The organism is Epilithonimonas hominis (genome assembly GCF_003730015.1).
Lineage (GTDB): Bacteria > Bacteroidota > Bacteroidia > Flavobacteriales > Weeksellaceae > Epilithonimonas > Epilithonimonas hominis.
Genome location: NZ_RJTU01000047.1, coordinates 1 through 57,671, shown reverse-complemented (window position 1 = coordinate 57,671; position 57,671 = coordinate 1). Strand labels below are relative to the sequence as shown.

Annotated in this window: 44 protein-coding genes (1 of these 44 running past the window's edge); 12 read left to right on the top strand and 32 right to left on the bottom strand. The window is 35.7% G+C overall.

The annotated features are described in order from the left end of the window. Positions 1-134: the start of a F0F1 ATP synthase subunit A gene (gene atpB, locus EGH73_RS07055; RefSeq protein WP_123281258.1), read on the bottom strand. 967 nt of this gene lie to the left of the window's left edge; 134 of the gene's 1,101 nt are visible here — the first part of the coding sequence; the start codon lies at positions 132-134; the stop codon falls past the left edge of the window. Between the two features lie 521 nt (positions 135-655). Between atpB and ffh the strand changes: the two genes are divergently transcribed. Further along, positions 656-2,020: a signal recognition particle protein gene (gene ffh, locus EGH73_RS07045; RefSeq protein WP_123281256.1), complete on the top strand. Its 1,365-nt coding sequence runs from the start codon at positions 656-658 to the stop codon at positions 2,018-2,020. 120 nt (positions 2,021-2,140) lie between these two features. Here the strand turns inward: ffh and EGH73_RS07040 are convergent, their stop codons facing one another. The 5 genes from EGH73_RS07040 to EGH73_RS07020 all read right to left on the bottom strand — a co-directional run bounded on the left by EGH73_RS07040 (position 2,141) and on the right by EGH73_RS07020 (position 12,229). Further along, on the bottom strand, positions 2,141-3,655 hold the full coding sequence (locus EGH73_RS07040; protein WP_123281255.1) for a SusD/RagB family nutrient-binding outer membrane lipoprotein: 1,515 nt from the start codon (positions 3,653-3,655) through the stop codon (positions 2,141-2,143). A 10-nt stretch (positions 3,656-3,665) separates the two neighbouring features. Continuing rightward, a complete protein-coding gene (locus tag EGH73_RS07035) occupies positions 3,666-6,704 on the bottom strand; it encodes a SusC/RagA family TonB-linked outer membrane protein (RefSeq protein WP_123281254.1) in 3,039 nt (1,012 codons plus the stop codon). Positions 6,705-7,006: 302 nt separating this feature from the next. Next, positions 7,007-7,684: a hypothetical protein gene (locus EGH73_RS07030; RefSeq protein ID WP_245985459.1), complete on the bottom strand. Its 678-nt coding sequence runs from the start codon at positions 7,682-7,684 to the stop codon at positions 7,007-7,009. Between the two features lie 281 nt (positions 7,685-7,965). After that, positions 7,966-9,363 carry a RagB/SusD family nutrient uptake outer membrane protein gene (locus EGH73_RS07025; protein WP_123281266.1) on the bottom strand — a complete coding sequence of 466 codons (1,398 nt, stop codon included), beginning with the start codon at positions 9,361-9,363 and terminating at the stop codon, positions 7,966-7,968. A gap of 19 nt (positions 9,364-9,382) precedes the next feature. After that, positions 9,383-12,229, bottom strand: coding sequence for a SusC/RagA family TonB-linked outer membrane protein (locus tag EGH73_RS07020; protein WP_123281265.1), 2,847 nt, complete (start codon positions 12,227-12,229; stop codon positions 9,383-9,385). Positions 12,230-12,461: 232 nt separating this feature from the next. Here EGH73_RS07020 and EGH73_RS07015 point away from each other — a divergent pair, with 232 nt between their 5' ends. Together EGH73_RS07015 and EGH73_RS07010 are read left to right on the top strand one after the other, a co-directional pair. Next, complete coding sequence (locus EGH73_RS07015; protein WP_123281253.1) at positions 12,462-13,055, top strand: ribonuclease HII; 594 nt, start codon at positions 12,462-12,464, stop codon at positions 13,053-13,055. 281 nt (positions 13,056-13,336) lie between these two features. Beyond that, positions 13,337-16,489 (top strand): UvrD-helicase domain-containing protein, encoded by a 3,153-nt coding sequence (locus EGH73_RS07010; RefSeq protein WP_123281252.1) that lies wholly within the window; start codon positions 13,337-13,339, stop codon positions 16,487-16,489. A gap of 44 nt (positions 16,490-16,533) precedes the next feature. Here EGH73_RS07010 and EGH73_RS07005 read toward each other — a convergent pair whose 3' ends face one another. The 7 genes from EGH73_RS07005 to folE all read right to left on the bottom strand — a co-directional run bounded on the left by EGH73_RS07005 (position 16,534) and on the right by folE (position 24,638). Continuing rightward, positions 16,534-17,043, bottom strand: coding sequence for a ferritin (locus EGH73_RS07005; protein ID WP_123281251.1), 510 nt, complete (start codon positions 17,041-17,043; stop codon positions 16,534-16,536). A 78-nt stretch (positions 17,044-17,121) separates the two neighbouring features. Further along, positions 17,122-17,502 (bottom strand): hypothetical protein, encoded by a 381-nt coding sequence (locus EGH73_RS07000; RefSeq protein WP_123281250.1) that lies wholly within the window; start codon positions 17,500-17,502, stop codon positions 17,122-17,124. Between the two features lie 99 nt (positions 17,503-17,601). Then, positions 17,602-18,573 (bottom strand): hypothetical protein, encoded by a 972-nt coding sequence (locus EGH73_RS06995; protein WP_123281249.1) that lies wholly within the window; start codon positions 18,571-18,573, stop codon positions 17,602-17,604. A 273-nt stretch (positions 18,574-18,846) separates the two neighbouring features. Further along, positions 18,847-21,498, bottom strand: a complete 2,652-nt coding sequence (locus tag EGH73_RS06990; RefSeq protein WP_123281248.1) for a 4-alpha-glucanotransferase — start codon at positions 21,496-21,498, stop codon at positions 18,847-18,849. A 71-nt stretch (positions 21,499-21,569) separates the two neighbouring features. Continuing rightward, positions 21,570-22,286 (bottom strand): hypothetical protein, encoded by a 717-nt coding sequence (locus tag EGH73_RS06985; protein ID WP_148041686.1) that lies wholly within the window; start codon positions 22,284-22,286, stop codon positions 21,570-21,572. Positions 22,287-22,385: 99 nt separating this feature from the next. Beyond that, positions 22,386-23,855: a cysteine--tRNA ligase gene (cysS, locus tag EGH73_RS06980; protein ID WP_123281246.1), complete on the bottom strand. Its 1,470-nt coding sequence runs from the start codon at positions 23,853-23,855 to the stop codon at positions 22,386-22,388. Positions 23,856-23,972: 117 nt separating this feature from the next. Continuing rightward, positions 23,973-24,638: a GTP cyclohydrolase I FolE gene (gene folE / locus EGH73_RS06975; protein ID WP_089769281.1), complete on the bottom strand. Its 666-nt coding sequence runs from the start codon at positions 24,636-24,638 to the stop codon at positions 23,973-23,975. A gap of 179 nt (positions 24,639-24,817) precedes the next feature. Between folE and EGH73_RS06970 the strand changes: the two genes are divergently transcribed. The 6 genes from EGH73_RS06970 to recA all read left to right on the top strand — a co-directional run bounded on the left by EGH73_RS06970 (position 24,818) and on the right by recA (position 30,167). Continuing rightward, positions 24,818-25,057, top strand: a complete 240-nt coding sequence (locus EGH73_RS06970) for an acyl carrier protein (protein ID WP_002976354.1) — start codon at positions 24,818-24,820, stop codon at positions 25,055-25,057. Between the two features lie 25 nt (positions 25,058-25,082). Beyond that, on the top strand, positions 25,083-26,330 hold the full coding sequence (fabF, locus tag EGH73_RS06965; protein ID WP_123281245.1) for a beta-ketoacyl-ACP synthase II: 1,248 nt from the start codon (positions 25,083-25,085) through the stop codon (positions 26,328-26,330). Positions 26,331-26,342: 12 nt separating this feature from the next. After that, complete coding sequence (gene rnc / locus EGH73_RS06960; RefSeq protein WP_089769277.1) at positions 26,343-27,113, top strand: ribonuclease III; 771 nt, start codon at positions 26,343-26,345, stop codon at positions 27,111-27,113. Further along, a complete protein-coding gene (locus EGH73_RS06955) occupies positions 27,088-27,561 on the top strand; it encodes an IPExxxVDY family protein (protein ID WP_089769275.1) in 474 nt (157 codons plus the stop codon). Before rnc ends, EGH73_RS06955 begins: the two co-directional genes overlap by 26 nt. After that, complete coding sequence (gene pyk, locus EGH73_RS06950) at positions 27,554-28,999, top strand: pyruvate kinase (protein ID WP_089769272.1); 1,446 nt, start codon at positions 27,554-27,556, stop codon at positions 28,997-28,999. Before EGH73_RS06955 ends, pyk begins: the two co-directional genes overlap by 8 nt. A 166-nt stretch (positions 29,000-29,165) precedes the next feature. Next, the gene (recA, locus tag EGH73_RS06945; RefSeq protein ID WP_164467775.1) at positions 29,166-30,167 is read left to right on the top strand and encodes a recombinase RecA; all 1,002 of its coding nucleotides are present in this window, start codon (positions 29,166-29,168) and stop codon (positions 30,165-30,167) included. A gap of 33 nt (positions 30,168-30,200) precedes the next feature. On the opposite strand, the gene EGH73_RS06940 is transcribed toward recA, so the two are convergent. From EGH73_RS06940 to EGH73_RS06905, 8 genes are all read right to left on the bottom strand, one after another. After that, on the bottom strand, positions 30,201-30,860 hold the full coding sequence (locus tag EGH73_RS06940) for a porin family protein (RefSeq protein ID WP_123281244.1): 660 nt from the start codon (positions 30,858-30,860) through the stop codon (positions 30,201-30,203). Between the two features lie 93 nt (positions 30,861-30,953). Beyond that, positions 30,954-31,826 carry a succinate--CoA ligase subunit alpha gene (sucD, locus tag EGH73_RS06935; RefSeq protein ID WP_089769266.1) on the bottom strand — a complete coding sequence of 291 codons (873 nt, stop codon included), beginning with the start codon at positions 31,824-31,826 and terminating at the stop codon, positions 30,954-30,956. A 109-nt stretch (positions 31,827-31,935) separates the two neighbouring features. Then, positions 31,936-32,838: an LpxD N-terminal domain-containing protein gene (locus EGH73_RS06930; protein WP_123281243.1), complete on the bottom strand. Its 903-nt coding sequence runs from the start codon at positions 32,836-32,838 to the stop codon at positions 31,936-31,938. A gap of 81 nt (positions 32,839-32,919) precedes the next feature. Continuing rightward, positions 32,920-33,483, bottom strand: a complete 564-nt coding sequence (gene efp / locus EGH73_RS06925; protein WP_089769261.1) for an elongation factor P — start codon at positions 33,481-33,483, stop codon at positions 32,920-32,922. Between the two features lie 93 nt (positions 33,484-33,576). Beyond that, entirely contained in the window at positions 33,577-34,365 is a 789-nt protein-coding gene (lpxA, locus tag EGH73_RS06920; protein ID WP_089769259.1) for an acyl-ACP--UDP-N-acetylglucosamine O-acyltransferase, read from the bottom strand. A gap of 3 nt (positions 34,366-34,368) precedes the next feature. Beyond that, positions 34,369-35,763, bottom strand: a complete 1,395-nt coding sequence (locus EGH73_RS06915) for a bifunctional UDP-3-O-[3-hydroxymyristoyl] N-acetylglucosamine deacetylase/3-hydroxyacyl-ACP dehydratase (protein ID WP_123281242.1) — start codon at positions 35,761-35,763, stop codon at positions 34,369-34,371. Between the two features lie 47 nt (positions 35,764-35,810). Beyond that, the gene (gene lpxD, locus EGH73_RS06910) at positions 35,811-36,830 is read right to left on the bottom strand and encodes a UDP-3-O-(3-hydroxymyristoyl)glucosamine N-acyltransferase (protein ID WP_123281241.1); all 1,020 of its coding nucleotides are present in this window, start codon (positions 36,828-36,830) and stop codon (positions 35,811-35,813) included. Between the two features lie 64 nt (positions 36,831-36,894). Then, positions 36,895-38,118 carry an HD domain-containing protein gene (locus tag EGH73_RS06905; RefSeq protein WP_123281240.1) on the bottom strand — a complete coding sequence of 408 codons (1,224 nt, stop codon included), beginning with the start codon at positions 38,116-38,118 and terminating at the stop codon, positions 36,895-36,897. A gap of 432 nt (positions 38,119-38,550) precedes the next feature. Between EGH73_RS06905 and EGH73_RS06900 the strand changes: the two genes are divergently transcribed. After that, positions 38,551-38,790 carry a hypothetical protein gene (locus tag EGH73_RS06900; protein WP_123281239.1) on the top strand — a complete coding sequence of 80 codons (240 nt, stop codon included), beginning with the start codon at positions 38,551-38,553 and terminating at the stop codon, positions 38,788-38,790. 6 nt (positions 38,791-38,796) lie between these two features. Beyond that, positions 38,797-39,201: a PIN domain-containing protein gene (locus EGH73_RS06895; protein ID WP_123281238.1), complete on the top strand. Its 405-nt coding sequence runs from the start codon at positions 38,797-38,799 to the stop codon at positions 39,199-39,201. On the opposite strand, the gene EGH73_RS06890 is transcribed toward EGH73_RS06895, so the two are convergent. The 11 genes from EGH73_RS06890 to EGH73_RS06840 all read right to left on the bottom strand — a co-directional run bounded on the left by EGH73_RS06890 (position 39,202) and on the right by EGH73_RS06840 (position 56,474). Continuing rightward, positions 39,202-40,050, bottom strand: a complete 849-nt coding sequence (locus tag EGH73_RS06890; RefSeq protein WP_123281237.1) for a diacylglycerol/lipid kinase family protein — start codon at positions 40,048-40,050, stop codon at positions 39,202-39,204. 121 nt (positions 40,051-40,171) lie between these two features. Continuing rightward, entirely contained in the window at positions 40,172-40,618 is a 447-nt protein-coding gene (locus tag EGH73_RS06885; RefSeq protein WP_123281236.1) for a DUF6526 family protein, read from the bottom strand. Then, positions 40,615-41,406 (bottom strand): RsiV family protein, encoded by a 792-nt coding sequence (locus EGH73_RS06880; RefSeq protein ID WP_123281235.1) that lies wholly within the window; start codon positions 41,404-41,406, stop codon positions 40,615-40,617. The genes EGH73_RS06885 and EGH73_RS06880 overlap by 4 nt, the downstream gene beginning before the upstream one ends. Positions 41,407-41,503: 97 nt before the next feature. Further along, positions 41,504-43,438, bottom strand: coding sequence for a DNA topoisomerase (ATP-hydrolyzing) subunit B (gene gyrB / locus EGH73_RS06875; protein ID WP_123281234.1), 1,935 nt, complete (start codon positions 43,436-43,438; stop codon positions 41,504-41,506). A gap of 241 nt (positions 43,439-43,679) precedes the next feature. Then, the gene (locus EGH73_RS06870) at positions 43,680-45,107 is read right to left on the bottom strand and encodes a glutamate synthase subunit beta (RefSeq protein WP_123281233.1); all 1,428 of its coding nucleotides are present in this window, start codon (positions 45,105-45,107) and stop codon (positions 43,680-43,682) included. Beyond that, positions 45,107-49,639 (bottom strand): glutamate synthase large subunit, encoded by a 4,533-nt coding sequence (gene gltB / locus EGH73_RS06865; protein ID WP_123281232.1) that lies wholly within the window; start codon positions 49,637-49,639, stop codon positions 45,107-45,109. Before gltB ends, EGH73_RS06870 begins: the two co-directional genes overlap by 1 nt. Before the next feature lie 544 nt (positions 49,640-50,183). After that, positions 50,184-51,884 carry a lysine--tRNA ligase gene (gene lysS / locus EGH73_RS06860; protein WP_123281231.1) on the bottom strand — a complete coding sequence of 567 codons (1,701 nt, stop codon included), beginning with the start codon at positions 51,882-51,884 and terminating at the stop codon, positions 50,184-50,186. Positions 51,885-52,054: 170 nt separating this feature from the next. Then, a complete protein-coding gene (locus EGH73_RS06855; protein ID WP_089769240.1) occupies positions 52,055-52,486 on the bottom strand; it encodes a DUF2314 domain-containing protein in 432 nt (143 codons plus the stop codon). Between the two features lie 17 nt (positions 52,487-52,503). Continuing rightward, the gene (rlmF, locus tag EGH73_RS06850; RefSeq protein WP_184808078.1) at positions 52,504-53,427 is read right to left on the bottom strand and encodes a 23S rRNA (adenine(1618)-N(6))-methyltransferase RlmF; all 924 of its coding nucleotides are present in this window, start codon (positions 53,425-53,427) and stop codon (positions 52,504-52,506) included. 9 nt (positions 53,428-53,436) lie between these two features. Beyond that, positions 53,437-53,817 (bottom strand): c-type cytochrome, encoded by a 381-nt coding sequence (locus tag EGH73_RS06845; protein WP_089769236.1) that lies wholly within the window; start codon positions 53,815-53,817, stop codon positions 53,437-53,439. Between the two features lie 77 nt (positions 53,818-53,894). Then, entirely contained in the window at positions 53,895-56,474 is a 2,580-nt protein-coding gene (locus tag EGH73_RS06840) for a T9SS-dependent M36 family metallopeptidase (RefSeq protein ID WP_123281230.1), read from the bottom strand. Positions 56,475-56,639: 165 nt separating this feature from the next. On the opposite strand from EGH73_RS06840, the gene dusB reads away from it, so the two are divergent. Further along, positions 56,640-57,629, top strand: a complete 990-nt coding sequence (dusB, locus tag EGH73_RS06835) for a tRNA dihydrouridine synthase DusB (protein WP_089769233.1) — start codon at positions 56,640-56,642, stop codon at positions 57,627-57,629. Positions 57,630-57,671: the final 42 nt, after the last annotated feature.

Below are 57,671 nucleotides of genomic sequence, written 5' to 3'. Positions count from 1 at the left end.
GCATCAAATGATTTCTCGGCCTTTTCTATTTCTGCTGTTTCACCTACATTAGCAACTTCGTGCTGAGCAGAGATGAAAACGCTAGAAAAGATGAACAAAAACGTAAAAAAAACAGAATTAATTTTTAGCTTCATAACACATTTTATCGGTTTGCAAATATATCGATTTATAATGGTTAGAAAAACTAAATTATATGATTTTTATCAAATTCATAATACTATGATTTATTGAGCCTTACAATGACAAAATAATAAATTAAAAAAGAACTGATTAAAAAAATCAAACTCAAAATCAGAAAATTAACTTTTGTTTTGTCTATAAAAAATAAAATTCCGGTAAGCCAGATTATATCTTTTAACAAGTTAATTCCTAAAAATCTCAATCCGGAATTATTGCCTTTTATTAAAACCATTTTGAACAAATAATACACAATTATATTAAGAATAATTAGTGAAGCGGTTGCAATAATTAGTATTAATATCTGATTCATTTTGCAAAAATAAACAATCCTGACAAACTTAATTCTATTTATAAAATGCGGATTAAACTGCCCCAAATAAAACAAAAAATAAATGATGATTGATTAGTCATCACTGACGCTGTAACTTCGTTTAAATTTTCTTATTTTTGCTACCTTAAATATCCTATTAAAGTTATGTTTAACAGTTTACAAGACAAGCTAGATAAAGCGCTTCATAATATTTCGGGCCGTGGAAAAATCACGGAAATCAACGTTGCAGAAACGGTAAAGGAAATCCGAAGAGCATTGGTGGATGCCGATGTCAATTATAAAGTTGCCAAAGACCTTACAAAAAGAGTTCAGGATAAAGCTATAGGTGAAAACGTTTTGACATCGCTAACGCCAGGACAATTGATGACGAAAATTGTTCACGATGAATTGGTAGATTTGATGGGTGGTTCTCAAGAAGGAATCAATCTTTCCGGGAAGCCGACTGTCATTTTGATTGCTGGTCTACAAGGTTCTGGTAAAACAACTTTCTCCGGAAAATTAGCCAACTATCTGAAACAAAAAAGAAGCAAAAAACCACTTTTGGTAGCTTGTGACGTTTACAGACCTGCAGCGATTGACCAGTTGAAAGTTCTGGGAACTCAAATCAATATTCCTGTCTATACCGAGGTAGAAAATAAAAACCCTGTTGCGATTGCTGAGAACGCAATTAATTATGCAAAATCAAATGGATTTGATACAATAATTGTGGATACGGCTGGTCGTTTGGCGGTTGATGAGCAAATGATGAACGAAATCAAGGCGGTTCATCAAACGATTAAACCTACTGAAACGCTTTTCGTAGTAGATTCGATGACAGGACAAGATGCTGTGAATACGGCTAAAGCCTTCAATGATACTTTGAATTTTGACGGTGTTGTTCTTACGAAATTGGATGGTGATACACGTGGTGGAGCGGCGTTGACAATTCGTTCTGTAGTTGAAAAGCCTATCAAATTTATTTCTACCGGAGAAAAAATGGAAGCGCTGGACCTTTTCTATCCGGAAAGGATGGCTGACAGAATTCTCGGAATGGGAGATGTTGTTTCCTTGGTTGAAAGAGCTCAGGAACAGTTTGACGAAGAGGAAGCTAAGAAACTTCATAAGAAAATTGCTAAGAATGAATTTGGTTTCGATGATTTCTTAAAGCAGATCAACCAAATCAAAAAAATGGGTAATATGAAGGATCTGATGGGGATGATTCCGGGTGTTGGAAAAGCGATTAAAGATGTGGACATTAATGATGATGCTTTCAAACATATCGAAGCGATTATCCATTCGATGACGCCCGACGAAAGAAGAAGACCTTCTATCATCAATGTTTCCAGAAAACAAAGAATCGCTAAAGGTTCGGGTAGAAAGCTAGAAGATGTAAATGCCTTGATGAAGCAATTTGACCAGATGGGCAAAATGATGAAAATGATGCAAGGCCCTCAAGGCAAGCAAATGATGCAGATGATGAGCAAAATGCCAAATATGCCTGGCATGGGTGGCGGTTTGTTTGGAAGATAGAATTACTTTATATAAATTCAAAAACCTGAGAACATTGTTTCTCAGGTTTTTTGTTGTTAGAATAATAAAATAAAAACCCGCATTGCTGCGGGTTTAATTATATATCAAGTGTGAAACCTATTATTGATCCCACCAGATTTTTGATGTATTTAAATCACTATTTGGAGTTAAAGATTTTAATGCAGCTGTATAATTTGTCTTGTTATATATAGCTTCCGATGTAGGGTACATAATTCTTCTTGGAATCACTCCTCCATTCAAAGAACTTGGAGCAGGCTTAAGATTTGGATATCCCGTTCTTCTCCATTCTGACCAAGAATCGAATCCTTTTGTAAAAAGAGATATCCATTTTTCTTCGCCAATTACTTGAAGAGCTCCGCCAGGTGCTGTAGAAATATCTGCAACTCTAGCTGCCGCATATGCTGCTGCCCCTGATGAAATTGAAGTAGAATACTTAGAGTCCAATGATTGATAACTTAAAGTAATCCCTTTTGTAAGTAATGTAGCAACATCCTCTGTAGTCCAGCCTCTAGCAGCAGCTTCTGCTCTATTAAGAAATGTATATGACGCTGACATTAGATTCAATGTAGAAGTTGCACCTCTAAATCTGGCATTCATCTGGGATTTACTAGCTGTTGTATACCCCGCAGATGCCAAATCTGTTGCGCTATATCCATAAGGTAAACCTGGGTTTGTATTAGTAGCATAAACTGTTCTTCTAGAGTCTGGCGTGTGATTAGACGTCACATTAAATGCTGCATTAGCTCCCGTTTTTGTTCCTTTTAATGACTCAATAAGCTGAGCTGACATTCTATAATCAGCTGCTCTAAAGGCATAAATTGGATTGTTTATACCAGCAAGCGAAGAATAAGTGAACCAAGCTTCATCAGCTACAGTTTCTATAGATCCTGCAGTATTTGCTAAAGCTGATTTGAATTCTACTGCAGCATAATCACTAACACCTGGATATTTTTTTGACAGTTGAAGAGTAGCTTGTAAAATAACTGAATTAGCAAGTTTTTTCCATTTAGTTACATCTCCCAAATATAGATTATCTCCTACTGGACGAGTTTTCGTAGCATCCAATAGATCCCTACCGTCTTTTAAATCATTTATCAAATTTTTATAAATTGATTCCTGAGAATCAAATTTCGGAGTTAAAATTCCCTGATCATACTTAACTGCTTCAGAATAAGGAATATCTCCATAAGTATCAGTGAGTCTCTTGTAAATAATCGCTCGAAGAATTTTTGAAACCCCAATCATATTTTCTTTACTTCCTTGAGCTGTCATAAGGTTGTCAACATTACCAGAATAAGCATCAATAATTGTGTTCAGATTTTTTATACTTCTAACATAATACCAATCCCATTGTCCTCCTACTTGAGCATATTGAGATTCTGAAGTATAAACTACCTGAGACAAATATTGTGAGTACAACATCGGCTTCATAAAAAAATTCTGCCCACCCCTCTGCGCGAAATCAGAAATAGCACCAGTCATTAATGATTTATAATCTGCAGAATAAATCCCGTATGTATTAGCATAGTATTCATCACTGAACTCTTTATCATTACAAGAATTGAATGATAAAGCTCCCACTAAAGCAATAATATATATTTTAAAATTTTTCATTTTTTTTTATTTAGAAATTAAGTTTAACATTAACACCAAAACTTCTTGTTGAAGGTAAGTTAGCATTTTCTCCAAATGTATTTGATAGCTCTGAAGGATCTTGTTTATGAATATTATCCTTAGACACATAAATTAAAAATGGATTTCTAGCAATTAAACCAACTGTAATAGCTTTGATTGCAGTGTTATAAAAAAGTTTTGATGGTAATTGATAATTTAATGCCAATTCTCTTAACTTAATGTAGCTAGCATCGTGGATGTAATCCTCAATTAAACTATTAGAATAAAATTGTTGAAAATAAGTTTGAGCTTCTACTAATTCATCCACAGCAGAACCATCGGCAGAATTAACACCAACTACTCTAACGCCGTTTTCTCTAATTCCATTAGCTGTAGTTTTTGGTGTCAAACCACTGTAATCTGCCCACATTTCTCCAAGAGAAAAGAATTTCCCACCTTTTTGAAAGTCTATTGCAGCACTTAATGAAAAACCTTTATAAGTAAATGTATTGTAGAAACCTCCTGTAAAATCTGGTAATACAGAACCAAAACTTTTATTTGTTTCCAATGCGTAAGTTACAGTACCTAATACCGGATCAACATCGATAATTTTATTACCATTTGCATCATACTTATATCCTGTACCGATCAACTGCCCCCATTCTTGTCCAGCTATCTGAGTAACATTTACTTTTGCATAATCATCAGCAGACCCAAAATTGATAGCTTCTGTACCATCTGCAACTTTTAATATAGTAGTTTTATTTTTGGCAAAGTTCAAAGAGGTTGTCCAAGTAAAATCCCCTGATTTAAAAACATCACCAGATAAACTCAATTCTACACCTTCTCTTTTAACTTCTCCTGAATTGGCAAAAACATTTGTATATCCTGATGAAGCAGGCAATGTTACAGGAATAGGCTCGTCTTTTCTTTTTTCATTATAATATGTTCCGGAAAAGGACAATCTGTTATTCAAAAACTTTAAATCTAACCCAACCTCAAAATTTTCATTTATAGATGGCTTTAAAACAGCATCTACCGCACCTATTGGTTGCCAAGCGGCTACATAATTAGTTGTATTTGTACCTATTTGGAAAGCTGTATTAGCATAAGTATATGCTGGATTAGTTGAAAGAGCACCTAAATCACTTGCAATTTTAGCAAAACCAGCTCTCACTTTTGCAAACGTTAAAACATTATTCTTTTCAAATAAATTATGTAACAATACACTTCCACCAGCTGAATATGTAAAGAACGAATTATCTTGTGGCAAATATGCAGAATTGATATCATTTCTTGCACTTAAATCCAAATAGAAAGTATCATTATAACCTATAGATAGATTGCTATAGATCGATCTATAAGTCTTTTTATATTTTGTATATCTAGGAATAATTGGAATGTTGGTATTCGAAAAATTATAAACATCTGGATTTATTAGAAATTGTGTATTACTCCAAACATTCATAGCAGTAGTATTATTAAACCAAGATTGTTCAGTTATATTACCTCCAACGATTGCATTGATATCAAAAACACCAAACTTATCTGTATAAGTTAATCTTGCATCATACTGTTCTTCAGAAAATCTATTGTTTATAATACCAAAGCCATTCGTAAAATTCATATAACCTCCTTGGGTTCCAGATGCCGAGTTAGAAATTTCGCTAGGCATAAAATATTCACGAGTAGTTGTATTATCTGTTCTAGAATATGAAGCTCTAGCATTTAATGTCCTGGATATTTTATATGTGGGAGCAACACTAAAAGAGTAGTTTCTTCTTCTTGTTGTATCATCAAACAAATTCATATATGTATAAGGATTCAACCAGAATGCCGGCTTTTGATATATTCCTCCATATCCATAGTAATCAGGACCCCACCAGTTCCAAGACGCTAAATAATTATCGTCTGTTTTTAAGTTTTGTAACTCTTTTAATTTCTTTATATCTAATTCTCTAGCAAACCAGCTATTAAATGAGCCAGAAGTCTGATTACCATAAGTATCATCCATCTCTCCTCTTACTTTACCTCCTGTATAGTTAAACATTGTTTCAACATTTAACTTATCAGAAAATTTAAAATTTCCATTATAGGAAAGATAATTTCTTTTTAAATAAGTGTAAGGAGTTATACCATTTTGATCTAGATTTGTAACTGATAATCTTCCTGTAAAATAATCATTACCCCCAGAAACAGAGATTGTATTTTTTGTTGTTATAGATTTATCATAAAAATCTCTTACATTGTTTGGTTGAGGACTGTATTTAGCTGTCTGTCCATAATAAGGGCTCGTTGTCCACCAAGCGTACCATGGCACATACTCTCTACCATCCAATTTAGCTCCCCAACTCTCATCCGCATAAGAATTATCTCCTTGTATATAATTTTTGCCATCAAAAATAGCCCAACTAGCAGGATGAACAGTAGGATCATAATGAAAAACTGCCATAGAATTTTCGCCTTCATAACCCCCTCCATATTCATTCTGATATTTCATGGTTCTAGCAATGACATCAACATTGACGGTCGAGTTAACCTCAACATTAACTCTATTTTTTGAACCTTTTTTAAGCGTCATAATAACAGCTCCATAGATAGCTCTAGTACCATAGAGCGCGGTTGCATTAGGTCCTTTTAAGACATTCACAGACTCAACATTGTCCATATCAATTGTATTTGGATCTACAATTACACCATCCAATACATAAATTGGATCTTCATCGGACAACATACTAATAGCACCTCTTAGACGAAGTTTTCCTGTTTCTCCTAACTTGGCACCTGCCTGTCCGTTAATCTGAACGCCGGCAACTTTACCTGCTATAGCCCCCTTAACATCAACATTCTGAGTCAAGTTTAAGTCTTTAGCTTTAACTGTCTGCGATGCATAAGACAAAGATTTTTCATCTCTTTTGATACCTAAAGCCGTTACTACTACGCCCTCGATATCTTGCGTTTTAGCTGTATCTTGTACCTTTTGTGCAGAAACTACTGCAAAAGATGACGAAAGAACTACTGCCAACACGCTTGTTGTTAATTTTTTCATATCAAATCAAATTTTTCAATAAACAAATTTGCAAAACTTTCTTAATATATCCAAAATGTTTTGTTAAAAATTTGTTAAACAAAACAAAAGATCTTTTAATTATTAATAAAAAAAACTTAATTTAAAAGAGTAAAGCCTAATGGAAATTAAATTATTAAAAAGATTTCCTAAAAAAAACGATTTTTAAAAATTTAGTTTTCATCATTGATAGCAAGTCACTATTGCTATGTTTAGAATAATAAATTAGTATAAAAAAAGAAAACCTTCCATAAAGAAGGTCTAAATAAAAATTTGTGATTAAGCTATTGATTCAAAAATTGAATTAATTTAATTAAGCTATCTTCTTTAGAAAAATTTATATTATTTATTTTCAAATAATTTTCAAATTCGTCTTTACTTAAAAAATTAAATTCATCTAAAAATTCTTTTTTATTCTTAGGAAATTTAATGAATTTCTTATCTTTTTCAATCAAGTAAATATCTTTTTGTTTAGAATAATAATCATTTGCATCCTTTCCGTAGGCACTTGGGCTTTTCTCACCTTTTAACAACTCTACTTTTTCTCTTTTATACAAAGAGTATTTAGGATTATCTAACAATAATACTAAATATCCAAATTTACTTTTCCCATCTATCGAATAATTTACAGTTTTATAGATTTTCTTAAGTGTAGGGAAATTAATTTTCAAATTTTCTTCTTTATTAGTAAAATATGTGGTCGCATTTTCTTGAAACTCCATCTCATCATCATACGCATTATATCGGAGATTCTGTACATCCTTACTAAAACCTTGTATGATTACTTTGTCGAATTGCTTCCCATTTGGATAAGGAATACCATCTATCACATATTCTTTTGTTGATGGTCTATTACCTCTCATAAAAAAATTTCCAGTAGAGAATGATACATTTTCATTACCCACTTGCGCAAAAGTAAAAGTTTGCGTTAATAAAAACACAAGTATTATTATTGTTCTCATAAAATAAAATTGCTATTTAAGCAAATATAAGAAATAATACATTGCTTTTAATGAATGTCCTTTTTTAATCTTAACGTATTAATTCAAGACAATCTTTGTCATTGTACAGGAATCTAAATTGCTTTAATTCAGTTTGTGAGATCTTTTAGTGATCGATAGTCAATAATAAGCAAATCAATAAAAATTATCTTATTATCAATGTGGAATTCATATTGTGTTTATACAATAAAAATAGCCACCAAAATATGGCGGCTATTTCTTGTAATTAAAATTTACAAATTTTAGTTATCGTATCCGGGATTAGACACTACAGGTGTTCCTGCTATATCCGTTTCCGTTCTCGGAATTGGGAATGCATTAAGGTTTTGATCTGCAGAGGCTATCGATGGTCTTGGAACTGCATCACCCCATCTTCTTAAATCCCATTGGCGAAGACCTTCTCCTAAAAGCTCTTTCATTCTTTCAGCTTTAAGCAATGTCATATCTACACTAGTAGCAGCTGGCAAACCTCTATTAGTAAGAATTTGATTATAATAATTTAAAGCTTTGGTTGGATCTCCTCCATTTAATTCGGCTTCTACACCATTTAACAAAATTTCTTCATAACGTAAGATTTTGATATTATCGGCTCCAACAGTATTGGTATACTTACCTGTTCCATTGTTATTTGATAAATATCTCACAGCACTTGTTCCTGTACCAGAAACAGTAATTAAAGCTCTCCTAATATCAGCAGTAGCATAAGAATTATATGCTGACGCAGAAACTACAATATTAGCATAACCTAATGGGTTTAGTCGTTGTCTATAAGATCCTGTAGAAAGTGAAGCGTTGATACCTACCGCCAATTCAAAAATAGAGTTAGGCGCAGCTCCATTCATTAAAAATTGGAATGAAGTCTGATGTAATCCGGCAGGAATTACAGTATATTTTCCTATTAAATCATTTGTCAATGATCTTACTTTAGCATAATCGCCTTTGTAAAGATAAAATCTTGACATCATACCTTTAAGAGCATTGACTGTTAAATCTGACTTAGTACTTGAATAGGCTGTACCAGCACTCATTAATTGTAATGCTTTTGTAAAATCTGCATCAATCTGAGCCTCAGTCTCAGCTATAGTTGCTCTTGGCATCAAAGCTTTTGGGTCGTATTTCAATGGTAAAACAATCCCCAGAGTACCGTTTGGAATATATTTTTGTCCATAAAGTCTAAAAGCATCGAAAAAAGCAATTGCTCTCAATCCATAAGCTTGTCCTTGTGCGAATGTGGCAGTAGCTTTATCAGCAGTTGTTCCTTGGATTGCATTAACATCTGAATTAATAACTATATTGGCTTTACCAACTACCTCGTAAATTCTGTTATAAGTATCTCTTGCATAAGGATCATTGGAAACCTGCGTATAATTATAAACATTTGTATAATATCCTCCTTGTAGCGTACTATACATTTCATCTGATCTAATTTCTGCGTATGCAAGAAAATCAGCACCATAGTATTGTGTATTACGCATCGATACGTAAGCACCACGCACAAAAGATTGCATCTCTTTTGTGGACGTCAAAGGCCCTTGTTGTACTTCCTGATAAAACTCTCTCTCCACAAAATCATCAGAACAAGATACCAATCCGGTTCCGATAACTGCTGCAAGAATTCCTGTTTTTATTATTTTATTCATTTTGTTCAATTTAATCATTTTAAAAACTAAGGTTAACACCAAAAAGGTAAGATTTTAAGATTGGTAAAGCAAGGTTAGTATAACCTGATACATTAACTTCTGGGTCAAATTTAAGTCTGTCATCAAACCTGTGAGTCCAAGCGTTGTTTGCCATAACATATACTTGTACAGAATTTAAACCACTCCCGTTAAGGAAAGAAGAATTAAAAGTATATCCTAATCTGGCATTACTTAATCTTATAAAATCTGAGTCATACAAGAATCTTGTAGAAGCAGCATTGGATCTTTTATTACCGCCAGATAATGGTTTAGGATTATTTGCATTAGTATTAGTTGGAGTCCAATAATCTCCCATAACATCACCATAACCTGGATATGTAGCAGTGTATTGACCATCACTCCAAGTGTAGGAAGCCCAATCATCATAAATTTTCCCACCAAAACCGTAGGTAAATAGAAGGTCTAATGAGAACCCTTTATAGGAAACACTTGTATTAGCACCTCCAAAAAGGGTACTCAAAAATGATCCTTGAGTTGCCTGTTGAGCTTTATTATAGTCATTGGTCGTTTCGCCATCAACTCCATTGATGTACCATAGTGGATCACCATTTGCAGCATCTACTCCGGCCCATTTTCTAAGAAAGAATGTACGAACTCCCTCACCCTCTCTTAAAGTTGTTGTGCCCGTATTAACAGTTCCTCCATATAGTTCCGTAATCTCATTGTGTAAAGTTGACAGATTCCCCCCAATACTCCAAGTAAAATCTCCTCTAAAAATATCCGCATTCACAGAGAATTCAAATCCTCTGTTAACTAATGTTCCAACATTATCTACCATTGCTCCATAGGTGTAAGTACCTGCGGTTTCATTATAAATAACACCACCTTGCGAAGGAGAAAGCGGGACATTATAAATCAGATCATTGGTTTTCTTATTATAGTATTCTGCCGATAACTTAACTCTATCATTGAACAATCCAACATCTAAACCAACATTTAAAGGATTTACAGTTTCCCATGTCAAATTTGGATTATTAACATTATAATATTGTGCAGCGGCAGTATCATTATAATTCAAATTATAAGCAAATAATGCGTAAGGATTTGCAGTAATCTGGTTACCCAATTTTCCATAAGATCCTCTAAACTTCAACATTGAGATTGCTTCAATTTCTTTCAAGAAATTGATTCTTGCCAAATCTACACCTAAACCAACAGACCAGAAGTCACCAGCTTTTTTCCCTGGCATAAATTGAGATAAAATATCTCTTCTGTAGGATCCATCAACTAAAATTAATTTATCGTAGTCATAATGACCTGTTACTGCGTAACCGTTTCTGGAATTGATAAATTTTCTACCCCCATACCCATAAGGCACCACAAAATTAGATAATGTTTCTAAAGCTGGGCTACCAACCGTGATACCAGTTGCGGATAGGAATTTCCTATCAGACTTATATGCTTCCTGAATCAGGGATGCACCAACATTGTGCATGCCAAATTTCTTGCTATAGTCTAATATATTCTGAACGTTAAAGTTGAAATATCTGTTTACAGATGTTCTCTGATATCCACCATAATTAAATCCATCTCCGTGGATTGGATTCCAGTATCTATCCTCTTCTACACTGATGTATTCTGGTGAAAATACAAATCTATATGTTAAGTTATCTAAAATTTTATATTCAGCATTTAAGTTTGCATAAGCTCTCAGTGTTCCTGCCTGATCATAATTGTTTTCTAATAAATAACCCGGATTAAATTGGTTATTACTTAATCTTGCAGTTGCAGGATTCCAATACCAAGACCCATCAGGATTTCTTGCCGGATCTGTTGGTCTGTTAAAGTACTGAGCCAAAATCGGGTTAGAAAAAGCTCCTCCTTCAGATAATGTACGTGTTTTACCATGCGAAATCTGAAAATCTGAACTAATTTTCAATTTCTCAGTAGCCTGATATGATAATTTTGTTGTATATGATAATCTCTTAAAGAATGAATTTTTTATGATGCTATTCTGATCAAACATATTCACAGAAGCATAATAGGTAAACTTATCATTACCACCTGACATGCTCAAATCAGCATTTTGTTGATAACCATCCTTTCTTACAATATCTTGCCAATCTGTACTGTATGGAGATTTCATAATATTCGCAAAAGTAGCATTACCAATTGTTCCATTTGCATTTGCAATATCTTCGATACTGTGATTTGTACCAAGCGTGTTATTTAACAAATCTCTTAGATACTCTTTGTATTCTTGACCACTAAAAGCTTTGTGATTACTTACAGCCTGTTGATTAAGACCTGTATTATAAGACAAGTTAAATTTTGCCTTTCCTTTTTTTCCAGATTTTGTAGTAATTACAATAACTCCAGCTCCAGCATCTGCACCATAAACAGCAGTTGAGACAGCATCTTTTAATACAGTTACGCTCTCAACATCATCAGGGTTCATATTTGCTAAAATGTTAGCCGTAGTATTTGCGGTAGTTAAATCACCACTCGCCACTCTCACTCCATCTACAATATAAATTGGAGACGTAACTCCATTGATAGAGGATACACCACGTACCCTAACATTTGCAAATCCACCAGGCTGACCAGATGCAGCTCCAACTTGAACCCCCGTTACTCGTCCTTGCAACATTTTATCCACAGAAGCCACAGGAACATCCTGAATAGATTTTGCAGTCATTGTACTTGTTGATCCGGTCAATTCTTGTACGGTTTTTTTCTGTCCAAAACCAACAATTACAACTTCTTGAATATTAGCTGTCTTTGCACTGTCAGTTTTTTGAGCAAAAAGTGCTTGTCCGGTGAAGAATAATACACCTGCACTTAAAACTTTTAGTTTAACATTCATATCAAATTTTTTATTATTCAATTTGGCAAAATTGTTAAATAATTTTAACACTCACAAATTTTAGAAGATAAAATATCTGAACTTTTATAAAAAAAACTACAATTTTATGTTAATATTATATTAATTATGGGCGATCTTGCATCTTTTAATATTTCGAACTAAAAATAGCAGCAAAAAAATTCTTTTAAAAAGACATGTAATTTAAGCCGAACAGAGTATTTTTACAAGAATTATGCAACTCAAAAAATCTTTTTCAAAAATCTATATAGAAGCCGGATGTGATGAGGTCGGCAGAGGATGCCTCGCTGGCCCAGTAGTTGCTGCGGCTGTAATTGTCAATAAAAAATTTAAGCAAAATTTAGTTAATGATTCTAAAACGTTAAATTTCCAAACCAGACAAAGTCTCGATATTTATATTAGAGAAAATGCCGTTGATTTTGCCATTGCAGAATTGTCTCCCGAATTTATAGATGAACATAATATATTGAACGCTAGCCTGCATGCTATGCATCTTGCGTTGGACCAACTGAAAACAAGACCGGAACTGATATTGGTAGATGGGAACCGTTTTCATCCTTATAATTATATCCCACATCACTGTATTATAAAAGGTGACAGCAAATATCTTTCAATTGCAGCAGCGTCAATTCTTGCGAAAAACTATCGTGATAACTTAATGATAAAACTTCACGATGAGTTTCCAGACTATGGTTGGAATACCAATTTCGGCTATTGTACCAAAACCCATCAGCAAGCTTTAAAAAAATACGGTCCAAATATTCATCACAGAAAATCTTTTCGATTAGAGTATGATGTAGAAATTTAACCTACAATTATTTTAGTACACATTCTATTTCATAAGTATCATTTCCGTACATACCCCGTACATACCCCGTACATACCCCGTACATACCCCGTACATACCCCGTACATACCCCGTACATACTCCGTACATACTCCGTATCGTAGCACAAACTAAAATCACAATCAATTATTTTTTTTTATAAACATAACATTCTAGAAATCACCCATTATATTTTTTTCAAAACAATCTAATTAACCAAAAAAGCATCTTACAATCTTCACGATATTGGTTATATTTGTTTTATGCAAAACACCTACTCCGTCATCAACGCTTCTGCCGGCTCCGGCAAGACCTATACACTTGTGCAACGTCTGCTGATGATCTGTCTCAGATATCCGAATCAGCCAGACGCCATCAGGACAGTAATTGCATTGACATTTACTAATAAGGCGGCTAATGAAATGAAGGAAAGAATTCTTTTCTATCTTGGCGAGTTTGTAAAAGATAATTATTCCGAAAATCAAGACCTGAAGAATATTCAGGAAGCACTAGCACAACAAGGTTACAGGATAACGTTGGACGATTTGAAGCAGCGCTCCCAGAACGTTCTGGATTATATCCTGCACCACTACTCTACGCTCAACATTGGAACGATTGATAAGTTTAATTCCCGATTGGTCAAGAGTTTTTCTTATGAATTAGGTTTGGCTCAGAACTTCAATCTGGAAATTCAACCGGAACCTTATTTGATAGAAGCGGTGGATAAAATGTTGGACGAAATAGGCGAAGAACAAACTGTTTCTGAAGCATTTATGGATTTTGTCAACTATAATCTGGATAATAATGAACGGGTAAATCTCAATCAGACACTTTATAGCTCGGCGAAAAAATTTGTCAATGATATCCATTACAAACCTTTGCAGGATAATAAAGATTTTGAGTGGAAGGCCTATGAGAATAAGAAAAATGAACTCAGAGAAACCATTAAAAGGCTAAAATCCGAATCACTTGAACTCACAAAAAGAGCTTTGGAATTAATCCAGAGCAGGGATATAGAGATTGAGGATTTTGCAAGTGGAAAAAATGGAATTGGTGGATTTTTTGTTAATATGCTCGAGTTTCATAACATTAAGGATAAAAAATTTCCGTTCCCTACAGCTTCCGAAGATTCCAAGATTGAAACTTTCCTGAAAGGTGCTTCGGCAAAAGGAAAACACAAACAATCTGAAATTGCTGATATTTTACCTCAGTTGATCTCGTGGCGAAGGGAAATAATTGACCTTTATATTGATTCTCAGAAAAAAGAAAGAATTCTGCAAGCGATTTTGCCGTTGAAAGTTAATGCAGATATTCAGAAAAAACTGATGGAAATAGAGGAAGAAAACGATTTGGTCTTGCTTTCGAAATTTAATATTATCATTAACGAAAATCTTCGAAATGAGCCTTCTGCGTTCATCTACGAAAAAGTAGGAACCCAATTTCAGCATTACTTTTTTGATGAATTTCAGGATACATCGGCGATGCAATGGCAAAACTTCTTACCGCTTCGTGACAACAGCATCACGTCTGATAATACGAGTTTTACAATTGTTGGCGACCCAAAACAAAGCATTTATAGATTCCGAGGTGGCGAAAGTAAACTGATGCTGGACATTATTAGTGGAGAAGAAACATCGCCCAAGAAAGCGATAGCAGAACACTTGAAATTTAACTGGAGAAGTGCAAAGAATATCGTTGATTTTAACAATCGATTATATGATTTTATGTCTCAGAATTTGAGTGAAGAGCATCAAAAGATATTCGGGGAAAATGCCATCCAAGGCGCACAATCTAAACTTGATGGCAGAGTGAAAGTTCATCTTCTGGAAAACTCTGTAAAAGCAGTTTTTTATGAAGAAACGTCACAGAAGATGCAGCAGGATATCCAAGAATGCCTGGATAATGGTTTTACTTTTTCGGACATTACGATTCTTTGCCGTGGTAACAATGATATTTTTAATTATTCCCAACTTTTGGGAAATCTGAAGGTTAATTATAACGGAAAGGAAACTTACATCAAAACTATTTCTGAAAAAGGATTGACTCTGGATTTAGCTTTTACCATCAAAGCTTTGATTGAGTTCCTGAAGTGGGAAATCAATCCAAAAAACAGACAGTTTTTGGTAAAGTTTATGTACTTCCTGAATATCTCCGGAAGAATAAAAATGAACGATTTCACTTCTGAAATTAAAACCATTTTAAGTCTCGAATCCAAGAAAGATATTGAGAATTATATTAATGCTCATTACCAAATTAAATTGGTTCAAAATGATGTTCCACAACTGAATCTTTACAATTTCATCGAATATTACATTCAGGAATTTTCTGTAGAGAATAAGGAAATAGATTTCCTTCTGAACTTCCTCGAGATGTTATTTAATTATACTCAAAATGCGGGAGCAACGTTGAAAGAATTCCTTAAATTCTGGGATGATGAAGCTTCGAAAATCAGCATCCAAGCGAGTGAGAATATTGATGCGGTTCAGATTATGACCATCCACAAAGCGAAAGGTCTGGAGTTTCCTGTGGTTTTCATCCCAATGGAAAATAAAAACAATGACAAAAAATTCTCCGAATGGTACGACCTCAACAGCGAAGATGAATTGAAAACCGTGATTCTGAATCAGTTTTCTCCAGAATTGGAAAATTATGATGAGGATTTGGCTCAATTCAATTTTGAGAATTCTTACCGCAATAAAATCGACCGCTTCTGCATCCAATATGTTGCGACCACCCGACCAGTCGAACAATTGTTCTTTTATATCGAGAAACCGAGCAAGTCTTCTAATAATTTGGAATTGTATGATTTTGTTACACAATTTCAACCGACAGAAAATGGTGAATCATTAGATTCATTCGATATTTTCCCAGTTTCTGATTTGAAGAAGCAAAAGAAAAAGGAGAAGAAAGACTATCAGTCAGAAAATATTAATTCGATTTCTCAACAAACTGAAAAAGTATCGAATATAGAAATTGCAACAACTTCTAAAAATTACCAAAATCGCGTAGAGCACGTAAGGATGGGAATTTTCACCCACGAGATTCTGTCCCAAATCAAAACCAAGAAAGATGTAACGAAAGTTCTCAATTCTTATTTGTTAGAAGGAAAAATAACCAATGAAGAAAAAACATCGATTCTGGAAAGGATTGAAAATGTTCTTAATAATACTAATTACTCAGATTATTTCGCGGAGAATCTTAAAATCATCAATGAAAGAGAAATGTTTGCCACAGAAAACGAGCAGTCCAAAACGTATCGTCCGGACCGTTTGATTGAAACTGAAAATGGTTTTATCATTGTAGATTTCAAAACTGGCGAAGAAAAGGAGAAAGATCAGAAACAAGTTGAAACTTATAAAAATAAGCTCGAACAATTTGGGAAGAAAGTCATCAAAACAGACGTGATCTATATATAAACAAAATCCCGAGAAAATAATTTCCCGGGATTTTCTTTTTTTAATTAATTCTCAGCAGCTGGATTGAAAACCCTTTGCGCCAATTCTTGGTCAAAGAGATACAACGCAGACGGATTGTCTTTTACCATTTTGATCTTCGTAACCAAAAGCGATGCACTGGATTCTTCCTCCACCTGCTCATTGATAAACCATTGCAGGAAGCTTGTGGTTGCAAAATCACCTTCGTCGTTGGCGGCTTTCACAATATTAAAAATACTTTTAGTAACCAATCTTTCGTGGTCTAAGGCTTTTTCAAAGATTTCCTGAGCGCTGGAAAATTCGTGTGGTGGTTTGGGAATTTCATTTAATATAATAGTTCCGCCGATATCGTGCACATAGTCAAACATCTTGTCTGCGTGCATCAGTTCTTCTTTGGACTGCACCCGGAAATAGTTAGCTATCCCCTCCAAATCTTTGGTATAAAACCACGCACTCATAGAAAGATACAGCTGGGCTGCATATTGTTCTTTAGTAATTTGTTCGTTGATGAGATTTATTATTTTTTCACTTACCATAATTGTTATTTTTTCCAAATATAAAAAAAGAGCGGATAAAAACCCACTCTTTCACAAAATTAACCACTAAAAAATAACTTACTTAACTACGGCTGTATTTGCAGCTTTTCTTTTTTGAAAATGTTCTTTTCTCTCTGCCATTTTCTTCTCTTTCAGTGCCTGAAATTTTTTAAACTGATCAGGCGTTAAGATTTTCTGCATTTCTGCTTCATTATCTTTCATCATTTTCATTCGGTCTTGTTTCTTGGCTGCCATTTCCTGCTTTCTCTCTGCAGCTTTTTTCTCGTGTAAAGTTTTTATTTGGGCAACTTGCGCATCTGTAAGATTAAGCTCTTGCTTCATCTCCAGCATATGCGCTGCCTTTTTTTGTTCAAAATTTCCTTTTCTATCTGAAGTTGTCTGTGCAAATCCAAAAACTCCTAGTCCAAGAAATGCCGAGCTTAAAATTAATTTTTTCATTTTTTTCGATTTTAATATTTATAAATTTTATCTGTTTGTTGGATTTGTAATAATTTATATTGTTAAGTGATTGATGTTATAAATTTTTGTTAAATACTTTTATCTTGAAGTGAATCTCATTCCAGAACCTCTGTTTCCGCTTTCAGACTTTGGGGTAGAATTTCTCTGGATAGAACGTTCGTTACTTCTATTTTCTATTCTTTCAGAGTTTTGGTTTTGTCTGATACCGCCTTGATTTCTAATATTAGGAGAAGATTGATTTCGTATATTATCAGAATTATTTCCGCTTCTTATTCCTCCAAAATTATTATCTCTTGTTCCACCGGAATTTCTGATTCCTCCATTTTCATTAGTTCTGATTCCTGAGTTTTGCTGATTTCTGATTCCATTATTTTCAGAACCTCGGATTGCGCCCCAATTATTTCCGTTAGAACCACTTCTTGGATTATCATTTCTGATTCCGTTATTTCTGGTTGGGTTTATCATCCCTTGATTTCTGACATTTTCTCTAAATCCTTCTCGGAAATTTCCTCGGTTTACTTTATAGATATTAATATTCACATTTCTGTAAATCGGTCTTACCGGATAACGTCTTGCATAAAAGTTCACGCAACGGTTTCTGTAATACACAAACGGACTTGCACCACGGAAATAAACATTTTGATACACTACAAAGATTCTTGGACCAAGTATATTTTGCAAAGCATAAAATCTGTCATAATACCATCTGTCTGGGTTCCATCTGTAATAAGCATTCCAAGCGGCATATGAAGCAAAACGATTATTGAGTGCCAAAATCTGATCTATTTGGAAAGGCGTAAGTCTGTATTGGACAAAAAACTGATTCCAATTCACAGAGAAAACCGCATTTCGGTAGTCGTTATAATATCCTTTATAATATTGATCCGGATAATAATCCGTTGGATAGTTGTAATAATAATCGTCCGGATAATCGTAGGAATCATCATAATATTCGTATCCGTTATAATCGTTTGGATAAGTGTCATAATAATCTTGTGCAGAAACTAATCCTCCAAAAATAATAGCAAGAGTTAAAAATATCTTTTTCATTTGTTCTTATTTATTTTTGTTAATTATCAAATGGAACATTTTTAATGTTTCATTCCTTTTATTTTTAAATTAAGTTTGAAAATCCATTTTTTCCTTAAAATGAAACTTTCTATCTTTTGGATATTGACGAATAATAAAAGTTAAACGAAAATTTAGATTTCGAATCAAAATTCAATTCAAGAATCAAATTTATATCTGATAATCAGAGCAACAATTTTCAACAAAAAAAAGCCTTTCAAAAACTTGAAAGGCTTTAAAGTTTATTTTTGCGGATTAAAATCGGTCACTGTTTTCAACCCAACTTGCAATTTTTTGATTGAACCTGTCTTTGGTTTTCAAATCTTCCAATTTCAGATGCATTCTGTATCTCCAATAATGTGGGAAAACTGCAGGATTGTTGATTCTCTCCTCATCCATATTCGGATTCATCAATTCTTGATCGGTTGCCAAAAATTCCTGAATAGGGAAAATCGCCAACATTGCATCCGTGTAAAGATGCTGTTTCATTATCATTTCTGACAATTCCGGAGTTAGATCCCAAGGCGCAGTTCCATATTGACCTAATTGATGATTAAAATATTTCTGAGTCAAATTTCTATCTTCGTGCCACCATTGTCTTAGCGTAGAACTGTCGTGAGAAGACGCTGTAACAACGTTAAGATAACTTGCATTTTTTGGGTCGTACCAAGCGATATTTTCAGAAGGCATTCTTTGAACCTTCAAAGCGGTAATCGCCAACTTATCCATCACCACAGGAACCGAATCCGGAACCAATCCTAAATCTTCGCCACAAATCAACATTGTTGTAGAATTCAGTAAAGCCGGTAATTTTTCCATTGCTTTCTGATACCAAAGTCCATCCTGACGTTTGAAGAAATAATCATTGTAAACATCACTCAGTTTTGCTTTTTCCCAATCCGGAAGATATTTGTAAGAAGTCGTTTTTGCAATATTAAATCTTGGATGATAAACAGTTCCGTTTTCTGTTTCTTCAGTTAAAAACAAAACATTTCCAGCCAAAGAAATCAATTTTTCTTCTGCCCAATCCCAAGATTCTTTTTTGAAATAGTCTGTTAATTTTCTCTGGGTGTCAAATTCCGGTTTGAAAGTAATGGTTCCATTATGAGTATCAAAAAAATGATTTTGAACTTTGTCTTTCACATCTCCGAAGTTCTCCCAAAGAATCGGGTCATTCACAAACGGTTTTACATAACGGTCAAAATTAAACGGAATCTGTCTGCCTGCAAACTCTTTCTCAGTCACAGGAAGCGCCGGATAAAAATAACCCAACAAACCTTGAGTCGCAGAAATCGGCATTCTCCAGATTCTGAAAAATCCAAGAATATGGTCGATTCTCATGGCATCAAAATATTGTTCTAAGACTTTGAAACGTTTTTTCCACCATTGGTAACCGTCGGCTTTCATTACTTCCCAATTGTAAGTCGGGAATTCCCAGTTTTGTCCCAAATCCGAGAATTGATCTGGCGGTGCTCCAGCTTGAAAATCCATTCCGAACAATTCCGGCTCTGTCCAAGCTTCTACAGAATATCTATAAATCCCTATCGGCAAATCTCCTTTCACGGAAATTCCCAATTTATGAAGATATTCTACAGCATCTTGCAGTTGCAAATGCAATTGATACTGCACCCAAGCGTGAAGCATTAATTGAGAATATTCTTTATGTTTTGGTGAATAAAGTGTCGCTACTTTTCCGGCAACATATTTTTTATGAGTCTTCCATTCATTAAAATTGGGCGTTTTGTATTTGTCTCTTAAAACACAAAATGCAGAATAAGGCATCAGCCATTCCTCATTATCTTTAATGAACTTTTTGAAGTTTTTATCTTTAAGAATCGCTTCTTGATTTGCTTCGAAAACAGCCGTTGCGTATTTCCATTTTCCGGAAATCATCTGCTCGTAGTCAATCAGACTTAAAGCATTCAGTTCTGCTTTTTTTGCCTGATAATCTTCAACCAAATCTTTCGGCAAAGCATATTCTAATTTCTCTATCGAGAGATATTGCGGATGAAGTGCATAAACCGAAATCGCGGCGTAAGGATAAGAATCCGTCCAGGTGTAATTTGCAGTTGTATCGTTGATCGGCAAAATTTGGATGACAGACAATTTGGTTTCATTAGCCCAATCTCCCAATTTTTTGATATCAGGAAATTCTCCAACACCGAAACCGTCATCAGTTCTCAAAGAAAAAACAGGAACCGCAACGCCCGCAGAATGCCAAAGTGTGTGATTATCGAATTTGAAATAATGGTCCGCTTTCACATAAAGAATATCCTTATTTGGATTTCCAAAAACCCAACGATTTTCGTTTGGCTCTATGTAAAAAACTTTTCCTGTATTTTTATCTTTAATCGCGTATTTGTAAAGAATTGTCTGATGAGAATTAATTTCAACGCCGGTTTCCCAAACGCCGTAATCTGTTTCGCTCAGTTCAACAGCTTTTTCGTAATCCCAATTTCCCAGAGCATCCACATTTCCAACCAAAACCAATTGCCAATTTGGATGATAAAGTGGCGCTTCTATTCTGAAAAGATGCGTATGCTTCTTAACAACCGGTTGTTTTGCAGGCTGAAAACCTTGCAAACGATTATGCAGAATTTTGTTGGTTAAATAATTTTCAGGAAAGTTTTTGAGATTCCATTGGTCAAAGATTACAAATTCTTTAAAACTGTTTGGAAGATTGAGCTTGTGAAAAGGAATCTCTTCCTCCAAAACTTCCCCATCTTCGTTCACGACAAGATATTTGTAGAGAATTGATTTTGAAAAATAATCAATTTCTGTGGTCCAGTTGTTATTTTCGGAATAAGTCAAGTCGTAGTCCCGATGCTCGTTTTTGTCCTCAAACAGGCGCAAAACGAGTCGCTGGCCAACTTTTGTTCCGAAGTTAACACTAAAGTATAGTTTCATTTATTAAGGTCTATTAATATGGACGCAATTTAATGATTTATTGAATTATAAATAATATTCCTGTAAAAAAATCATTTTTTAGCAATTTTTTCCATATATGCACCAATATGATTATCCAAAGAAACGGTAAGTCCACCAATATTTTTGGCTTTCATATACATCAGAACTTTTTCATCTTGCAATGCAAACATTAGAAAATCATTGAATTTTTCGGGCGAGATTCCTGCTTCAGCAAAATATTCTAAGTCAATATTATTTTGAATCCAAGCCAAACCTTCTTGTAAGTCTTCGTATTTGTAAAGTCGTTTTAGTCGTCTGGATTTTCCACTAATAGCATCATAAATATTTTGAATATTAACTTTAGGTGGAATTCTTAGGAAATCATCGGCTAAATCGGCTGGTTTTTCACGGAGTTTTTCTGGTCCTTTTGGGAGTCCAATATCTGTTCTGAGTTTTTCTTCCTGAGATTCCGCAAGTCTTTTGTTGATGATTTTCACTTCTTCTATTTCCTGTGGCAATTGCTGAAGAACAACTTTGAATAAGTTATTGCTGATAATTATTTTCTCGCCTTTGTATCTTTCTTTAGCAAAACGAAGTTCGTCGCCAATTTTACCTTCAATGGAAAAATTTCCAACATTGTCTGAATAAACTTTTTGATTAGAAGTCATATTCACAATCAAAACCTTTGAAATAGGGTTGCTTTCCTCCGAAATCACTGTACCAGAAATCGTCTGAGAGCAAATTGCTATAGAGATTATGAGAAAGTAAAAGAATAGAAGTCTTTTCAAAATTGTTTAATTTTATTCAAAAGTAAAGTTCTTTACTAAAACAAAAATACGGTTTAACTTTCGTTAACCGTATTTTTGTCATTTATGATTGTAATGAATTTAATTCAGAACATAAGTCGTTCCCTCGCGCCCATCTTTCAGCTCGATTCCTTTTTCAAGAAGTTGATCGCGGATTTGGTCAGAAAGTTCCCAATTTTTGGATTTTCTTGCTTGATTTCTCAAATCAATCAAAACCTGCAAAGTTTGATCCAGCTTATCATTATTAGATTCTTCAATGGTTTCTAATCCTAAAACATCAAAAACAATGGCATTCAGGAATTGTTTCAAATCTTCATAATCTTCCGTCGAAATACTTTCTTTACCCAATTTTGAGGCCGAAATAAACTTCACCGCTTCGAATAAATGAGAAATCAAAATCGGACTATTGAAATCATCGTTCAAAGCTTCCAACACTTTTTCTTTCCAATTTTTATAATCAAAAGAAGATGTTTCTACTCCCTCCACCTGAACTTGCGTATTAAGGATTTTAACCGCTTCCATCAATCGATTGAAACCTTTTTCACTTGCCAACATTGCATCATTAGAAATATCCAAAACACTTCTGTAATGTGCCTGTAAAAAGCAAAACCTCAACACACTTGGATGAAAAGCCTTTTCAAAGAAATCATTATTTCCGGTAATCAATTCCATTGGAAGAATATAATTTCCGGTAGATTTACTCATTCTTTGCCCGTTCATAGTCAGCATATTGGCGTGCATCCAATACTTCACAGGCTCTACGCCGTTACAAGCTTTTCCTTGAGCGATTTCACATTCGTGATGTGGGAATTTCAAATCCATTCCACCTCCGTGAATATCAAATTGGTCGCCCAAGTATTTGGTACTCATAGCAGTACATTCCAGATGCCAGCCTGGGAAACCTTCTCCCCAAGGCGAAGGCCATTTCATAATATGTTCCGGCGATGCTTTTTTCCAAAGGGCGAAATCTTGTGGATTTTTCTTCTCAAATTGTCCATCCAAATCTCTTGTATTTGCAAATAATTCCTCAATATTTCTTCGGGACAATTCGCCATAATTAAGACCTCTCGCATTGTATTCCAAAACATCGAAATAAACCGAACAGTTACTTTCGTAAGCAAAACCTTTTTCTACCAATAGTTTCGTCAGTTCCAATTGCTCGATGATGTGACCAGTCGCAGTCGGCTCAATGGTTGGAGGTAACAGATTGAATTTCTTCAAAACCTCGTGAAAATCGACTGTATATTTTTGTACAATTTCCATCGGCTCCAGTTTTTCTAATCTGGATTGTTTGATGAATCTGTCATTATTGATATCGCCATCGTCCGTCAAATGTCCGGCATCGGTAATATTTCTGACATATCTGACTTTATAGCCAAGGAACTGAAGACTTCTGTAAATAAAATCGAAGGACAAAAAAGTTCTTACATTGCCCAAATGCACATTACTATAAACCGTCGGTCCACAAACGTACATCCCGATATTACCTTCTAATATGGGTTTGAAAAATTCTTTTTCGCCTGATAGCGAGTTGTATATTTTTAGTTGCATCTTTTTGTAAATGATGAATGATAGTTGATTAATGATTAAAATATTAACACAAAAATCAACAACAAATAATTGTTGTAATAAAGATTTTGTTCAATTCTTTTTTAAATTTTATCATTATTAATCAAATTTTGCGTGACTTCCTACATAATGCAGAAACTCTTGTCTTGTAATTGGATTCGTTCTGAAAATCCCGCTTAGTTCTGCTGTAATCGTAGAACTTGCCGTATCTTTTATTCCTCTGCAATTCACACAAAGATGTTTTGCATCGATGATACAAGCTACATTATTAGTACCCAAAGCATCCTTCAACGCATCCACTATCTGCATTGTCAGTCTTTCCTGTACCTGCGGACGTTTGGCATAATAATCTACAATTCTGTTGATCTTAGACAGACCTATTACCTCACCATTGGAAATATAAGCAACGTGCGCTTTTCCTATGATAGGCAAAAAGTGATGTTCACAGAAAGAATAAACCGTAATATCTTTTTCCACCAGCATCTGTCTGTACTTGTACTGATTTTTAAAAGTGGAAATTGCTGGTTTATTTTCAGGTAGCAAACCGCCAAAAATTTCATTGACATACATCTTGGCCACTCTTTTTGGCGAGTCCTTTAAAGAGTCGTCCGTCATATCAAGTCCTAAGGTATGCATTATTTCGGCAAAAAGCCCTTCAATTTTCCTAATCTTTTTATCGGGATCAAGCTCAAAAGCATCATTTCTCAGAGGTGTATGTTCCTTACCAGTGAAAACATCGTCATCATTATCCGGAAATTGTTCCATAATATTTTCGTAATAAGACGCAAAAATAAGGAAATTTTCAGACCATAACTATTGTAATTTTAAAGATTTGATTATAAAAAAGATAGAATCCCACAACGGCTAAAAAACTAAAAAAAAATTGAAATGATTTGAATTTTTATATATTTGCACCAAATTAACATTAATTAAAAATAAATATTATGTCAGACATTGCATCAAGAGTAAAAGCTATCATCGCTGATAAGCTTGACGTTGAAGAAACAGAAGTAACTCCAGAAGCTAGCTTCACTAATGATTTAGGAGCTGATTCATTGGATACTGTAGAACTAATCATGGAATTCGAAAAAGAATTCAACATTCAGATTCCTGATGATCAAGCAGAAAAAATTACAACTGTAGGTCACGCTATTGCTTACATCGAAGAAGTTGTAAATAAATAATATTTTATCTATACCAAAAAAATTTATGGAATTAAAAAGAGTAGTTGTAACCGGCTTCGGCGCTATTACACCCATCGGAAATAATGCTAAAGAATACTGGGAAAACCTTATCAAAGGAGAGAGCGGCGCTGCTCCTATTACTCTTTTTGATTCCACTAATTTTAAAACTAAGTTTGCCTGCGAGGTAAAAAATTTCAATGCGCTTAATTATTTCGATAAAAAAGAAGCAAAGAAAATGGACAGAAATTCTCAATTCGGCCAAATTGCCGCAAGAGAAGCCATTGCGCACAGCAGACTTATTGAAGATGAAGTGAATAAGGATCGTGTTGGAGTAATCTGGGGATCAGGAATCGGCGGACTGGAAACTTTCGAAACGGAAGTTCTTGGCTGGGCAGCTTCCAATAATATCCCAAGGTTTAATCCTTTCTTTATTCCCAAAATGATTGCAGATATCACGCCCGGCAACATCTCGATAGAGTATGGATTCCACGGACCAAACTACACCACGGTTTCTGCTTGTGCATCATCTGCAAACGCTTTGATAGATGCAAAAATGCTTATTAATCTTGGCAAAGCAGACGTTATCGTCTGCGGTGGTTCCGAAGCAGCTGTTACAGCTAGCGGAATGGGAGGATTCAATGCAATGCACGCACTTTCTACAAGAAATGATGATCCGAAAACAGCTTCGCGACCTTTTGATAAAGACAGAGATGGTTTTGTCCTAGGTGAAGGTGCTGGATGTATCATACTTGAAGAATATGAACATGCAAAAAAACGAGGAGCAACAATTTATGCAGAATTAGCTGGCGGCGGCATGAGTGCAGATGCACATCACATGACAGCACCCCACCCTGAAGGTCTTGGCGCTTATCTGGTAATGAAAAACTGTTTGGAAGATGCAGGTGTAACTGCTGACGAAGTAGACCATATCAATATGCATGGTACTTCTACTCCTTTAGGAGACATTGCAGAATCCAATGCTATTGCAAGATTATTCGGAGAGCACGCTTTTGATATTCAGATTAATTCTACAAAATCAATGACAGGACATCTTCTCGGAGCGGCCGGAGTTATTGAGGCTATTGCTGCATTGCACACTATTATACACGGAATTGTTCCGCCAACCATCAACCATTTTACTGACGATGAAAACATTGACAGCAGACTCAACTTTACCTTTAACAATGCGGTAGAAAAAAATGTTGACATTGCGATGAGTAATACTTTCGGTTTTGGAGGCCACAATGCGTGCGTTCTTTTCAAAAAAATATAATTTGAGGTTTTTATGGAGTTGAAAAATTATTTTTTCAAATTTCTTCCTAAAAACAGAACACAAAAACTTTCGGAAAAAGATCTTCTTTTTCGCAAAAATATTTCTCATATTGTGGGCTATAACATCCATAATCTGGAAATCTTTAAGGAGGCTTTCTCACTGAAATCCTCTACAAAAAGTACGAATAAAAAAAATTACGAACGTCTTGAGTTTTTAGGGGATTCTGTTTTAGGTACCATTATTTCTTGCCATCTTTTTCAGACTTACCCGAATGAAAACGAGGGGTTTCTCACGCAGATGAAATCCAAGATTGTCAATCGGAAAAACCTAAATAAGCTAGGTGAAGACCTAAAACTCAGCAGCCTTTTACAGGTTGATACATCCCAGATCATTCTGAGTGAAAACATTTCCGGTAACCTCCTAGAAGCGCTTATTGGAGCCATTTACCTTGATATAGATTATGAATTCTGCAAAAAGATAGTTCTGGACAGGATATTAACTCCTTCCACAATTAACAAGCTGGAAAACAAGATTATCAGTTATAAAGGCCTCTTACTAGAATGGAGTCAAAAAAAGAAAGTTTCTATTAGATACGAAACCTGCGAAGAAATTCAGCCGAATAAAACGATCTTATTTCGATGCCACGTTTGGTTACAAAATGAAAAAATATCTAATGCTCTAGAAGCTTCTAAAAAGAAAGCTGAAGAGAAAGCTGCTAAAAGGGCGTTTTATGTCCTGAGTAAAAAAGAAAATATTATTGAAAATCAAAAAACAATTTCTTAAGCTAGAAGAAGATCTTTCTGAGATCAATATAGGATTGATAAGACTTATAAAATCAATTCCTGAGCACGAATTTTTTTTTCTCCTGAACAAGATCAATGATTTTAATTTTAAAAGGATTGATGACATCGTAATCAGCGGAGAATATTTTGACCATTTTTTTTCAAGATATCAGGCCTATGATAAGTTTTCCAAGAACTGTTATAGCTTTATATCTAACAAGTCGATTCGTTCTGAGCAAAAAAAAGCACAAAACCAGCTTTTTTTAGATGAATCGAATATTAAATTTTTACTAAATCTGCATCAGGATGCCGACTACATTTTAACTAATTCTGATATGTTTACGGATTTTTCATTAATTTTGCTCCCTGAAAATCTTGTATTTCAAATTCAGGAATACTTATTAAGTTCTGATGAAGAACTTTATCAATTAATTCAATATTATGAATAAGAACCTAAAAAAAACAAAAATAATTGCAACACTAGGCCCTGCTACTTCTAGCAAGGAGACGATGATACAGATGATACAAGCTGGTGTTGATGTGTTTAGAATTAATTTTTCTCACGCCGATTACGAATTGGTGAAAAGAAATGTTGAGATAATTCGTGAAATCAATAAAGAATATGGTTACTCCGTCTCTATTTTGGGAGATTTACAAGGTCCAAAATTAAGAGTTGGTGTGGTGAAAGAAGGTTCTTTCCTTAACCCGGGAGACGTTCTTACTTTCACAAACGAAAAAATGGAAGGCGATGCGACTAAAGTTTATATGACTTACGAGAAGTTCCCTCAAGATGTAAAAGTTGGTGAAAGAATCTTGATTGATGACGGAAAATTGGTTCTTGAAGTTATTGAAACTAATAATTTAGATACAGTAAGAGCTAAAACAATACAAGGTGGACCATTGAGTTCTAAAAAAGGTGTTAATCTTCCTAACACCAATGTTTCTCTTCCTGCTTTGACAGAAAAAGATATCGAGGATGCTAACTTTATGTTGGACCTTGAGCTAGATTGGATCGCTTTATCATTCGTGCGTCACGCACAAGATATTATCGATTTGAAAGAATTGATGGCAAAACATCCAACCAATAAAACAAAAACACCAATCATTGCTAAAATCGAAAAGCCAGAAGGTGTTAAAAACATCGATGAAATTTTGATGGAGTGTGATTGCTTGATGGTTGCAAGAGGAGATCTAGGTGTTGAAGTTCCTATGGAGCAGGTCCCTGTAATTCAAAAAAATCTTGTTAACAAAGCAAGACTTTATGCAAAACCTGTTATCATCGCCACACAGATGATGGAAACGATGATTAATAGCTTGACACCTACAAGAGCGGAAGTAAATGACGTTGCAAACTCAGTTTTAGATGGTGCAGATGCGGTGATGCTTTCCGGAGAAACATCTGTAGGAAAATATCCTGTAGACGTGGTTAGAAATATGGCTAAAATTGTTAAGAATATTGAAAAAACAGCTTTATATTCAAAACTAAATCACGTTATAGAAGAAAAAATAAACTGTGTAGACGAGAGATTTATTACTGATAAAGTGTGCCGTTCAGCGGTTGATATTGCAAGATCTACTGGAGCAGAAGCTATTGTAACGCTTACGGCTTCTGGCTATACAGCATTTCAGATCTCAGCACACAGACCATCTTCTCACATCATCGTTTTCAGTTCTAATAAACGTGTTATTACTATGCTGAATCTGCTTTGGGGAGTTAGAGCATTTTATTACGATATGCAGAAATCTACTGATGAAACAGTAATTCAGGTGAATATGCTGACGCATAATTACGGCATTGTGGAACAAGGTGATTTTGTGGTGAATCTGAATGCAATGCCAGTTCATAATGGAGGCAAAACCAATACATTGAGATTATCTACGATTTAATAATATTCAATCAATATTTAAAAAATCCGAAGCATAAAACTTCGGATTTTTTTATTTTTATGGAATGATATTTAAGTAAAAAATAAGTTTTTTAACTTTCTCTTAGAACAAAAAATTAGCAATTAAGAATTAAAATGATTATTTTTGAGAATAATTTATTATTATAATGAGCAGTACTGACGATAAGAAAAAAGCACTCCAGCTAGTGCTAGAAAAACTAGATAAAACCTATGGAAAAGGCACCGTGATGACTTTGGGTGAAGATTCTGTAGACACTACAATAGAAGTTATTCCTTCCGGATCATTAGGAATTGATCTTGCTTTAGGTGTTGGCGGATATCCAAGAGGTAGAATTATTGAGATTTACGGACCTGAATCTTCTGGTAAAACAACATTAACGCTTCACGCTATTGCAGAGGCTCAAAAAGCTGGCGGAATCGCTGCTTTTATAGATGCTGAGCACGCTTTTGATAGAAATTATGCAGCAAAGTTGGGAATTGATCTGGAAAATCTAATTATTTCCCAGCCTGATAATGGTGAGCAAGCCTTAGAAATTGCAGACAATCTGATCCGTTCTGGAGCTATTGACATTGTAGTAATTGACTCCGTTGCCGCACTGACACCAAAAGCGGAAATAGAAGGTGAAATGGGTGACTCTAAGATGGGACTTCATGCAAGATTGATGTCTCAGGCATTGAGAAAATTAACAGCAACCATTAACAGAACAAAATGTACTGTCATATTCATCAATCAGCTTCGTGAAAAAATTGGTGTAATGTTTGGAAATCCGGAAACTACGACGGGCGGTAATGCGCTTAAATTTTATGCATCGGTAAGAATCGATATCAGAAAAGCAAGTGCTCCAATTAAAAATGGTGATGAAGCTATTGGTAGTAGAGTGAAGGTTAAGATTGTTAAAAACAAAGTTGCTCCTCCTTTTAAACAAGCTGAGTTTGATATAATGTACGGTGAAGGTGTTTCTAAAGTTGGTGAGATTCTAGATACGGCCGTAGATCTTGGAGTTGTCAAAAAAAGCGGATCTTGGTTCAGCTATGATGATACCAAATTAGGGCAAGGAAGAGACGCTGTAAAAGATGTTTTGAAAGACAATCCTGAACTATCCGAAGACATCGAAAATAAAATCAAAGAACTGATCAAACAAAAATAAAACAAAGGCTGTGAAAATTCACAGCCTTTTATATTATTTAAAGAAATATGTCACTCCAAGACTTATCACTTGTTCTGTTTTTTTCTTTGCGACATTTGCATCTAAAGTTGCAATTTCCTCAGGTGAATTCTTTAGATCGGGGAAAGCATCCGACAGACCTATATCGTATTTCAACGCCATTTCTAATTGTCTCTTATAACTAAAACCAATTCCTGCACCTAGTCCAAAATTGAAAGAATTGGCTTTACCAAAGGTTTCTTCTCGGTAGGAAACTTTTGCAGGGTTTTTCACCTTCTGATCAATAAGAAAATTGAATCTCGGGCCAATCAAGCCAAAAAATTCAGATTCTGCTTCGGAAAAATAGGCTTTAAAATTGATGGGAACACTTAGATAATTAGTAGCGTAAACGGCATGATCCCAACCTTTGGCTTTTTCATAAGTTTTATCGCCTCCTTCTCCTGCACCAAAATACAGAGCCTCTGCCTGAATGTAAAACTGCTCGGCAACACCAATAGGCACTTGTGCTGTAATACCCCCTAAAATAGAAAATCTAGGACCTGATGGGTTATGGGCATTTTTAACTCTGGAATATGTACCTCCAGCCACAAGACCAAATTCGGTTGACCTGAAATCTATTTGTGCCTTCGAAAAAAATGACATTAAAAATAGAGAACCGAAAAGGATTTTTTTCATATTCGTGTTTTATAAATTTCTGGCTCAAATTTAGACAAAAAAAATGAGAAGCTCTGCTGGAGCTTCTCAAAATATATTATTTATGAAATTGCTTTATGATAAAACAGCTGCTACAGTTTTCCCAATTTCAGCAGGAGAATCTACTACGTGAATTCCGTTTTCTTTCATAATTGCCATTTTAGCCTGAGCAGTATCATCTGCACCACCTACGATAGCTCCAGCGTGTCCCATAGTTCTACCTTTAGGCGCAGTTTGTCCTGCGATGAAACCTACAACAGGTTTCGTAGAACCACTTGCTTTATACCATCTAGCAGCTTCTGCTTCTAAAGATCCGCCAATCTCTCCAATCATTACCACAGCTTCAGTTTCAGGATCGTTAATAAACAGTTCTAAAGCTTCTTTTGTTGTAGTTCCGATGATTGGATCACCACCAATTCCGATAGCCGTAGAAACGCCATATCCAGCTTTTACAACTTGATCAGCTGCTTCATACGTAAGTGTTCCGGATTTTGAAACGATACCTACTTTTCCTTTTTTGAAGACAAAACCTGGCATAATTCCGATTTTTGCTTCATCCGAAGTGATGATACCAGGACAGTTTGGACCGATCAAACGAACATCTCTATCTTGGATATAATCTTTTACTTTCACCATATCAGCAACAGGAATTCCTTCCGTAATACATACAATCACTTTGATTCCGGCTTCAGCGGCTTCCATCACAGCATCTGCAGCAAAGGCAGGCGGTACAAAGATAATGCTCACGTTTGCTCCAGCTTTTTCTACAGCTTCAGCAACAGAATTGAAAACAGGCTTACCAAGATGCTCTGTCCCACCCTTTCCAGGGGTTACTCCTCCGACAACGTTGGTTCCGTAATCGATCATCTGGCCTGCATGAAAAGTACCTTCGTTACCTGTAAATCCTTGTACGATAACCTTAGAATCTTTGTTTACTAATACTGACATTTTTTATTATAATTTATTGATTTTACAAAGTTTTGTTATTCGCAAAAATAACGATAATAATTCAAAACTTTCTTGCTATTGAAGATTTTTTGAATTAATTAAATATGATTTACTTCAGATTTTTGAGTTTGACTTCTTTTCTGAGATACTCACGAAATTCTTCTGCTATTGGACCGAAATAAGTTCCTTTTTTAAGATTTCTGTTTACACCTGCTTTGGCAAGAAGAACAGTTCCTTTTTCAACTCTTACACCCGAGGCCATTCCTACTTGACCCCAAATTGTCACTTCATCTTCGATAATACAGCATCCCGCAATTCCCGTCTGCGAGGCTATCAGACATCTTTTTCCAACCACTGTGTCGTGACCTATCTGGATTTGATTGTCAAGAATACTGCCTTCCCCGATAGTTGTAGAAGCCGTTACACCACGGTCAATCGTGCAGCAATTGCCAATTTCCACATTATTTTCTATAACAACGTTTCCTACAGAAATCATTCTATCGAAGTTGCCGTTCAGCTTTCTATAATAAAAAGCATCGCCTCCAATAACTGTATTAGCCTGAATCACAACGTTATCACCAATTACCGTTCTATCTCCCAGCACAACATTTGGAAAAATGTGTGCGTTTTTTCCTATTTTCACATCATTCCCAATAACTACAGATGGATGAATAAATGTTCCGTCACCTACTTCCAAATCGTGAAGTTCTTCTTTGAAATTAGAAATCCTTGTAAAATGGGTATTGATTCTATTGAAATCCCGAAAAGGGTCATCCGAAACTAAGAGTGCTTTTCCGGCGGGACAGTCTACTTCTTTGTCGATTAAAATAACCGTTGCCGCAGATTTGAGTGCTTTGTCATAATATTTTGGATGATTAACAAAAACAATATCACCTGGCCTAACCATATGGATTTCATTGCTTCCCAATACTGGAAAACTCTCGTCTCCAATGTATTTTGCACCGATAATTTCGGCAATAGTTTTTAAAGTCTGAGGTTGATTAAAAGTCATTTTGATAAATGATTTTAAATTTATTATTAAAAAAGAAAAAGCTGGAAGATATAACCTCCAGCCTATAACTGCATCGAATTTTTACTTCACTCTTTCTAGATAAGAGCCGTCTTCAGTATTAACTTTGATTTTGTCGCCTGGTTCTATAAAAAGCGGAACCATTACCCTTGCACCTGTTTCTACTATTGCATTTTTAAGAGCGTTGGTAGCTGTGTTTCCTTTCACACCCGGATCAGCTTCTACTACCTCTAGATATACAGTTGGTGGGATTTCTGCAGAAAGTGGCACTTCATCTGCTTCTTTTAAAATAATGGTTACTTCTTCTCCCGCTTTCATAAACTGAGAATTTTCAATCATTTCTTTGTCAAGATAGATTTGAGAAAAGTCATCATTGTTCATAAAATGGAATCCGTTATCATCTTCATAAAGATATTGGAATTTTCTGGTAATTACTTTTACCTCATCTATTTTATGACCTGCGGAAAACGTGTTATCCACCACTTTTCCGTTGGTTACGGATTTCAATTTTGTTCTTACAAACGCTGGACCTTTTCCTGGTTTTACATGCAAAAATTCGATGACTTTGTAGATGTCATTGCTAAATTCTATACAAAGGCCTTTTTTGATATCGTTACTTGTTGCCATTAAGTTTTATATTCTCTTTATTATTATAATTTGTATAAATGTTAAATCATAAAGTCTAGTTATTACTTTTAATTTTATGATTCAAAATATTTCTTATTCTTTTGTTGATCCGTAACCTTTTACGATTCCTCTGGGTGAGTTTTGGATAAAAGTTATGATTTCGTCTCTTTCCATCGTAGGGAGCATTTCTTTTTCGATATACTCGATGGCTTGGGTGGTGTTCATCTTCATTTGGAAAATCGCTCTATAAATTTTCTGGATTTCAAAAATTTTATCATTTGTAAATCCCCTTCTTCTAAGCCCTACAGAATTAATACCTGCGTAAGAAATTGGCTCTCTTGCAACCTTAACATAAGGTGGAATATCTTTTCTGATGAGTGAGCCTCCTGAAATCATAACGTGCTTACCTATTTTTCCGAACTGTTGAACTGCGGACAGTCCTCCCATCACCACAAAATCACCAATCTCCACGTGACCTGCAATACCGCATCCGTTAGCTATTATAACATTATTCCCAAGTACACAATCGTGTGCCACGTGAGAAGTTGCCATAATCAGGCAATCATTTCCCACTTTGGTATAGCCCAATGCTTTTGTTCCCCGGTTTATGGTTACGCATTCCCTAAGCGTTGTATTATCACCAATAATGGTCTGGGTATCTTCTCCGTCGAATTTCAGATCCTGCGGAATAGCTGAAATCACTGTCCCAGGAAAAATTTTGCAGTTCTTCCCAATTCTTGCGCCATCCATTATCGTTACATTGGAGCCAATCCATGTTCCTGCTCCGATGACCACATCTGAGGCGATAGTGGTGAATGGTTCTACGGTTACATTTTTACCGATTTTTGCGCGAGGATCTACTGCTGTAAGCTGGTGAATCATAAATTACATTTTATTTTTTGCAACCTGAGCCATCAGCTCACCTTCTACAACTACGCTGTCACCAACATATCCGTAGCCTTGCATATGAACAATTCCCCTTCTGATTGGTTCCATCAATTCGATCTTGAAGATCACCTGATCACCGGGAACTACTTTTTTCTTAAATTTTACATTATCCATCTTTACAAAGTAAGTGGAATAATTTTCAGGGTCCGGGACATTGGCCAAAACCAAAATTCCGCCTACCTGTGCCATGGCTTCTACCTGAAGTACACCTGGCATTACTGGTTCTTTCGGAAAGTGTCCGACAAAAAACGGTTCGTTCATGGACACATTTTTTAGTCCAACCACATGTGTATCAGACAATTCTAAAATCTTATCTACCAACAGAAACGGTGGTCTGTGTGGCAAAAGTTTCATAATTCCATTGATATCGAATACAGGCTCAGCCTTGAGGTCGAAATCAGGAACATTTTTTCTTTTCTGCAATTTGTATTGTCTGTTTAATTTTTTCGCAAACTGAGTGTTCACAAAGTGTCCTGGTTTATTGGCAATTACCCTTCCTTTGATTCTTACACCAACAAGAGCTAAATCTCCGATGACATCTAATAATTTATGTCTCGCAGCTTCGTTTGGAAAGTTAAGGTTTAGGTTATCCAAAATTCCGTTCGGGCGGATAGAAACTTCATCTTTACCAAAAGCAACTTTCAGTTTTTCAGTTGTTTCCTGCGTCAGTTCTTTATCAACATACACAATAGCGTTGCTGATGTCACCTCCTTTTATGAGATTGGCGTCCAGTAACTGTTCCAATTCGTGAAGAAAGCTGAAAGTTCTGGCTGGTGCAATTTCGTCCCGGAACTCGGAAATATTTTTCATACTGGCATTTTGGGTACCCAAAACTTTGGTCCCAAAATCTACCATCGTGGTAATTTCGTAATCGTCTGCAGGTATCACAGTCAGTTCAGAACCAGTTGACGGATCAATATAGTTCATCACTTCTTTGATGACGAGATATTCTCTCGGTAAATCCTGCTCTACAATGCCTACTTTTTCAATAGCTTCTACAAAGAATTTGGAAGAACCGTCTAAAATTGGTGGTTCCGCACTGTTCATTTCCAAGATTGCATTGTCGATATCCATTCCAACAAGAGCTGCCAATAGATGTTCGCAAGTATGGATTTTGACGCCCAGCTTCTCGAGAGTAGTTCCCCTTTCTGTGGTGGTTACGTAGTTTACATCCGCTTCTACCTGCGGACGTCCTTCCAGATCAGTTCTTACGAACACAAATCCGGTGTTTTCCTTTGCCGGTTTAATGGTCAGATTAACTTCTCTTCCTGTGTGAAGACCAATTCCAGAAAGCTGGATGTCTTCTTTGATGGTTTTTTGTTTATCACTCATTGTATTAGTTTTGAGGCGGGAAGAATGACTTCTTTCTCCTGAGACTTTTACTCTGATTTTTTATTTTCTAATTCGTTTATTCTTTTGACAATCTCCGTAAAATTTCGGAAATGAACATAGTTTCTTCTGTAATCGCCGTAGTTGATTGCAGGCGAGCCATACAATATTTCTCCATCTTTAGCTGATGAATTGACACCACTCTGAGCCTGTATCTTCACCTGATTTCCTATTTTGATATGACCGACAATACCAACCTGTCCGCCAATTTGATTCCAGTCACCGATAACCGTAGAACCTGCAATGCCAGCCTGTGCAGCAATTACATTATTTTGTCCGATCTTCACATTGTGAGCAATCTGTATCAGATTATCAATCTTAGTTCCTTTTCCAATAATGGTTGAACCAATCGTTGCTCTGTCAATACTGCAATTGGAACCGATTTCTACATCATCCTCTATAATGACATTTCCCAGTTGAGGAATTTTTTTGAAACCTTCCGCTGTCGGCTGGAATCCGAATCCGTCTCCGCCAACTACCGTGTTGGAATGAATCACACAATTGTCTCCAACAATACAATAATCATAGATTCTTGCACCGCTGTCAATCTTACAATTTTTACCGATTTTCACTCCTTTGCCAATATAAACATGAGGAAAAATCTGCGTGTTATCACCAATTTTCGCCTTTTCTGAAACATATGTAAATGCACCGATGTAAACACCTTCGCCTACTTTTGCAGTTTCATGAAAAAAAGAACCTTGTTCTATTCCCGTTTTTCTGCCCTGCATTTCCTGATAAAGATTCATCAGAACCTGAAAAGAAAGATAAGCATCTTCTACAGCTATAATCACTGGATTGTAGGCTTTGTCCTCCAACAGATTTTCAGAAACGATGAGAACGGCACAGTCTGTATCATCCATATAATGAGCGAAACGACTTTGTCCCACAAAAGATAAGTGGCCTTTCTGGCCATTTTCGATTGGAGAAACACCTGTAATAAATGTGTTTCCGTCTCCAATGATCCTTCCGTTTATTAAACCGGCAATCTGCTCTGCACTGAATTCCATAGTTTGCAAAGATAAATATTTTATTAATTATCTCTTAAATTTTTATAACGATTCAAAATTAGTTTTACTTCAAATCCCAAATTTCTCTAGGACAGTAAAAAATATACTTCTTCGTAGGGTTTTCCATACAACCGAATAGTATCTGATTTTCTGACTCTTCAAGCTTTAGTTTGTTTCCATTTTTATCCATTATGTAAATTGGTTGTTTTTCTGTATCATAGGGCAATAAAGATCGAGAAATCTGCCCTACTAATTCTCCTCCATTGTCAATCCTGAAATATTGGTTGACTTTTTCTATATTTTGTTTCAAAAAGTCATCAGAAAAAGGTTTCGATGAAATGATACTTTTCGGAAACTCTCTGTAAATAACTGTTCTGCATAGTTTTGCAAGTATAAAATCTTCGTTTTCCGTCCAGACTTTTATAGCCTGAAACACGTCCATATCATCCAGCATTGTAAATCTTCTGATATCTTCTTCTGTAGCTTCATCAAATTGATTCTTGACTAAAAAATATTTCAAATTAGAAGGCGCTTCCAAGTCGACATTTTGCGACACAAGAAATTTTGCCCTGTTAAGGATCTGAACCAGAATATGTTCTGCCAAAGCTGCTGTTTTATGGTAATAGACCTGCCAGTACATAAACATCCTGGCCGTAAGGTAATTTTCAATTGAATAAATACCTTTCGTGTCTATCACCAGCTGCTCTTCACTCACATTCATCATAGAAATAATTCGCTCTACATTCACGCTGCCTTCGGAAACGCCTGTGTAAAAGCTGTCCCGCTTCAGATAATCCATCCTGTCTACATCCAGCTGGGAGGAAATCAATTGGTTGAAAAACATCCTGTGGTATTTTCCCTGAAACATTTCAATGGCGAGATCCAGTTTTCCTTTGAATTCTTTATTCAGCCGGTTCATCAGTAAAATCGAGATTTTCTCGTGATGCCAATCGTCCATCAGCATATTTTCCAAAGCGTGCGAAAACGGTCCGTGACCAATATCGTGCATCAGAATCGCCAGCATAGCCGCTTTTTCCTCATCTTTTGAAATCTTCACACCTTTCAACTTCAATGTCTCCAATGCTTTGAACATCAGGTTCATTGCTCCTAACGCGTGATGAAACCTGGTATGTTTTGCGCCGGGAAAAATGAGTGAAAGCAGTCCGGTTTGGGAAATCCTTCTCAACCTTTGGAAATAAGGATGTTCGATGATATCGAATAAAATCTCGTGAGGAATTTTGATAAATCCGTGAACCGGATCATTGATGATTTTCAGTTTGTTTTGCACAATTGATTAGTGATGATTGATACAAAAATAGGGAAATTTTTAGTGGTTTTAAATCTTTTAAAATAATTATGAATGAGAAATTAATATTAATAAATTAGCAAATAAAGTGGAACTAGAAATATGAAAAGTATTATTGTTAAAAAAGGCAAAACATCTCAACACGACATTAATAAAATCAATTAACGATAAGCTATATTCTTTATAGTTTTGGATTAACAGTTTCATATGCATCAGATGCTAATAATATTGTCGGGAAATTATATTATAAAGGAGGTTCTAATACTATTAAAACTGAAGATATAATAGATAAGAGAAAAAAAATAGAAATTAAAATTCGAATTTTATTAGCTACATCAAATCGGGATTTGATTTTCTTTAAACCTGTAATTACAAACAAATTAATATTTTCTTATATTTGATAAAAATACAGAAATGACTTACGCAGAAAAAAATATCATTGAAACTTATTCTAACCTGATAGATAATCTGAGTTCTATCGGAAAAATGGAATTATTAGAAAAATTAACCAAATCTCTAAAAAAAGAAAAAAAAAGTAAGGAAATGGATTTTTTCAATTCTTTTGGTGCATTTTCTGATGAAAAGTTAGCAGAGGATATTATTTTAGAAATTAAAGAAAATAGAAAATTCAGAGAAAAGGATTTGAATTTCTAATTCATTATGCAATATCTTCTCGACACCAATATTTGTATTTTCTTTCTGCGCGGAAAACTCAAACTTGACGAAATTATCCGAGAAAAAGGAATCTCAAACTGCTTCATATCCGAATTAACTGTATTTGAACTTAAATTTGGCGCTGAAAACAGTGCCAATCCAAAGCAATCTCACAAAGCCGTTGATAGATTTGTCGGAGGGCTTTCTATTATTCCAATTATTGGTTCCGTTGATAAATATGCTGAAATCAAAGTCAAATTAAGAAAAAACGGAACCCCTTTGCACGATGAATTTGATCTGATTCTAGGTGTAACGGCTCTAACTCACAAATTAACTTTGGTTACAGATAATATAAAAGATTTCAAAAACATAGAAAATCTTAAAACGGAAAATTGGTTCGAGAGAAATTAATCACACCAAAATCCTCAAACTCTTCGGCAGCACCTTGACGTGAATCGGTGATTTGATTTTCTTAAATTCGCCGTCGATGTGCCAGGTTTTTGTATTGACCTTAAACTCAATTTCGGAAACAGGAAGATAAGTCACATATTCATCATCCTTAAGCCGTTTTGTAAACATCCGGAACGCAAAAAATGCGGAATATGTCAGAGGAAATTTCTTCACCAAAACCAAATCTACCAAACCATCACTTTTGCTGGCCATCGGTGCTATGTAAGCATTATTACCGAACTGTCTCGTGTTGGCAATATTCAGCATCAGGTATTTTCCATTATACTGCTTGTAGTTTTCATCAAAAAATTTGATCTTTATCGGTTTGTAGTTAAAAAATGTTTTGATGGAAACTTTGATGTAATTTTTAAAACCTCGACTTGTTTTTTCGAATTCCTTCACCACTTTACCGTCAAAACCAGTTCCTGAAACGTTGATGGAGAAGTGATCATTCACCATAAACGTATCAATTTCCTTAAATTTTTCATTACTTATTTTCGCAAGCAGGACGTCTAGATTCTTGTTAAAATTATTTTCGTTGGAAAATCCGTTGCCAGAACCAGCAGGGAAAACAGCCAGAATTTTATTTGTATTAATCAACTTTTGAGCAACTACTGATATAGTGCCGTCTCCGCCTACCGCCACAAAAACGTCTACATTTTCCCAGTTATTCTGAATAAAATCTTCTGTATCTTGCAGAGATTTGGAAACAAGATATAAGGGATTATCAACCTTTTTTCGGAGGCTGTCCAAAAATGGCTGATAGTTTTTCTTAGCCGAATAAGGATTAATGATGAAAGCAAATTGCATTGTCCAAAAATAAAAATACTCAGAGAATTACAGCGTCATTTTATGGAATCTTTTTACTTGACTTTGAAAATTTTAAGTTAAAATATTATTTCCACTCTAATTCATGTTAGAGAAGTCGGTTTTACACCCTGCTGTTATCTGCTTTCCAATTTTTGATATTCCGTTTAATCTTCGAAGGAGACCAATTATTTTGTACTGTCTGATGCATCAGATCCATCAGCTCATCATCTGCTGCAAATCTTAGTGCAAAAATCTGGGCATCTGAAAAATGGTAAGTCGAGTTTTCTAAACGATTTCCTGTCAAAGTGTAATACCTCAGCTTAAATTCATTAACAATAATTCTGTCCTGAAGTCCCAATGCGTAATGCTGACGAAGCATTAACGACAAGACTATAATCAAAACAATTATAGCCGAAATTACTGCCCAAATGGTCACAAATTCCGAATTAACGTTTATATTGTTCCATAACTTCACAACTGAAAAAACAAGCAAAGCCAGTGTAACAGGGTAAAATATAAAATGATGAAGCGGATAAAACTTGCGGTGATTTTTTAAATTCTGGTTCATTTAATTATATATTGGCTAATAAACTCTGGTTTCAGCTGATCTTTGATATCCTTAAAATTCATAGTTATATAAACAACACCTGCAGCATAAGCTGTAATCTCGTACTGATTATACACAAATGTGATTTTCTGACTATCAAAATAAAAATTGTTGTTCAGCTGGATTTTATCTGCGATCATCATTTCCTTTTGATCTTTATCTTTGAAATTATTTTTGAGGATTTTGTCCCAATTCGCATCCGAAGGATTTCTGAAAATTTCATTTTGAGAAATCACTTTATTATTTTTTAAATCAAATGTTTTGTAATTTTCAAAATAGTAGCCGTGCGCGCCTCCTGAGTAACCACTTCCTGAATATTTCAGCGTCAGTAGATCATCAGTTTTAGAAACCATTTTCATCTCAGACACTTCATCCCAAGTCTGTTTGAAGTCTGGCATGTAATCCTGGGAATCATCTTTTTTCAAATACTCTTTTTTAAATTTCTCCAGGATATCTGTCAACGATTTTTTAGAATAATCTTCTGCAACAATATTTGCAGGTTTGTAAATGCTATCAAGAATCATCTTGTTACTAATATCAGGGAATACCAAAACCTGTTTTTCAAAAGACAATGTTAGCGTTTTTGCAACCTTGAGAGAATCCTGCACGCGGACGGAATCTATAACAAATGCTTTTTCAGTTTTCAGACTGTCATTCCTGGAATTATTGGTGTTGATTTCTTTATTTTCAGTTTTAGAACACGAAGACAGCAAAGTAACAATGGAAAGAATTGCGAATAGTTTTTTCATAGTTTCTTTTTATTTAGAATGATGATTAAAAAAACATTTTATAACAAAAAACCTTCCAAAAAAATGGAAGGTTTGATTTTATAGTTTAAAATTGATATTAAACATCAATTCTTGCGTAAACCGCATTTTTCTCGATAAACTCTCTTCTAGGTGGTACTTCATCACCCATCAGCATAGAGAATGTAGAATCTGCTTCAACGGCATTATCAATTGTTACCTGTTTCAGAATTCTGTGTTCTGGATTGAGTGTCGTTTCCCAAAGCTGTTCAGGATTCATCTCTCCAAGACCTTTGTAACGTTGTACTTCCACACCTTTTCCGTCTGGCGACATTTCCAAGGTAAATTGCTCACGTTCTTTTTCGTTATAAGCGTAAACTTTTTTGTTTCCTTTTTTCAAAAGATACAAAGGTGGCTGAGCGATATAAATATATCCATTCTCGATCAGTTCTTTCATATAACGGAAGAAGAAAGTCAGAATCAATGTCGAAATGTGAGAACCATCGATATCGGCATCGGTCATAATCACGATTTTGTGATATCTCAATTTCGCCATATTCAACGCTTTAGAATCTTCTTCTGTTCCTACAGAAACTCCAAGCGCTGTATAGATATTTTTGATTTCCTCATTATCATAAACCTTATGAAGCATCGATTTCTCAACATTCAAAATCTTACCTCTCAATGGAAGAATCGCTTGGAAATGACGGTCACGACCTTGTTTTGCCGTTCCACCTGCAGAATCTCCCTCTACTAGGAAAATCTCAGATTCAGCTGGGTCTTTAGAAGAACAATCAGATAATTTCCCTGGTAAACCAGAACCTCCCATCGGCGATTTTCTCTGAACCATTTCACGAGCTTTTTTCGCAGCCTGTCTTGCTTTCGCAGCTAAAACAACTTTTTGTACGATTTGTTTCGCTTCTAACGGATTCTCTTCCAAGAAATTAGTTAACATTTCTCCAACGATTTTATCAACCGCTCCAGAAACTTCTGAGTTACCTAATTTCGTTTTAGTCTGACCTTCGAACTGAGGCTCCATTACTTTTACAGAAACAACCGCTGTCAAACCTTCACGGAAATCATCTCCGGTAACTTCTACTTTTTCTTTTGCAGGCAGTCCTAACTCATCAGCATATTTCTTAAGAGTTCTTGTCAAAGCTCTTCTGAAACCTGCCAAGTGAGTACCTCCTTCGTGCGTATTAATATTATTAACATAAGAATGAAGATTTTCGTTGAAAGATGTGTTATAACGCATCGCTACCTCAACCGGAATATCATCACGTTCGCCTTCCATAAAGATGACGTTCTCCATAATGGACTCACGGTTTCCATCGATATACTCAACGAATTCCTTTAAACCACCTTCCGAATGGAAAGTTTCTGACTTGAAAGAACCATCTTCCAATTTCTCTCTCTCATCTGTCAAAGTAATCGTGATTCCTTTATTAAGGTAAGACAATTCTCTAAGACGATTTGCTAATGTATCGTAGTTATAAACTAATTCTGTGAAAATAGAATCGTCTGGCTGGAAAAACTGCTTGGTTCCTCTTTTATCACTTTGACCTATTTCTTCAACGCCTGTCTGAGCTTTTCCTCGGGAATAAACCTGTTGATAAACATTTCCGTCTCTGTAGACCGTTGTAACCATCTCGTTAGAGAGTGCGTTAACACAGGAAACTCCAACACCATGCAGACCTCCGGAAACTTTGTAAGAATCTTTATCAAACTTACCTCCAGCTCCAATTTTGGTCATTACAACCTCCAGCGCTGATTTTTGTTCTTTCTCGTGAAAATCTACAGGAATACCTCGTCCATTGTCCATCACCTCGATTGCATTGCCTTCTTTTATCGCCACGGAAATGGTATCACAATATCCAGCCAAAGCTTCATCGATCGAGTTATCTACTACTTCATAAACCAAATGGTGGAGACCTCTGACTCCCACATCACCAATGTACATCGAAGGACGCATACGAACGTGCTCCATTCCTTCCAATGCCTGAATACTACTTGCTGTATATTGTTTTTGACTCATATTGTAAAAGATTCAAGATATAAAACTCAAATTTTCAAATAGTTAGCTTGAGAATTTTTCTTGTTATTTTTCTGTTAATTATTTTATTAAAGCTTACAAATATCGTTAAAAAAATCGAGATATGAAAGCCCTAAAATCAGCCAAAAATGACAAGTTTTTAACAGGGATGCTTGGGAATTTTGAATAAAAAAATCGAACTGCAAAAGCTCGATTTCATAAAATTTAAATATTGATAAAAGTTTTAATTTTTCAAAAACTCATCTACTTTTTTCGCACAATCCCGCCCTTCCGCAATTGCCCAAACAACCAAGCTTTGCCCTTTCCTCGCATCACCACAAGAGAAATATTTGGCTTGATTGGTCCTAAAATCTTTATTATTTCCAATCAGATTGCCTTTCGGGTCAAGATTAATATCCAGAGCTTCCACCAAACCTTTTTGCTCAACGTGCGTATAACCCAAAGCAATGAAAGCATAATCACATTCGATGACAAATTCAGAGTTTGGTTTTTCTGTGTAGAGATTCCATTTTCCATCGGCATCTTTTGTCCATTCAGCTTCCACAAGGCGAAGACCCGTAAGATTTCCATTTTCATCTTTCACAAATTCTTTGGAATTAACAGACCACTTTCTTTCGCAACCTTCCTCATGGGATGATGTCACCTGCAAAGTCATCGGCATTGTTGGCCAGGGCATTGTCTCATCACGCTGTGTTGGCTGCATCGGTTTATAATAAATCTGATAAACCACTTCCGCACCTTGCCGATTCGATGTTCCAATGCAATCTGAACCCGTATCTCCACCTCCAATGACGACCACCTTTTTCCCTTTAACATTGAGTTCTTCTTCATTAAAGTCGATTCCGCTCACTTTTTTATTATTCTGAACCAGAAAATCCATTGCGAAATGAACCCCTTTTGCATCACGGTTTGGAAGCATCAGATCTCTCGGAACTGTACTTCCCAAAGCCAAAACAACCGCATCAAAATTCCTGTTCAATTCTTCAACCGAATAATTGACACCAACATTGACATTAGTCCTAAATTCAACACCTTCCTGTTCCATCCACCGAACACGGCGTTCAACGATGTTTTTATCTAATTTAAAATCTGGAATACCAAACCTCAACAAACCACCAATTTCAGAATCTCTTTCGAAAACTGTCACCTGATGACCAGCCTGATTCAATTGATAAGCCGAAGCCAAACCAGCAGGACCGGAACCAATAACCGCCACTTTTTTATCCGTTCTGAATTGAGGAATTTTTGGTTTTGCAAAACCTTGTTCAAAAGCGATTTCGATAATATTTTTTTCAATTTCCTCAATCGCTACTGGCAAATTATTAATTCCTAAAACACAAGCTCCTTCGCAAGGCGCAGGACAAATTCGACCCGTAAATTCAGGAAAATTATTAGTTGAAGTTAAAATACGATAAGCCTTTTCCCATTGCTCCTTATAAACCGCATCATTGAATTCTGGAATCACATTTCCCAACGGACAACCGCTCTGACAAAACGGAACACCACAATCCATACATCTTGCAGACTGCTCTTTCAAGAGCTTTTCAGAAGCTGGTTCATAAAATTCCTTATAATTCTTCAACCTTTCCGAAACCGGAAGCTTCGCAGGCAACTCTCTGTCATATATCAAAAAACCATCTGTCTTTCCCATTATTTCATTGCATTTATTTGATTCTCCATTACTTTTTTATATTCACGAGGATAGACTTTCACAAAGTGCTTCAAATTATTTTCAAAATCGCTTAAAAGATATTCTGCCAAATAACTTCCCGTGATTTCAAAATGTTCTTTGATTAAATCCATAACCAATTCAACATCTTTCTCGGTCAAGTTTTCCAAATCCGCCATATCAGGATTGAAATTCTTCTCCAAATCTTTTCTAACATCCCAGACATAAGCGATTCCACCACTCATTCCGGCTCCGAAATTCCGTCCAACTCCCCCCAGAATCACAACCGTTCCACCCGTCATATATTCGCAACCGTGGTCGCCAATTCCTTCTACAACAGCAGTCGCTCCGGAATTACGAACGCAGAATCTTTCGCCCGCCATTCCATTAATGAAAACCTTTCCGGAAGTTGCTCCGTACAAAGCGACATTTCCTATAATGCTATTTTCATTAGCTTTAATCACCGCTTCTTCATCCGGAAAAACAGCGAGTTTTGCACCCGACAAACCTTTACCAAAGTAATCATTCGCATCACCTTCCAGAATCATTGTCATTCCTTGGTTACAAAAAGCACCAAAACTTTGTCCTGCCGTTCCTTTAAAATTAAATTTCAAAGAATCCTCTGACATTCCGTCAGAATGATAAACCTTCGTAAGCTCGTGCGAGAGAATTGTCCCGACCGTTCTATCCGTATTTTTAATTGAAAAAGAAGCTTCTACTTTTCCATTATTTTCTAAAGCCGATTTTGAAACCTCAAGCATTTTCCAAGACAAAGATTCATCCAAGCCACTATCTTGTTCTTCGGCTTTTACAATTGGTAAATCGGTTTCCATTTTGTAAAGAAGCTGACTCAAATCGATGTTCTGATGTTTCCAGAATTTGATTTCTTTTTTCTTTTCCAGACATTGAGATTGCCCGACCATTTCGTCAATCGTTCTGAAACCGAGGCTTGCCATTATCTCGCGAACTTCCATCGCTAAAAACGTAAAATAGCTTACCAAATGCTCTGGTTTTCCTGTAAATTTTTTACGCAACTCTTCATTCTGAGTCGCAATCCCGACAGGGCAGGTATTAAGATGACATTTTCTCATTAAGATACAACCTTCTACAATCAAAGCAGATGTCGCAATTCCCCACTCTTCCGCTCCAAGCAAAGTTGCCATTACCAAATCACGTCCGGTTTTCATTTGACCATCCACCTGAACCGTCACTCGTTGTCTTAATTTGTTTTTAATCAAAGTCTGATGCGTTTCTGCCAACCCCAATTCCCACGGCAGTCCTGTATGACGAACCGAACTCAAAGGAGAAGCTCCTGTTCCGCCATCATAACCGGAAATCAAAATATGGTCAGCTTTAGCTTTTGCCACTCCGGACGCAATCGTTCCAACACCGGCTTTCGAAACCAGCTTAACTGAAATCCTTGCGTGTCGATTGGCATTTTTCAAGTCAAAAATCAACTGCGCCAAATCTTCTATAGAATAAATATCGTGATGCGGAGGCGGAGAAATCAAACCAACTCCCGGCGTAGAATGTCGTGTTTTCCCAATCCAAGAATCCACTTTTTCGCCGGACAATTGCCCTCCTTCTCCTGGTTTTGCACCTTGAGCCATTTTGATTTGAAGTTCTTCCGCTTCTGCCAAATATCTCGCTGTTACTCCAAATCTACCCGAAGCAACCTGCTTGATTGACGAACGTAAACTATCGCCGTTTTCATTAATAACATATCTGTTTTCATCTTCGCCACCTTCACCCGTATTACTTTTAGCCCCAATCCGATTCATTGCAATTGCCAAAGTCGTATGCGCTTCCCAGGAAATCGAACCAAAAGACATTGCTCCGGTTGCGAAGCGTTTCAGAATATTTTCAATCGGTTCAACTTCAGATAAAGGAATGGATTGACGGTCATTTTTAAACTCCAACAAACCTCTTAACAACGATGCATTTTCGGTTTGACGATTGACCGCACGAGAATATTTTTTGAATGTTTCGTAATTATCATTCCAAGTTGCCTGTTGCAAAAGATGAATAGATTGAGGATTGAATTGATGATATTCGCTGTCTTTTCGCCATTGATAAATTCCGCCAGAATCTAAAATTCCAAACGCTGAATCTTTCTCAAACGCTTGGTAATGTTTCGCTAAAGCTTCTTTCGCAATTTCATCAAAACCAATTCCGTTGATTCTGGAAATCGCTCCCGTAAAACACGTATTGACCAATGGTTTATTGAGACCTATAATCTCAAAAATCTGCGCACCGTGATAAGATTGCAAAGTCGAAATTCCCATCTTTGAAAAAATCTTCAACAATCCATCACCAACCGCTTTTTTATAATTGTATTTAAGTTGTTCCAAATCCGCATCCTGCTTGAATTCGCCATCATAAAACATTTGTCTGATACTCGCCAAAGCCAAATAAGGATTAATCGCAGTCGCTCCAAAACCAAGCAAACTTGCAAAATGATGAACTTCCCAGACATCGCCAGCCTCAATCACCAAACCAACTCTTCTACGAACCCCTTTTCTGATCAAATGGTGATGCACAGCCGAACAAGCCAACAAAGAAGGAATCGATGCGTGTTGCGAATCCAAAGAACGGTCGGAAAGTATAATCACTTCAAAACCATCTTCTACCGCATCCATCGCATAACGACAAATTCTATCCAAAGCTTTCTTCAAGCTTCCTTCTTTTTCATCTGCTTTGAAATAAGTATAAATTGTTTTCGATTGAAATTTACCTGTATCAACACTTCTTAATTTTTCTAATTGTTCATTATTAAGAATCGGATGTTCAAGCTTTATTGAATGAGCGAAGTTTTTATCATCTTCCAAAAGATTCCCATTTCCGCCGATAATTGTTGTCAAAGACATTACCAGTTTTTCACGAATTGGGTCGATTGGAGGATTGGTTACCTGTGCAAATAATTGTTTGAAATAAGAACTGAAATGCTGTGGTTTTTCACTCAAAACTGCCAACGGTGCATCAAATCCCATCGAACCAATTGGTTCTTTGCCGTGAACCGCCATTTCTTTAATGACTTTATCCAAATCTTCTCTGGAATAACCAAACGCTTTCTGATATTTAAAAATATCTTCGGATTGTAATTTATTAAATCTGATTTTCGGACTTGGCAACTCCTTCAGATTAATATTCATTTTATCCAGCCAATCACGATAAGGCTGTGATGTACAAATCTCTTTTTTTAGCTCGTCATCACTTACAATGACGCCCTTTTTCATATCGACCAAGAACATTTTTCCAGGCTGAAGACGCCCTCTTTTGATGACATTTTTTGGATTGACAGGCAAAGCTCCAGATTCTGAAGCCATAATCACCAAATCGTCAGAAGTCACACAATATCTCGAAGGACGAAGTCCGTTTCTATCTAAAGTTGCGCCAATCATTTCGCCATCAGTAAAAGAAATAGAAGCAGGACCATCCCAAGGTTCCATCATACAAGCGTGGAACTCATAGAAATCCTTTTTGTAATCTTCCATTTGTTTGTTTCCGTCCCAAGCTTCGGGAATCAACATCATCATTGTATGAGGTAACGAGCGACCGGAATGATAAAGAAGTTCCACCATATTATCCAAATAGGAAGAATCGGATTGATTAGGTTTTGTCAACGGCAAAATCATATCCATTTCCTGAGGCGTGAAATTCGGATTTGAAAAGGTTTTTTCAGAAGATTTCAGCCAATTGAGATTTCCACCGATTGTATTGATTTCGCCATTATGCGCCAGAAAACGAAACGGTTGCGCCAAACTCCAAGTCGGAGATGTATTGGTTGCAAAACGGGAATGAATCATCCCAAACGCAGACCGTGTTTTAGGATTTGTAAGGTCTTTGAAATAATTGCGAATCTGAACAGAACGCAATTGTCCTTTATAAATCAACTTCTTACAAGAAAACGAAGCCACATAAAAACCAATCGGGTCATTGCTTGTCACACTTGTAATCTGGTGCGAAATATAATTGCGGAAAACAAACAATTTTCGTTCAAAATCTTTATCCGTTTCCACATCAAAAGGACGTTCCACAAAAAGCATTTCCATTACAGGTTCAACACTTTTTGCCAAATCTCCCAAGTCTATGTTATTGACTGGAACCGGACGATAGCCCAAAATCTTAAGCCCGAGCTTATCCGCAGACTGTTCAATAATCTCTTTACATTCTTCCCGGATAAAATTATTCTGAGGAAAAAACAGCATTCCAACCCCATAAAAACCAGGCGCCGGCAAATCAAAACCGAAATTGAGCGCTTCATCATACAACAGCTCATGCGGAATCTGAATCTGCAAACCTGCACCATCACCTGTATTACTTTCGTAACCTGTTGCACCACGATGTTCCATATTTTCGAGCATTGTAATAGCGTCGCTGACAATTTTGAAACTTTTGAGTCCTTTTATATTAGCCACAAAGCCAACTCCGCACGAGTCGAATTCTGTTTCGGATAAATAAAGTCCTTGATTTTCGGGAAGGGGATTTTGGGAAATTTTCCTTGCTCTTTTCATCTACATCAATTTTGGGTACTAACAAACTTAGTGAAAAAAGAATCAAAAATGATTTTAAATTACCGAATCAGCAATTATAAAAACCATAAATAAGATTTAAAACAAATAAAACAGCTTTTATTTGCCGATAATTTACATTAATTTAATATTTAATAATTATTCGTTAAAATTAAATTAATATTACAAACACATAAAATATTAACAATCAGACAATTAATTAAAATCAATATTTCAATTAGGCTCGAAAAAGATTGAAATCGAATCTAATTTTTCTAAAAATCCAGCAAAGTCTAAAATTTAGCAGATAAAATAAAAACACCCCTAAAAAATTTAGGGGTGCAATATTTTAAAACACAATTTCAAGTGAAACTAGATTATATTTTCATATAATAATCAACTTGAAACCATTTTTAATTATTTAGAAAGTAAAATCGAAAAGTAAAATTCAATTTTAACAATTCAATAACAATAATTAAAATTATTTGAATGATCAATAAATTAAGTTTTATTTTAAATAATTCTCTACAACAATTTTAATAAAACGTTAAATCAATTTCATTAATAAAACCTCATCAATTTTCTCCACTTTCACCAAATTATTCTTAGTTAAAGTCTTAGAAGCTTTGTCCCATTTTTTACCAGAAAGCTGTGAACGGGTTTTAACTTCATTCAATTCCAAAGCATCTTCTTGAGAATTGAGGATTTCAAGAATTACCTTTTCATCTTCTCCCAATTCCACGGTTGGTACTTTCTTCTCAGCTCTCATTTGAGGGAAGAAAAGAACTTCCTGGATGGACGGATTATTGGTCAAAAACATAATCAATCTGTCCATTCCGATTCCCAGTCCAGAGGTTGGCGGCATTCCGTATTCCAAAGCTCTAAGAAAGTCTTCATCAATGAAACCTGTTGCTTCATCATCACCTTTTTCAGATAATAATAATTGATGTTCAAAACGTTGTCTTTGGTCGATTGGGTCATTCAATTCCGAATAAGCATTTGCGATTTCTTTTCCACAAACCATCAATTCGAAACGCTCTGTCAAACCTTCCTGACTTCTGTGTTTTTTAGTCAAAGGCGACATCTCAACAGGATAATCTGTGATGAAAGTCGGCTGAATGAAATTTCCTTCACACTTTTCTCCGAAAATCTCATCAATCAATTTTCCTTTACCCATTGTTTCATCCACCTCGATTCCGATAGATTTTGCAAAGTCGAATAACTCCTGCTCAGACTTTCCAGTGATGTCGAAACCTGTGTATTTCAAAATCGCTTCTGTCATAGAAACTCTTGGATAAGGTGCTTTCCAGCTGATGGTGTGTTCTCCGAAAACAGACTCAGAAGTTCCGTTAACCGAAGTGGCACAGAATTCCAACAATTTCTCTGTGAAATCCATCATCCAGTTGTAATCTTTGTAAGCCACATAGATTTCCATTGCTGTAAATTCTGGATTGTGCGTTCTGTCCATCCCTTCATTTCTGAAGTTTTTTGAGAATTCATACACACCGTCAAATCCACCAACAATCAATCTTTTCAGATATAATTCGTTAGCAATTCTAAGATATAAAGGAATATCTAAAGCGTTGTGATGCGTGATAAATGGTCTCGCCGCAGCTCCACCAGGAATCGATTGCAAAATAGGCGTCTCAACTTCAAAATAACCAGCATCATTGAAGAAAGTTCTCATAGCATTGAACAATTTTGTTCTTTTTACGAAGATTTCTTTCACATGAGGATTAACGACCAAGTCTGCATAACGCTGTCTGTAACGTAATTCTGCATCGGTGAAACCATCAAAAACATTACCTTCAGCATCCACTTTTGGAAGCGGAAGCGGACGTAGTGATTTTGTCAATAAAGTGAAGTTTTTTACCATTACTGTCATCTCTCCAACTTGAGTTTTGAACAATTCACCTTCGATGCCGATGATATCACCGATGTCTAAAAGATGCTTGTAAACCTCATTATATAAAGTTTTGTCTTCACCAGTACAAATCTCGTCACGGTTAAAATAAACCTGAATTCTTCCTTCGGAATCCTGCAATTCTGCAAAACTCGCCTTCCCCTGAATCCTTCTAGACATCAATCTTCCAGCAATCACCACCTTCTTCCCTTCTTCGAAATCCTGTTTTATAGATTTTGTAGAATCTGTGATTTTGTATTCAGCAGCTGGGAACGCATCGATTCCCAAATCGGTCAATTTCTGTAGTTTCTCGCGACGGATAATTTCCTGTTCTGATAATGACATTTTAATTCAATTTTTTGGAACTGCAAAAATAGTGATTTTAAAATGTTTATGGAAGTTAATTTTTAGTAAGTCATTTTAACGCAAAGAGCGCGAGGATTTTTTGAAATTATTCAAGATAATTTTAAGGTTCGCAAAGGCGTAAAACTCAGCATAGATATACAGTTTAATTACTAATTAATTTTGATAATAAATTCTTTGTCAAAAAATTCTCTTTCCACTTTTGACATTCTATCACGTAAAACCCTGATTGTAAATCCTCCAACTAATTTTCCATTTTTAGAATACATCCAATCTGAGATTTTATCTGTTCGGATTTTAATTTTATTATTAAGTTTAATTTCAGTTATCGAATTTGGTAGATTATCAATAATTCCAAAATATTCGTTGTCGATTTTTTCAATATTGACAGCCCAAATATGTTCTGTTTTATCACTTAAATCAAAACGAATTTTTAAGGCAAAGTTTTCATTTCCTGAATCCATTAAACCCTTATCAAAATCTTCTAATGTTTTATTCGCCAACTCAATAGCAGAATTTATTTCATTATCGTCATCATTTAATGAGTAAATTATGGGTTCGTTGCCTCTTTCTATTTTATCCATTTTAAAAACTCTTTATTCTAAAACCAACTTTTCCTGTTTTCTTTCGGAATAAATGTCCAAGCCAAAATTCTGCTTATTTTCTGCCCTTGCGCCATATCTATAGTTTTGAATTCCGGCATTTTGAGGTTTTTGAGAAGTGTTGTCAGCTGATGCAGATTGTCTTTTTTGGAAACCAAACTCGTGAACCAAAGAACCTGTGAAGAAAATTGGACACTTTCATTAATCATTTTTTTGATGAACGCCATTTCGCCACCTTCGCACCATAATTCCGACGCGTTGCCACTGAAATTGAGATTAGTTTTATCTACCTTCTTTTTTCTGAGATTATTACTCTTTCTCCGATTTCCGAGAATCGCATCTTCTTCCGATTCGTGAAAAGGCGGATTGCACATCGAGAAAGTGAAACGGTCTTTAGACAAAATGATATTTTTAAAAATCAAATCAGAATCGGGTTGAAGTTTAAGTTGGATATTTTCTTCTAAATCAGGATTACTTTCTAAAATTTTTTGGGCATTTTCCAGAGAACCTTGATTGATATCGGTACCCAACATTTCCCAGCCGTAAGAATGATTCGCAATCAAAGGATAAACGAGATTAGCTCCCGTTCCAATATCTAACCCTTTTACCGAATTTCCTGTTGGAATATTTCCGTTTTCTTCAGCTAATAAGTCCGCCAAATAATGCACATAATCTGCTCGCCCCGGAATAGGTGGACAAAGATTACCTTCCGGAATACCCCATTCTTTTACATTGTAATACTTCAGAAGCAAAGCTTTGTTAAGCAACCTAACCGCTTTCGGAATATTGAAATTGATAGTCAAAGTATCGTAATCATTTTTGAAAACGTAATGCTTCAACTCTGGAAGGACGGAAATTAAAGCTTCAAAATCATAAGAATTGCGATGAAGATTTCTTGGATGAAGACTGGATTTTTCAGACATCACCAAAAGTTACTTCGAAGATAAAATATACTGCGCCATAAATTTCGCATTTTCTATGCTCAATCCATTGTGAGCCGGCATAGGAACATCTCCCCAAATTCCTGAACTTCCTTTGATGATTTTCTCCGCCAGCATTTCTACATTTTCCGGTGTGTTCTCGTATTTTTTCGCCACTTCTTTATAAGAGGGTCCAATCATTTTTTCGTCTAGTTTGTGACAACCTAAACAATCTGCACCTTCGACTAACGATTTACCTTCGGCAACTGGATCGGTTACAACTTTTGGTGCAGGCTCAGGTTCAGAAACCAAAACATCTTTGTTTCCAGAATTTTCACTTTTAGAACAGGAAAACATGGTCATTAAAATGGTTGCAATAATTATTCTTTTCATTTTCAGATTTTGTTCAAATATAAATAAAAAAGACATCCTCTACAGGATGTCTTGATATAATAATTATTAAGTTTAACTTATTTTTTGATTATAACTTTCTCATTAAAAGTAACTCCCAAACCAGTTCCTTTCACAACGTAAACACCGTTTGGTAAAGAACTCACATTAATTGCATTGTCATCAGATAAATTAATTTTCTCTGAAATTACTAATTTACCCGTAGCATCATAAACTTGTACCAATGTATTACCCAAAGTAACCGATCCGCTCTTAATACGAATCTCGTTTTTAGCTGGATTTGGATAAACTATGAATTTATCTTTTTGTACATCCGCAACGGCAAGATTACGATTACATTCTGCAGGCACTGAAAAATCTTCAACCTGATCATTCATTGCTGTTCCCGTACCAATAATTAAACCAGCAGATGCATTAACTCCTAAACCTCTTTTTGCAAAGACATTCCAAATTAGACATTTATCCGCACCTCCTGTTGTAGCTTGATCTGCAGCAATAATTGCATCTCTTCCTTTTACAAATGTTGGGTTACAGCCTTGTAATTTAAGACCATTCATTACTAATTGAAGAACCCTTGCACTTCCTGAGTTTGGAGCAGCAACTACGTCTGATGCATAGCCATATTTTTCAACCATTTTCCAATGTAGATCCCAAAGCATTGTTGCCCATACAAATCCGACGGAGTGAACATTGACATAAGTAGTACCACTAGACACATAAGTCATCCCATTTGTACTACCATAAGTGTAAGCATTAATAGTAGTATCTGGAGAGTATTGAGCCGGCCTGATTCCTTGCCCAGAAATTGTTTCGTTTACTGCAAAAGTACCGATTCCTCTAGGTACAGATGCATCATCTCCTGGACGATTTGTCAACATCAAAGCAAAGAAATCTGACCATCCTTCGCCCATTTGCTCATTACTTGCACTTGTATTAAGACAAGATGATCCACTACCTGTACTTCTGTTTGAAATTCCGTGACCATATTCGTGAGCTACAATACCATTATCCAAACTACCATCTATCCAAATGCTATTGTCTTTGATATTAGCATTCACTACCGTGTTTGCACTTAATTTGGATTTAATCAATTCTCCTTCTGCATTTTCCGTAAGGACACCAGGAATTGTTACAGTTGTATCTGTACCACCCATATTTCCAACAGCAGGAGAATCAGAAACATTATAAACAATAACACCTAATGCCCCTTTATCCTGAGCATTTTTGAATTTGACAGCAAAGTTACAATCTCCTCTTTCTATCAAAGCAATTTTACCTGTTAGGTTAGTATTACTTAAAGTTGTACAACCTTTTATTGGAGAAACAAGAACCACATCAGCAGTTACAGGGTTAGTTGCTATAGTTGGACCAAATCCTGAGTTCACACCAACCACTGGAAGTCTGCCGACTAAATCTGATGGGGCATTATACGATAGAAAATTTTGAGTTTTAGGCCCCCAAAGGTACATTTGCATTCTTGGAAAACGTCCGTCTGGAGGCGTAGAGAAATTTGCATTATCCGTTCCTCCTCCATCACGCGCTTCTGCTCTTACAGCATCATTACCAAATCCGCCTTTCCCAAAGTTATTGATTTGGAAGTTTCTCGCAGATTCTGTAAAACCAAATTTGTAGAAAATATCGTGCATCTTGTTATTCATATAGAACAACTGAGTGAGAGCAGCATCAGTATATTCTGCTGGTGGTGTATTTACATCCAAAGGAAAATCAAACACTCTGTTTGCACCTCCTTCTGCCACATCTCCGACTGTGTTTGTATTGGTATAATCTGTATAAGCATAAGCATTATTACCTCTTGTGTACGTATAATGATTGGTACCGTCGGAATGCCAGCCTTCTGGAGACGCATCTAAAAACCAAGGGTTAGAAACCAAAGATCTCCCCCCGAATGTAGGAGCTTCAACAGGCAAGGCAAAAACTCTGTATGAAGCATTATCCGGTGCCAAAATTTTATTTGAAGACAATGATCTCGCCGCAGCTTCCTCTGCTTTTATATTTGCAATTCTTTCCGGACTTGTGTATGAATGGGTATCGAATTTACACGAAATCAAAAGGTTATTTTTCTCAAGAATTTCGCCAGTCGCAGCATTTACCAAAACATTCCAGTAATTACTGCTTTCAGCTTCTTCAAAGTTAACTTCGTAAGCTAAGATTAATTGATTTGCCTTTTGATAATAAACCGTATTAGTCAAAACACTATTTTCTTTTCCAGCTTCAAAAGTATATTTGTTGCTACTTTTCAAGTTCAACTTTTTAAGAACAGAATCAAAAGCAGCTTTACTTGTAATCCCAGCTTTTTTGGAACTCACAGTAACTGACGAAACATCCGAAAAATTATCAGACATATAAGACACAGTATTATTCCTAATCAAAGCTGAAGATACTGCATTAAAAATAGGGATCCCTTCATAAGTTTGCTGCACATTGACAACAGCTCCTTTCAAACTTTCTGACTTGTCAGAATTTATAATTTTTATTCCACTTGCAGCTGTTTTGTCATATTTCTTATTTGAAAAAATATAATCTTTAACAACTGACTCATAATTCTGAGCTTGGATAAAAGAAAACGCAAAAAAAGCGGCAATTGTAATTCCGCGGTTAAGAGAATTAATCTTCTTCATATATTTATTATTGATTAAGTCGCTAATATAGTTATTTAATAAATATTAAGCCGAAAACTTATTAAAAATTTATAAAAAATACAACAAATACAATTTTTACACACATAACAAATAAGACTTTTTTTTCAAAACGGACAAACAAAAATGAATTCTTATCTTTGCAGAATGGTAAAAATTGGCAACATAGAACTTCCTGACTTTCCGCTATTGCTGGCACCCATGGAAGATGTAAGTGACCCACCGTTCAGAAAATTGTGCAAAATGCACGGCGCAGACTTGATGTATTCCGAGTTTATTTCTTCGGAAGGATTGATTCGTGATGCGATAAAGAGTCGTAAAAAGCTTGATATTTTCGATTACGAGAGACCCGTGGGAATCCAGATTTTTGGCGGCGATGAAGAAGCAATGGCAATTTCTGCAAGAATTGTGGAGACTGTGGAGCCAGATTTGGTGGATATTAATTTCGGTTGTCCTGTAAAAAAAGTCGTTTGCAAAGGAGCTGGAGCTGGTGTTTTGAAAGATATCGATTTGATGGTGAGATTAACGAAAGCTGTTGTCAGTTCTACACATTTGCCAGTTACTGTAAAAACGCGATTAGGCTGGGATAATGATTCAATCAATATTGATGAAGTTGCCGAAAGACTACAGGATGTCGGAATCAAAGCCTTAACCATCCACGCCAGAACACGTGCCCAAATGTACAAAGGCGAAGCAGATTGGGAACATATCTCAAGAATCAAAAACAATCCGAATATCGAAATTCCGATTTTTGGAAACGGTGATGTTGATTCTCCCGAAAAAGCGTTAGAATATAAAAACAAATATAACTGTGATGGAATAATGATTGGTCGTGGTGCGATTGGTTATCCGTGGATTTTCAACGAAATCAAACATTTTTTTGAGACTGGAGAAATTCTTCCTGAGCCAACTATTGCAGAAAGATTGGAAGCTGTGAAAAACCACGCCCTTTGGTCTGTGGAATGGAAAGGCGAACGTCCCGGAATTGTGGAAATGAGACAACATTACAGCAATTATTTCCGTGGAATTCCACATTTTAAAGAATTTAAAACTAAGTTTCTTCAAGCTTTAACGCTTGAAGAAATTGATGAAATCATCGAAGAGACGAAGCATTTTTATCAGGAAAATGTGATTTAAATAATCTTTCACAAAAATTAACAGAATCCGTCTCACAACAAA

Bases quoted from the DNA above. Each gene is read 5' to 3' on its own strand.
- ffh (WP_123281256.1), top strand. From the start codon at position 656: ATGTTTAACAGTTTACAAGACAAGCTAGATAAAGCGCTTCATAATATT.
- EGH73_RS07040 (WP_123281255.1), bottom strand. From the start codon at position 3,655: ATGAAAAATTTTAAAATATATATTATTGCTTTAGTGGGAGCTTTATCA.
- EGH73_RS07035 (WP_123281254.1), bottom strand. From the start codon at position 6,704: ATGAAAAAATTAACAACAAGCGTGTTGGCAGTAGTTCTTTCGTCATCT.
- EGH73_RS07030 (WP_245985459.1), bottom strand. From the start codon at position 7,684: ATGAGAACAATAATAATACTTGTGTTTTTATTAACGCAAACTTTTACT.
- EGH73_RS07025 (WP_123281266.1), bottom strand. From the start codon at position 9,363: ATGAATAAAATAATAAAAACAGGAATTCTTGCAGCAGTTATCGGAACC.
- EGH73_RS07020 (WP_123281265.1), bottom strand. From the start codon at position 12,229: ATGAATGTTAAACTAAAAGTTTTAAGTGCAGGTGTATTATTCTTCACC.
- EGH73_RS07015 (WP_123281253.1), top strand. From the start codon at position 12,462: ATGCAACTCAAAAAATCTTTTTCAAAAATCTATATAGAAGCCGGATGT.
- EGH73_RS07010 (WP_123281252.1), top strand. From the start codon at position 13,337: ATGCAAAACACCTACTCCGTCATCAACGCTTCTGCCGGCTCCGGCAAG.
- EGH73_RS07005 (WP_123281251.1), bottom strand. From the start codon at position 17,043: ATGGTAAGTGAAAAAATAATAAATCTCATCAACGAACAAATTACTAAA.
- EGH73_RS07000 (WP_123281250.1), bottom strand. From the start codon at position 17,502: ATGAAAAAATTAATTTTAAGCTCGGCATTTCTTGGACTAGGAGTTTTT.
- EGH73_RS06995 (WP_123281249.1), bottom strand. From the start codon at position 18,573: ATGAAAAAGATATTTTTAACTCTTGCTATTATTTTTGGAGGATTAGTT.
- EGH73_RS06990 (WP_123281248.1), bottom strand. From the start codon at position 21,498: ATGAAACTATACTTTAGTGTTAACTTCGGAACAAAAGTTGGCCAGCGA.
- cysS (WP_123281246.1), bottom strand. From the start codon at position 23,855: ATGCAACTAAAAATATACAACTCGCTATCAGGCGAAAAAGAATTTTTC.
- folE (WP_089769281.1), bottom strand. From the start codon at position 24,638: ATGGAACAATTTCCGGATAATGATGACGATGTTTTCACTGGTAAGGAA.
- EGH73_RS06970 (WP_002976354.1), top strand. From the start codon at position 24,818: ATGTCAGACATTGCATCAAGAGTAAAAGCTATCATCGCTGATAAGCTT.
- fabF (WP_123281245.1), top strand. From the start codon at position 25,083: ATGGAATTAAAAAGAGTAGTTGTAACCGGCTTCGGCGCTATTACACCC.
- rnc (WP_089769277.1), top strand. From the start codon at position 26,343: ATGGAGTTGAAAAATTATTTTTTCAAATTTCTTCCTAAAAACAGAACA.
- pyk (WP_089769272.1), top strand. From the start codon at position 27,554: ATGAATAAGAACCTAAAAAAAACAAAAATAATTGCAACACTAGGCCCT.
- recA (WP_164467775.1), top strand. From the start codon at position 29,166: ATGAGCAGTACTGACGATAAGAAAAAAGCACTCCAGCTAGTGCTAGAA.
- EGH73_RS06940 (WP_123281244.1), bottom strand. From the start codon at position 30,860: ATGAAAAAAATCCTTTTCGGTTCTCTATTTTTAATGTCATTTTTTTCG.
- sucD (WP_089769266.1), bottom strand. From the start codon at position 31,826: ATGTCAGTATTAGTAAACAAAGATTCTAAGGTTATCGTACAAGGATTT.
- EGH73_RS06930 (WP_123281243.1), bottom strand. From the start codon at position 32,838: ATGACTTTTAATCAACCTCAGACTTTAAAAACTATTGCCGAAATTATC.
- efp (WP_089769261.1), bottom strand. From the start codon at position 33,483: ATGGCAACAAGTAACGATATCAAAAAAGGCCTTTGTATAGAATTTAGC.
- lpxA (WP_089769259.1), bottom strand. From the start codon at position 34,365: ATGATTCACCAGCTTACAGCAGTAGATCCTCGCGCAAAAATCGGTAAA.
- EGH73_RS06915 (WP_123281242.1), bottom strand. From the start codon at position 35,763: ATGAGTGATAAACAAAAAACCATCAAAGAAGACATCCAGCTTTCTGGA.
- lpxD (WP_123281241.1), bottom strand. From the start codon at position 36,830: ATGGAATTCAGTGCAGAGCAGATTGCCGGTTTAATAAACGGAAGGATC.
- EGH73_RS06900 (WP_123281239.1), top strand. From the start codon at position 38,551: ATGACTTACGCAGAAAAAAATATCATTGAAACTTATTCTAACCTGATA.
- EGH73_RS06895 (WP_123281238.1), top strand. From the start codon at position 38,797: ATGCAATATCTTCTCGACACCAATATTTGTATTTTCTTTCTGCGCGGA.
- EGH73_RS06890 (WP_123281237.1), bottom strand. From the start codon at position 40,050: ATGCAATTTGCTTTCATCATTAATCCTTATTCGGCTAAGAAAAACTAT.
- EGH73_RS06885 (WP_123281236.1), bottom strand. From the start codon at position 40,618: ATGAACCAGAATTTAAAAAATCACCGCAAGTTTTATCCGCTTCATCAT.
- EGH73_RS06880 (WP_123281235.1), bottom strand. From the start codon at position 41,406: ATGAAAAAACTATTCGCAATTCTTTCCATTGTTACTTTGCTGTCTTCG.
- gyrB (WP_123281234.1), bottom strand. From the start codon at position 43,438: ATGAGTCAAAAACAATATACAGCAAGTAGTATTCAGGCATTGGAAGGA.
- EGH73_RS06870 (WP_123281233.1), bottom strand. From the start codon at position 45,107: ATGGGAAAGACAGATGGTTTTTTGATATATGACAGAGAGTTGCCTGCG.
- gltB (WP_123281232.1), bottom strand. From the start codon at position 49,639: ATGAAAAGAGCAAGGAAAATTTCCCAAAATCCCCTTCCCGAAAATCAA.
- lysS (WP_123281231.1), bottom strand. From the start codon at position 51,884: ATGTCATTATCAGAACAGGAAATTATCCGTCGCGAGAAACTACAGAAA.
- EGH73_RS06855 (WP_089769240.1), bottom strand. From the start codon at position 52,486: ATGGATAAAATAGAAAGAGGCAACGAACCCATAATTTACTCATTAAAT.
- rlmF (WP_184808078.1), bottom strand. From the start codon at position 53,427: ATGTCTGAAAAATCCAGTCTTCATCCAAGAAATCTTCATCGCAATTCT.
- EGH73_RS06845 (WP_089769236.1), bottom strand. From the start codon at position 53,817: ATGAAAAGAATAATTATTGCAACCATTTTAATGACCATGTTTTCCTGT.
- EGH73_RS06840 (WP_123281230.1), bottom strand. From the start codon at position 56,474: ATGAAGAAGATTAATTCTCTTAACCGCGGAATTACAATTGCCGCTTTT.
- dusB (WP_089769233.1), top strand. From the start codon at position 56,640: ATGGTAAAAATTGGCAACATAGAACTTCCTGACTTTCCGCTATTGCTG.